The sequence below is a fragment of the Streptomyces sp. NPDC015032 genome (genome assembly GCF_043080425.1).
Taxonomy (GTDB): Bacteria; Actinomycetota; Actinomycetes; order Streptomycetales; family Streptomycetaceae; genus Streptomyces.
The window spans coordinates 14,111-71,781 of sequence record NZ_JBIBVN010000032.1; the positions used below are offsets into that span (position 1 = coordinate 14,111).

Sequence of the window (57,671 nt, forward strand, 5' to 3'; positions counted from 1 at the left end):
TTTCGAACACCGGGGGGTTGGGGGGGGGGGGGGCCCCGGGCCCCGCTTGTTTTTCGACGCCTCCCCGGCCGGGGGGGGGCGGTCGGAATTACGGCCGGCCCCCCCGCCGCCCTTGTTACTGGGTGTAACGACGGAACCCTGCACGGCAGGGCGGGTGGCGGGACAAAGTAGTCTTGAGCCCATGCCCGAACGCCGTACCGTCGCCCTTGTCACTCTTGGCTGCGCCCGTAACGAGGTGGACTCGGAGGAGCTCGCAGGCCGCTTGGCAGCGGACGGCTGGGATCTCGTCGAGGACGCCTCCGACGCGGATGTCGCCGTAGTCAACACCTGTGGATTCGTCGAGGCCGCCAAGAAGGACTCCGTCGACGCCCTGCTCGAAGCCAATGATCTGAAGGACCACGGCAGAACGCAGGCCGTGGTCGCCGTCGGCTGCATGGCCGAGCGCTACGGCAAGGACCTCGCCGAGGCCCTGCCCGAGGCGGACGGCGTCCTCGGATTCGACGACTACGCCGACATCTCCGACCGCCTCCAGACCATCCTCAACGGCGGCATCCACGCCTCGCACACCCCGCGCGACCGCCGTAAGCTCCTGCCGATCAGCCCGGCACAGCGGCAGGACGCCGCCGTGGCCCTGCCGGGGCACGCACAGGAGGCCGCAGCGGTCCCGGCCCCCGAGGACCTCCCCGAAGGAGTCGCACCGGTCTCCGGGCCGCGTGCGCCGCTGCGCCGGCGGCTCGGCACCAGCCCCGTCGCCTCGGTGAAGCTCGCCTCCGGATGCGACCGCCGCTGCTCCTTCTGCGCCATCCCGTCCTTCCGCGGTTCCTTCATCTCGCGGCGCCCCTCGGACGTGCTGGGGGAGACCCGCTGGCTGGCGGAGCAGGGCGTGAAGGAAGTCATGCTGGTCTCCGAGAACAACACCTCGTACGGCAAGGACCTCGGTGACATCAGGCTGCTGGAGACGCTGCTGCCGGAGCTCGCCGATGTCGAGGGGATCGAGCGGATCCGGGTCAGCTATCTGCAGCCCGCGGAGATGCGGCCGGGCCTCATCGACGTACTGACCTCGACCCCGAAGGTCGCCCCGTACTTCGACCTGTCCTTCCAGCACTCGGCCCCCGGCGTGCTGCGGGCCATGCGCCGCTTCGGTGACACCGACCGATTCCTGGAGCTCCTGGACACCATCCGCGGCAAGGCGCCGCAGGCCGGTGCCCGCTCCAACTTCATTGTGGGCTTCCCCGGCGAGACAGAGGCCGATCTGGCGGAGCTGGAACGCTTCCTCACCGGTGCCCGGCTCGATGCCATCGGCGTCTTCGGCTACTCCGACGAGGAGGGCACCGAGGCGGTCGGCTACGAGAACAAGCTGGACGCCGACGTCATCGCCGAGCGGCTCGCGCACATCTCCCAGCTGGCCGAGGAGCTGACCTCGCAGCGTGCGGAGGAGCGGCTCGGGGAGACCCTTCAGGTACTGGTCGAGTCCGTCGACTCCACCGAGGACGAGCCGCGAGCGGTGGGACGCGCGGCGCACCAGGCCCCCGAGACGGACGGCCAGGTGCTCTTCACCGCACGCGAGGGCCTCGCGCCCGGCCGTATGGTCGAGGCGAAGGTGGTGGGCACCGAGGGAGTGGACCTGGTGGCCGAGTGTTCCGAATTCGTGGAGGCGGCCAGATGACGGGAGTCCCGGCATCCGCGGCAGGCGGATCCGGCGCGACGCCGGTCCGCGGCGGCAAGCTGGGCACTGCGGCCGTCAACCAGGCCAGTCTGTGGAACATCGCCAATCTGCTCACCATGCTGCGACTGGTGCTGGTGCCCGGCTTCGTGCTGTTGCTGCTCTACAACGGCGGGTACGACCCGGTCTGGCGGTCGTTCGCCTGGGCGGCGTTCGCCGTCGCCATGATCACCGACCTGTTCGACGGTCATCTCGCGCGCACGTACAACCTGGTCACCGACTTCGGGAAGATCGCCGACCCGATCGCGGACAAGGCGATCATGGGGGCGGCGCTGATCTGCCTGTCCTATCTGGGTGATCTGCCCTGGTGGGTCACGGGCGTGATCCTCTTCCGCGAGATCGGCATCACCCTGATGCGGTTCTGGGTGATACGGCATGCGGTGATTCCGGCCAGTCGCGGCGGGAAGATGAAGACGCTGGCGCAGGGAACGGCCGTCGGGATGTATGTCCTGGCGCTGACGGGTCCACTCGCCACCCTGCGCTTCTGGGTGATGGCGGTGGCCGTTGTGCTGACGGTCGTCACCGGGCTCGACTACGTGCGCCAGGCCGTCGTGCTGCGGCGCAAAGGACTCGCGGCGGAGAGTGCCGCCACGGCGGTGGCCTCCGGGGTGCCTGAGGGGAATGAGGGGGCTGAGGCGTTGGGGGCTGCCGAGGGCGTAGGGCCCGTTTTGGGGGACTCGGGTGGCCAGGGCTCGACGGAGGCCGAGCGGTGACCGCCGCGGCCCGGGTGCTGGAGCTGCTCGCGGAGCGTGGTGAGACTCTTGCCGTCGCCGAATCGCTGACCGGCGGTCTGGTCGCCGCGGAGCTGACGTCCGTACCAGGTGCCTCGCGTTCCTTCCTCGGGTCCGTGACGGCTTACGCAACGCCCTTGAAGCGGGAACTGCTGGGTGTGGACGGCGCACTGCTGGCGGCCCGCGGTGCGGTCGATCCCGAGGTGGCGCGGCAGATGGCGGCAGGTGCGCGTCGCGCTCTCGGGGCGGACTGGGGTATGGCCACCACGGGAGTCGCCGGCCCGGATCCCCAGGACGGCAAGCCCGTCGGCACGGTCTATGTCGCGGTGGCGGGGCCGGACGGCGCGGAGAATGTGACCGCGTTGCGATTGAACGGCGGGCGTGCGGACATCCGTAGAGAGAGCGTACGGAGCGTGCTCGCCTTGCTCTCCGCCGAACTCGGCAAGAATGCAAGGGCACAGGATACGGAACAGAACGGGGGGAATTGATGTTTGCAGCCCTGAGTGAACACGACATCGCTCCCCGCACGGCCGCGGCGCAAGGCGGTACGGTAGGGCGTGAAGGATGCGGCTACGCGGTCCGAGGAGGGAGCCACCGATGATTCTGCTCCGTCGCCTGCTTGGTGACGTGCTGCGTCGGCAGCGCCAGCGCCAAGGCCGTACTCTGCGCGAAGTCTCCTCGTCCGCCCGAGTCTCGCTCGGCTATCTCTCCGAGGTGGAGCGGGGGCAGAAGGAGGCATCCTCCGAACTGCTCTCCGCCATTTGCGACGCGCTTGACGTACGGATGTCCGAGCTCATGCGTGAAGTGAGCGATGAGCTGTCGTTGGCCGAACTGGCCGAGTCGGCAGCAGCCGGCGAGCCGGTGCCAGTGCCGGTACGCCCCATGCTCAATTCCGTCTCCGTGACGTCGGTGGCAGGTGTGCCGACGGGACGGGTGACCATCAAGGCGCCCGCGGAAGCGGTGGATGTGGTCGCCGCCTGACCCGCGCGGTCCGGTGTGAAGCGGAACCCCGGTTGGCCCCTCAGCGGGTCACCGGGGTTTTCGTATGCCCCCGAGCACTGCTGCGGAGGGGCGCGGTCCGTTCTGGATGCGGCCCGGGAGTGTCTGGGCGAGACTGCGAGTAGGAGGCACCAACCAGGAGGAACACGAGTGGACCGGCACGGTCCGACGTGGCCCGACAACAGCCTGAAGTGTCTCGATGCGGCCTGATGCGGGCCGCACCGGCCTGTACCGGAGCGCCGGGGCGTCTCCGACTCAGATGGAGCCGTGATCCGGAGCAAGCCCGGATCTCCCGGGCGAAGAGCGCACAACGGTCTGCGGCTGCGCACCGCGCGCCGGTGGTGCACCATTGCGCCCTCCCGCCGGGCGAGCGCGCCGGACTAGGTTCGGCCGGAGGAGGCAGCCATGGTACGGCGATGGGTGCCGGCGCTCGTTCTCGGCGGGGTGTGGTGGTGGGCCGTGCTGCGGCTCGTGCTGGAACCGGCCCATGCGGGGCTGGTCGAGGGTGCGGTGGCGGCGGGTGGATGGGGGCTGAGCCTGCTGCCCGTGCATGTGGCCGCGACCGCTGGGTCGACGGGGGCGAGGGGCACGGATATCGACGCGGATGTGGGGGCCGGCGGGGCTGGAAGTGGTCTCTGGGGGTGGGGATCCGGTGTCGGGGCGCGGCTTGCGGCCCGGTGGTCGGAGGGCGTGGTGCGGCGCGTGGGGCAGTGGTGGTCGGATGTGGGGCTGCCGTGTGTCGGCCGGGTCCGGCGAACTACCACGGCATGGCTACGCCGCCATTCGGGCGGAGGATCTGGCCGGTCATGAAGGCCGAGGCATCGGATGCGAGATGGAGCACGGTGTGGGCGACGTCCTCGGGTTCGCCGACCCGGCCGAGCGGGGACATCCGCACCATCGTGGCCTCCGCCCGGTGTTGCTGTTCGGTGTCGTGGCGGGCGGTCATGGGAGTACGGATCCAGCCCGGGGCGATGGCGTTGACGCGAATGGATCGAGGTCCCAGCTCGGCCGCGAGGGTTTTCGTCAGCTGGACGACCGCGGCCTTGGCCGCGCTGTAGCAGAGCAGCCCCGGGTTCGCGGCGTCGACCGCTCCGGAGGCCATGGTGATCAGTGAGCCGGGCGCGCCGCGCGCAATCATGCCGCGGGCCACTTCCTGGCAGGCGTACAGCACGCCCTTGAAATTGACCGAGAGGACGCGGTCGAGATCGTCGTCCGTGGTCTCCAGGACGCTGCTCGTATGCATGATTCCGGCGACGGCGGCCAGGATGTCGAGGTCGCCCGCGGCGGCCACCGCGGTCCTGAGCCGACCGCGGTCGGTGACATCGAGGATGTGGACATGGGAGGTACCGCCCGCTTCGGTGATCAGGTCCCGGGTCTCCCGCAGGCCGTTCTCGTCGAGGTCCGCACAGTGCACGGTGGCGCCCGCCGCCGCGAGGAGGACGGCGCTTGCGCGGCCGATGCCGCCTGCCGCGCCGGTGATGAACGCGGAGCGGCCCGTGAGGTCGTACGCGGTGAGGGGCATGACGGGACGGTACGGCTGGAACTGACGGGTCGTCAACCAGCGTGTGGGCCCGATTGGCAGCGCGGACACCAGTAGGTGGGACGGGCGTCCTGGTCCGCTGTGCGGATGGGCGTGCCGCAGCGCAGGCAGGGGCGGTTGGTCCTGCCGTAGACCCAGAGCCGTTCGTGCGTGCCGTATCCGCGGGCCGCGGTGCCGGTGGTCGTGCGCACCGGGCGGTCGCGGTTGGCTTCGAGAAGCTGCTTGGCCGTGGTGACAAGACGCGCCGCGGTGGAGGGAGCCAGGTCGCCGACGGGAAGCCAGGGGGTGGCACGGGCGAGGAAGCAGAGCTCGGCCTTGTAGATGTTGCCGATTCCGGCCAGGTTGCGCTGGTCCAGGAGGGCTTCGCCGAGGGGGCGGGCTGGGTCGCTGAGCAGATTGCGCAGAGCGGTGTCGGGGTTCCAGCCGGGGCCCAGCAGGTCGGGGCCGAGATGGCCGACCGCCTGCTCCTCGTCCCGGGTGCGAAGGAGTTCGAGGACGGGGAGCCGGTAGCCGACGGCCGTGTGCTCCGGGTTGGCGAGGACCGCACGGATCTGGTGGGCGGGGCCGCCGCGCCAGCGCTCGCCCGGGGCGTAGACGCGCCAGGCGCCGTCCATCCCCAGATGGCTGTGCAGTGTCAGGTCCCCCTCGATACGGGTGAGGAGATGCTTGCCGCGCGAGACGACGTCCAGGACCGCCCGGCCGGTGAGGTCGGCGGTGGCGAACCGGGGGACGCGCAGGTCGGAGCGGGTGAGGACCCGGCCGGCGAGCGCGCTGTGCAGACGTCCGGCGGTCTGCAGGACGGTGTCTCCTTCGGGCATGCCTCCATGATGCGGGGTCGAGCGGGGAGTGAGGCTGACGTGCTGGGCAGGGACGGCGTGCGGTGAGCCTTGTGTGTCGCGCGAGCGCTGTGATCGGTACAGGCGCTCCGTGCGGGCGCTGTGACCGGTACAGGCGCTCCGTGCGGGCGGGATGCCGGGCGCGAGCGCTGTGGTGTGCGACGGGCAGGACGGGACGGTGGTTCAGGCGCGTAGGCGGAGTCCCCGCGGGGTGGCCAGGAATCCGGCCGCCTCCAGCGTGCGGCCGAGTGGGGAGGTCAGGGACGAGGCGCCGTTGGTGCGCTCCACCGTGACCGTGCCCAGTGCTCCCGCGCGGGCGGCTGCCGCCAGTGCCCCGGCTGCCGCGAGGAGTGCCGGGTCCTCCGGGTCGGGGGGCCAGGCCAGCAGTGTTCTGCCGCCGCGCTCCATGTACATCGCCAGCTCGCCGTCGACCAGCACCACCAGGGCGCCGGCCTTGCGGCCCGGCTTGTGAGCGGCGCCGTCCGGCGGCTCGGGCCAGGGCAGTGCCGCGCCGTAGGCGTTGGCCGGGTCCGCCGCGGCGAGGACCAGAGCATGGGGCACGGCGCCCGGTTCCGCACGGTCACGGGCGGTGGCCGTGGCACGCAGCCGGTCGACGGCGCCGTCCATCGCGAACTGCGCCGCTCCCAGGCCCTCCACGACATAGCCGCGCCGCGCCTGTCCGTTGTCCTCGAAGGCGGAGAGGACGCGGTACGCGGCGGAGAAGCCGCCCTCGACGCCCTCCGCCTGGACCGCACCGCGGGTCACCACGCCGTGGCGATCGAGAAGGATACGCGCCAGGGCGTGCGCGCGGTGCGTGGGCTCGGGTTCGGCGGTTGGAAGCAGGGACCAGCGGCCCGAGACGGTGGGCGGGCCGGTGCGGGACGCGGGTCCGGCGGCGGTGAGCGAGCCGTAACGCCCGCGCGGGATGCTCCGCCTGGCGCGGTGGGCGGTCGACCCTGCCGTGCGCCCGGAGCCGAGAAGAGAACGCAGCGGGGCGAGTGTGTCGTTGGTGAGCCGGCCCGACCAGGCCAGGTCCCAGACGGCATCGGCCAGTTGCGGATCGGTGCAGTCCGGATGCGTGGTGGCGCGGACCTGGTCGGCGATCTGCCGGAAGAACAGTCCGTATCCGCCGCTCAGGGTCGTCAGGACGGATTGGTGCAACGCGCTGAGTTCGAGCGGGTGCGGGGGCGGGAGGAGCAGGGGTGCGCTGTCGGCGAGGTAGAGGGACAGCCAGCCGTCCTTGCCGGGCAGGGCACCGGCACCGGCCCAGACGACCTCTCCGGTGGTCGTCAGCTCGTCCAGCAGCGCCGGGGTGTAGCCCGTGACCCGGCCCGGCAGGATCAGCTTCTCCAGGGCCGACGCCGGGACGGGAGCGCCCTGCAACTGCTCGATGGCGCGGGCCAGTCCGTCGATTCCGCGCAGGCTGTTGTGGCCCATGTGCTGCCACTGGGGAAGGAATCCGGCGAGGGCGGCGGGCGGCACCGGTTCCAGCTCGTGGCGGAGCGCGGCGAGGGAGCGGCGGCGCAGCCGGCGCAGCACGGTGGCGTCGCACCACTCCTGGCCGATGCCGGCGGGGTGGAACTCGCCCTGGACGAGCCGGCCGGCGGCGGAGAGCCGTTGCAGCGCGCCGTCCGTGACGGCGGTGCCCAGGCCGAGCCGGCCGGCGGCCTCGGCGGAGGTGAACGGGCCGTGCGTACGGGCGTATCGGGCGAGGAGGTCGCCGAGGGGGTCCTTCACCGGTTCGGTGAACGCCTCGGGGACACCGACCGGAAGGGCGGTGCCCAGGGCGTCGCGCAGCCGTCCCGCGTCCTCGATCGCAGCCCAGTGGTCGGCTCCGCCGATCCGTACCCGGATGGCGCGGCGGGCGGCGGAAAGCTCGGGAGCCCATGGCGGCTGGGCGCCGCGTGCGGCCAACTCCCGGTCGGTGAGCGGGCCGAGGACCCGAAGAAGATCGGCGACCCCTTCGATGTCCTTGATCCGGCGGTCCTCGGTCAGCCACTGGAGCTCCTGCTCCAGCTCGGTCAGGACGTCGGCGTCGAGCAGCTCGCGCAGTTCTGCCTGGCCGAGGAGCTCGGCCAGCAGGTGGGAGTCGAGGGAGAGGGCGGCGGCCCGCCGCTCGGCGAGGGGGGAATCGCCCTCGTAGAGGAACTGGGCGACGTAGCCGAACAGGAGGGAGCGGGCGAAGGGTGAGGGCTCGGGGGTGGTCACCTCGACCAGCCGGACGCGGCGTGCTTCGAGGTCGCCCATGAGTTCCGTGAGTCCGGGTACGTCGAAGACGTCCTGAAGGCACTCGCGGACGGCTTCCAGGACGATCGGGAAGGAACCGAACTCGGAAGCGACCTGGAGCAGTTGTGCGGCGCGCTGACGCTGCTGCCAGAGCGGGGTGCGCTTGCCGGGGCTGCGCCGCGGCAGCAGCAGGGCACGCGCCGCACACTCGCGGAACCGGGAGGCGAACAGGGCCGAACCGCCCACCTGTTCGGTGACGATCCGACTGATCTCGCCCTGGTCGAACGTCACATCCGCGGCGCCGACGGGTGGTTGCTCGCCGTCGTGCACGGGGCCCGGCAGCGGAGTCGGATCCTGGGCGGGGTCCTGTGCCGGATCGAAGTCCAGAAGGTCCGGGCCCAGCAGGTCGGCGTCGGGCAGCCGCAGCACTATGCCGTCGTCGGCATGCATCACCTGGGCGTCCATGCCGTACCGCTCGGCAAGGCGGGCGTTCAGCGCCAGCGCCCACGGGGCGTGTACCTGCGCGCCGAACGGGGAGTGGATGACGACGCGCCAGTCACCCAGTTCGTCACGGAATCGTTCGACGAGGATGGTCCGGTCGTCCGGCACATGACCGCAGGCGCGGCGCTGTTCGTCGATGTACGACAGGGTGTTGTCGGCGGCCCAGGCGTCGAGTCCGGCGGCGAGCAGACGCCCCCGGGCGTCCTCCGGCGGCAGCCCGCCGATCTCGCGGAGGAACGCACCCAGCGCACGCCCCAGCTCCAGTGGGCGGCCCAGCTGGTCGCCCTTCCAGAACGGCAGCCGGCCCGGAACCCCGGGGGCGGGCGACACCAGGACCCGGTCGCGGGTGATGTCCTCGATCCGCCAGGACGTGGTGCCCAGCGTGAAGACGTCGCCGACCCTGGACTCGTACACCATCTCCTCGTCCAGCTCACCGACCCGGCCGCCGCCCTTCCTGGGGTCGGCGCCGGCGAGGAAGACCCCGAAGAGTCCGCGGTCGGGGATTGTCCCGCCGGAGGTGACGGCGAGCCGCTGGGCACCGGGGCGGCCCGTGACCGTACCGGCCACCCGGTCCCAGACCACACGCGGGCGCAGTTCGGCGAAGGCGTCGGACGGATAGCGGCCGGCGAGCATGTCCAGCACGGCGGTGAACGCCGATTCGGGCAGGGAGGCGAAGGGGGCGGCGCGGCGCGTCACGGCCAGCAGGTCATCCACCTGCCAGCTGTCCAGGGCGACCATGGCGACGAGCTGCTGGGCCAGCACGTCCAGGGGGTTCGACGGGATCCGGAGCGCCTCGATGGAGCCCTCGCGCATACGCTCGGTGACCACGGCAGCCTGCACCAGATCGCCCCGGTACTTCGGGAAGACCACGCCGGTGGAGACCGCGCCGACCTGGTGTCCGGCCCGGCCGACCCGTTGCAGCCCGGAAGCGACCGACGGCGGCGACTCCACCTGGACCACCAGGTCGACCGCCCCCATGTCGATGCCCAGCTCCAGACTGGAGGTGGCGACCACGGCCGGCAGCCGCCCGGCCTTGAGGTCCTCCTCGACCTGGGCGCGCTGCTCCTTGGAGACCGAGCCGTGGTGGGCGCGGGCGAGCAGTGCGGGAGCGCCCTTCGCGGCGCCCGACTGGGCCATGATCTCGGCCGGGGAGTGCGCCTCCGGCAGCGCCGGGGCGGTGGCGTGCTCGTCGAACACGGTGCCGGTGGCCCGCTCGTACGCGATCTCGTTGAGGCGGTTGCACAGCCGCTCCGCGAGGCGGCGGGAGTTGGCGAAGACGATCGTGGAGCGATGCTCCTGGATGAGATCGGCGATGCGCTCCTCGACGTGGGGCCAGATCGACGGCTTGTCCGCCTGGCCCGCCTGGTCGGGGTCGGTGGCGGGGGAGCCGCCCAGCTCGCCCAGATCCTCGACCGGCACGACCACCGACAGGTCGAACCGCTTGGTGGACGGCGGCTGGACGATCTCCACCTTCCGCCGTGGTGAGAGGAAGCGCGCCACCTCGTCGACCGGCCGGACCGTCGCCGACAGGCCGATCCGTCGTGCGGGCCGGGGCAGCAGTTCGTCGAGACGCTCCAGCGATACGGCGAGGTGGGCGCCCCGCTTCGTACCCGCCACGGCATGCACTTCGTCGAGAATCACCGTCTCGATGCCGGACAGCGCCTCCCGGGCCGACGAGGTCAGCATCAGGAACAGCGATTCGGGTGTGGTGATCAGGATGTCCGGTGGCCGGGTCGCCATCGAGCGGCGCTCGGCGGGCGGGGTGTCGCCGGAGCGGATGCCCACCCGGACCTCGGGCTCGGGGAGTCCCAGACGCACCGACTCCTGGCGGATGCCGGTCAGGGGCGAGCGGAGGTTGCGTTCGACGTCGACCGCGAGGGCCTTGAGGGGCGAGACGTAGAGCACCCGGCAGCGCTTCTTCGGCTCGGCGGGCGGCGGGACGGACGCGAGTCCGTCCAGTGCGGCGAGGAACGCGGCCAGGGTCTTGCCGGAGCCGGTCGGCGCGACGACCAGTACGTCCGAGCCCTCGCCGATCGCGCGCCAGGCGCCTTCCTGCGCGGCGGTGGGCGCGCGGAAGGCCCCCGCGAACCAGCCGCGGGTCGCGGGGGAGAACGAGTCGAGCGCAGAGCCGGCCATGTCCCCCATCGTGCACCCCGCCACTGACAACGGCTGTGACGGCCGTCGGCGACCGCGTCCGGGAGCTGCGAGAATTCGTCCATGGTGGCCGTACCGGAGGCGGGATCGGGGGAGTGGGCGAGGCGCTGGCAGTACGCGGAGCTGCCCGACCTCGATCTGCTGCGTGCCCGGTACGTGCGTCACACCTTTCCGCGCCACAGCCACGAGGGGTATGTCTTCGGCACCATCACCCACGGGGTGGAGGACGTCGGACTGCCGGGCGGCACCGTCCACGCGGGCCCCGGCGATGTCGTCATGATCGATCCCGAGGTGCCGCACACCGCCCGCGCAGGGGTTCCCGAGGGCTGGGTGTACGCCACGCCGTACCCGTCCGCGCAGGTGGTCAACGACATCGCGGCGGAGACGACGAGTCTGCGCGGCACGGTCGGTTTCACCGAGACCGGCGTCGTGGACCCGTACGCGGCCCGGCTCATCGGCGACGTCCACCGAGCCGCGGAGGAGGGCAGCGCACTCGCCGCCGACACCGTGCTGCGGGTCCTGGTCGCGCGGCTGCTCAGCAGGTACGGAAGCGTGCTGCCCTTCCGCGAGCCCCGCTCGGCGGGTGCGCGGGACGCGGTACGGGCCCGTGCGGTACTGGAGGGCCGGATGGCACGGCCGCCCACTCTGGACGCGCTCGCCGCCGAGCTCGGAACCAGCCCGTTCGCGCTGCTGAGGGCCTTCAAGAAGCAGTACGGGATGCCGCCGCACACCTGGCTCACCGATGCCCGCGTGCGGGCCGCGCGCCGGATGCTCGACGCGGGGACGGCGCCCGCTGTGGCGGCCGTCGACGTCGGATTCACCGATCAGCCGCATTTCAACCGTCACTTCACCCGGATCGTGGGAGTGCCACCCGGCGCGTATCAGCGCGAACGTGCAAGAACGTACAAGACCGGTCGGGATCTGCCCACGTAGCGTTCCGGTCGTGGCAACACAGACAACACAGACAACACAGACAACACAGGCAACCCTTCCAGAAGGCGCCGGTGAGGCACCCGGCGCACCCCACGGCAGCGCGATCGTCCCCGGGGCGCGGCAGAGACGAAGCCGGAGATCGCCGGGGCGGCACCCGGCGCGGTCCTCGATCTGCTGGCGCCGGGTCGACTGCCAGCAGATCAGCCGCTGGTCGATACCTGCGATCTCCATGACGGGCCGGCGGCCGGGCGTCACCTCGCGCGGCTTCCACGCCCACCTGAAGAGCAACGGATCGCCCCTGGGGGGACATCCGGGGGACGCGGGTGCATCGCTCCGGGGGCTTCTGAGGTCAGGTGCGTATCGCCAAGGGGTCTTGCGTGGTGTCGGGTGGGATCCGGGAGGGAGTCGGCAATCCGCCGGGCGGGCCTTCTCGGGCGCCGTGCCAGGCACGTCAGATCAGGAGCCCCCCGTTGGGGCTGATGATCTGGCCTACGAGGTAGTGGTCGTCGCCGGCGAGGTAGAGGGCGAGGGAGGCGTACTCTTCGGGCCGGCCCAGGCGGCCCAACGGGATCATCTGGTGGAGGCTGGCTCGCTGTTCGTCGCTGGAGCGGGCCAGGTATTCCTCGAAGGGCGGGGTCAGGACACCGCCGCAGGCGATGGCGTTGACGTGGATGTTGGCGCCGGCGACGTCGAGGGCGACTGTTTTCGTGAGGCTGACCACGGCGGCTTTGCTGGCTGAGTAACCGGGGCTGTGGGTGCTTGCCGCCGAAGTCCCAGCAACCGACGTGATGTTGATGATCCTGCCGTAGCACTGCGGTTCCATGAACTTCAGGGCTTCGCGGGTGCAGTAGAACGTCCCGTGGACGTTGACGTCCCACCATTTCAGCCAGTCCGTGTCGCTGAGCTCGCTGGTGATGCCGAGCGAGCGGCGGGGCACCGCGGTGGACACGTGGGCATAGTGCCTGTTCCTCCGGTTCTCCTCTGCCGGGGAGTCGGGAACCCTGGCTGCGTTGTTCACGAGGATGTGCACAGTGCCGAAGGTCTCGCCCGCCTGCGTGAACATCTGCGCCACTTGTCGGCTGGAGGAGATGTCACAGTGCAGGGGCAGGCAGTTCCTGTCCAGGTTCCCGATCTCCTCGGCCAGGGATGCCAGCTTCGCGTCCTGGATATCGCAGACGACGAGATCGGCGCCCTCGCGGGCCAGGGTGAGGGCGATGGTGCGGCCGAGGCCCTGCGCCGCCCCCGTGACCACCGCGACTTTGCCCTCCAGCCTCATGCGCTTGTGCCCTTCGTCGACGGCCGGCGATCGGCATGGGCCTGACGCAGCTCGCGTTTGAGGATCTTGCCGGTGGCGTTCATGGGCAGGGCGTCCCGGAACTCCACGAGGCGCGGGTACTTGTAGCCGGCCATGGCCGATCGGGACCAGTCGACGAGGTCCTGCTCGGTGACGTCGGCGCCAGGGACGGGGACGACGAACGCCTTGATCTCCTCTCCGTGGCGGTCATGGGGTATTCCGACGACGGCGACGGTGCTGACGGCCGGGTGGGAGTGCAGGATCTCTTCGACCTCGCGGGGGTAGACGTTGTAACCACCCCGGATGATGAGGTCCTTGGCGCGGTCGACGATGTAGAGCCACCCGTCCTCGTCGGAGGAGGCGAGGTCGCCGGTGCGGAACCAGCCGTCGCGGGTCACTTCCTCGGTGGCTTCCGGGCGGTGGTGGTAGCCCTTCATGACGTTGTGTCCGCGCACGGCGATCTCGCCGACCTCGCCGGGGCCGACAGGTGTCCAGTCGGGCGCGAGCAGGGCGACCTCCACACCCCACACCGGTGTGCCGATCGAGCCGGGTCTGGCTTCGGCCCCGAGCGGGGTGCAGGTGGCGACAGGGCTTGTCTCGGAGAGTCCGTACGCCTCGCGGATCGTCACCTCGAAGGTGCGGCGGAACCGCCGGTGGATCTCCACCGGAAGCGCCGCGCCGCCCGAGACGGCGATCCGCAGACTCTTCGCGGCGGCGGGCAGGTCGAGGTCCGCGGTGTCCGGGCCGAGCAGTGCCCAGTACATCGTGGGAACGCCGGCGAAGAACGTGACCGCGTGCCGCTGCATCAGGTCGAGCGCGACGCGGGCGTCGAAGCGCGGCATCAGGACGAGGGTCGCGCGGGCGGCCAGGCCGGCGTTCATCTGGACGGTCTGGCCGAAGGAGTGGAAGAGCGGCAGGGTGACCAGGTGCACGTCGTGCGGGGCCTCGCCGAAGATCTTGTGGCAGGTCAGGGCGTTGAGCGCCATGTTGGCGTGGGTCAGTTCCGCGCCCTTGGGCCGGCCGGTCGTCCCGGAGGTGTACAGGACGACGGCGGTGTCACCGGGTTCGGTGACACGGGTGGCGAACCGTGTGCTGTGGCCGGCGGCCGCGCCGGAGAGGCGTTCGGCCCCGGGGACAGGAGTGGGCGCCGGGGACGGCCCGGTCGGGTCGTCGGCGATGAGGAAGAAGTGTTCGCACGTCTCGCTCTCCTCGAACCCTGCCCAGCCCTCGCGGCCAACCGGCAGCTGAGTGGAGCCTTCGTGGCAGAGGTAGGCCCGGGCACCGGAGTCGCCGAGGTGGTAGGCGATCTCGCGGCTCTTGAGCAGCACGTTGAGCGGCACGACGACGGCGCCGGCCTTGAGGATGCCGTAGTACGCGATCGGGAACTGGGCCGTGTTCGGACAGGAGAGCGCGACTTTGTCGCCCGGCGAGATGCCACGGGCGACCAGCAGGTTGGCGATCTGACTGGCCGCGGCGTCCAGTTGGGCGTAGCTGAGTTTCTGTTCGCCCGTGATGACGGCAACGCGGTCGGGCACGGCCGAGGCGCTGTCCTCGAGCATGACGGCGAGATTGAGCATCAAGGTCTCCGGGTCTACTGATGCGTCCGGGCCGTCGGCGGGCGCCGCTCGGCGATCGGGGGAGAGGGCCGCCGTGCCAGGCCGACGGCAGCAGCCGGCCAGGCACAGCGGCGCAGTTCACACGAGGGCGGGGACGCCCTGGGGAGCCGGGTGGCGCATCGGGACACCGCGCTCGCCGGGGCGCCGGTTCGGCGGAAGCCCCAGGTACTCCAGGGTCTCGTCGGCCGTGGACCAGTGCTCGCCGATCCGGTAGAGCCGCTTCGCCTCCTCTGGGGTGGCCACGTCCCGGCCGAGCTCATCGGCGATGCGCACGAGCTGCTCCACCTGCTGGACGGAGGTGATGCGTTCCTTGCGGGGCGACCACAGGTTGTCCTCGATGCCGACCCGCACGTGCAGCCCGAGAGCGATCGCGATGGTGTTCATGGGCAGCGTCGACCGCATGATGCTCTCGACGGTGAGCACGGCGCCGTCGGGTGTGCGGCGGGCGAACTCGAGCAGGTCGGCGGGGTGGGTACCGGAGGCGCCACCTCCTATGCCGACGTAGTTGAGGACCAGGGGGCCTGTGTAGTGGCCCCGGCGGATCAGCCGTTCCACGGTCTCCAGCTGCGCGATGGTGGCGAGCATGAAGTGCGGCTGGATGCCGTTGGCCGTGAGCCGCTTGAGGTGTTCGAGGTAGAAATCGGGGCCGGCCGGGATGACCATGTCGCGGTAGGCCCGGTAGATCTGCGGGTTCTCGAACGAGGTGCCCGCGTAGTCGTCCTCGGACATCATCTCGACGATGTTCATCTGGTTGGTGTTGATGGCGATCGTGACCTGGTCGGGCCGGGGCTGCAGCTCGGCCAGCAGGTGACGGGTGTCGTTGTCGAGCCACTTGGCTTCCTCGCCGGTGTTCTCGGGGGCGAAGGAGATGGATCCGCCGACCTGGAGGGTCATCTGCGGCACGGCCTCGCGCAGCCGGCCCATCATCTCGTTGAACATCGACATCCGCTTGGAGCCGTGGCCGTCCAGCTCGCGCACGTGGATGTGCAGGACCTGGGCACCGGCGTTGTAGCAGTCCACGGCCTTCTGGACCTGCTCGTCCATGGTGACCGGGATGTCGTCCGAGTCGCCGGGCAGCCACTCCGGGCCGTAGGGGGCGACCTGGATCACCAGCTTCTGCTGGTTCTCCGGCAGCAGCGAGTCGTCGAGGAAGTGCATGTCGAACTCCAGGGTGTAGTGAGTGCGAAAGCGGGGCGGCGCCTGCGCCGAGGCTGCCGGGGTGATTCAGGTGTGGTCGGGGTGCTGCCCGCGGCGTTCGAGCTCGTCGAGCAGGATCGGGACGCCGACGTTGCACGCGTGGATGCCCAGTACGGCGGAGAGTTTGAGGACCTCGAGGACCTCTTCGCGGGTGGCACCGAGCTCGAGCGCCATCCGGATGTGGCGACGGACGCCGGGGGCGTACATGTGCGTGGCGGCCGCGTCCACGGCGATGCACAGCAGCTCGACGACCTTGGGTTCGAGGATCCCGCTCTGGTAGGGCTGCATGGCCATGGTCATGAACTGCTCGGTCCAGGCCGGGTCCAGTTCCTGCAGGCCGTCCCAGAGCGGGTTCCAGGAGCCGCGCTCCTTCATCCCGTCGACGACCGGGGTGGCGACACTCTTGATCTCGGTGCTCATCGGTTCAACTCCATCTCTGGGAGGTCCGGAATCCCCGCCGATGTACAGGCGGCCGCCGGGCGAGGCCCGGATCGCGCTGACCGCATCCGGGATGTGACAAGCAGACCGCCGGTGCGGCGACGGGAACGGGAAGGGCGGCCGGTCCGCCGGACACCCGTCGGGCGTCGCCTCGCCACAGGGACCCACCCGGGCCGTCAGGTCACCAGGTGGCCTGACGGGACGGCGTCTGCGCGTCCCTTCGTCATCCCGTCCGCCGTCCGCGCCGGACCGGATACGTGGAGCCTAGACACGTCCCGCCCGTGATGCTTGGCTCTGTGTGGCCGAAAATTTTGCATTCTGTGGCCCGGAGGTTCGCGTGAAGCTGCTTGTCCGTAACGCCGCGCTGAACGGCTATATGGAGATCACCCGTTACCTGGGCGCCGATCCTTCGCCGCTGCTGCGGTCGGTGGGTCTCGACACCGCAGACCTCGCCGTACCCGGCAAGTGGGTCCCCGCGGATGCCGTCGCGCACCTGCTGGAGAACACCGCCGACGCGACCGGCAAGGAGGACTTCGGCCTGAGAATCGCCGAGGGCCGGCGCTTCTCCAACCTGGGCCCCGTCAGCCTGGCCGCACGCGACGAACCCGACGTGCGCGGCGCACTGACACTGATCATGCGCTACATGCACCTGCACAACGAGGCGCTGCGCCTGAAGCTGTCCGAGGACGACGGTCTCGCCACCGTCGAACTGCACATCCTCCCCGGGGTCACCGGCGAACGCCGTCAGGCCACCGAACTGAACATCGGCGCCCTGCACTGCATCATCGCGAGCCTCGTCGGCCCCGGTTGGAAACCGGTCACCGTCTGCTTCACCCACCGAGCCCCGGCCGACCCGGCCACCCATCACCGGGTACTGGGACCATCGGTCCACTTCGGCGAACAGTTCAACGGCATCATCTTCTACTCGGACAACCTCGCCCGCCCCAACACCCTCTCCGACCCGCTCCTGAGGCCCTACACAAGGCAGTACCTGGAAGGGATCGCCTCCCCGCGCCCGGACGCCGACGTCGACCGCATCCGTGACCTCATCGAGGCGCTGCTACCGACCGGGCGCTGTTCCCTTCAGCAGATCGCGCACAGCCTCGGCGTCGACCGTAAGACCGTGCACCGCTACCTCGCCCGGTCCAATCAGACGTTCTCCTCCGTCCTCAACTCCGCCCGCGTACAACTGGCCCAGCAGTACGTCGGACACCAGAGCCGCCCCCTGACTCAGGTTGCCGAACTGCTCGGCTTCGCCGCGCTCAGCACCTTCTCCCGCTGGTTCCGCAAAGAGTTCGGCACCAGTCCCAGGGCCTGGAGGGCCGCACGCCGGCAGCACGAGGCCAAGAGCCCGACGCCGTAGCCGCGCCGGACCTCCGGTGGCCCTGCCCCGCGGCACTGCCCCGAGGACGGAGAGATCACGCCACGAAAAGCCAAGTCATAGGCCACATCTGGTCAAGTATTCGGCAGGGCTGTTCCCTACCATTGCGCTACCGCACGGCCAAGAGGCCACCACACACGCTGGGCCGGACGGACGGCACGGCGCCAACTCGCCTAGCGCCGGAGGCGGCATCACCTCTGGTTCCCGGCCCCTTCCGACACCTGCTGCAGCAACCCCCTCTCCCGCTCGACCCGGCGCGTCCCGACATACGCGCAGGGCCCGCCGGCCGGGCCGGATCCGGCCACCTGCCCCGCACGGGTGCCACCGCACCGCGGCCGCAGGTGCGCGCGGTGCGGCACGTCCCTGAACCGACCTGGACCACTCGATCTTCGCGTGGAGGCCACTATGGCAATGAACAAGATCGACAGGCTCCGCGAACCGTATCTGTCGCCCGCGGCCTGGAAAGGCTCGGACCTCGCAGGGTCCCAGGCATGGATCCACCGGCTGTCCGCCGCGCACGTGGAAGAACTCGAACGCGCCCTGGCACGGGTGCAAGGGAACGTCCCCCTGCTGAAGGTCGGCCGGGAGGACTTCCCGCTGCCCACCCTGGCAACCGAGCTGGCACGCATGGCCGACGAACTGGAGAACGGCCGGGGATTCGCCGTCCTGCGTGGGCTGCCGGTCGAGAAGTACAGCAACGCGCAGGCGAGCCTCATCTACTGGGGCATCGGCCAGCACCTGGGCATCCCCGTGTCACAGAACGCGGACGGCCACCTGCTCGGCCACGTCCGCGACACCGGGCGCACCACGGCCGATCCCGCCACCCGCGGCTACCAGACCGCCATGCGACTGCCCTACCACACAGACGGATCCGACCTCGTGGGCCTGCTCTGCCTCAGGCCGGCCCGCTCGGGTGGACTCAGCAGCATCATCAGCTCGGCCGCGCTCCACAACGCACTGCTCGCACGGTGCCCGGACCTGGTCGAGTGCATGTACCGCCCCTACCACTTCGACCGGCGCGAGGAGCAGAGCCCGGGAGAAGCTCCCTACTACACGGTGCCGTTGGCGTGCTGGTGGGAGAACAAGCTCAGCGTGCGCTACGTACGCGGCCACATCGAGTCGGCCCAACGGTTCCCCGACGTTCCCCGACGTTCCCCGCCTCGACCCCGACGACCGCGAGCTGTTCGACGAGATCGATGCGCTGACGCAGTCTCAGAAACTGTGTCACGACGTCGACTTCAACTTGGGCGACATGCAGTTCCTCAACAACTACGCCATCCTGCACTCACGCACCGCGTACGAGGACTTCGCCCCCCCGCGCACAAGCGCCATCTCCTTCGCCTGTGGCTGACCGCGCACAACGGCAGGGACCTGCCCCCGTGGTTCCTGCGCGACGGGACACGGTCCGGCGCCGGCCGCGGTGGCATCCCGCCCCGGGATCACGTCACCCGCTGAACGCCGGCGTACCCCACGCCGATGCCCCACACCGCTCACACCCCATGCCGGCCGAGCCGCTCCGGAGAAGGACTCACCCCATGACACCGGCCATACCCAGCCCCGAGCACGGTTCCGTGGCGAACCGCCTCGAGCGCCTGCCCTTCTGCGGCTGGCACCGAACCCTGTGCGCCCTGCTCGTCGGCGCGTTCATGTTCGAGTTCATCGACCTCTACACCTTTGCCTTCAGCGCCCCCGCCCTCGTCGTGCACCTGGGATTCACGGTGCCTGACATCGGCACCATCACGGCCGCCGCGGGCATCGGGGCCTTCGTCGGAGCCTTCGTCGGCGGCTGGGCGGCCGGCCGGATCGGCCGCAAGCCGACCCTCGTCGCCTGCTTGGTGATGTTCTCCGTGCCGTCCCTGCTCAACGCACTCGTCTCGACGCCCGAGTGGTTCATCGTCCTACGGTTCTTCACCGGAATCGGCTACCAGGGAACCACCGTCGTCGGAGGGATCCTGCTCTCCGAACTCGTGCCGGGCCACGTGCGTGGCCGTGCCTTCGCCTGGGTGAATGCCATAGGGGGACTGGGGCCGGCGCTCCTCGCCTGGCTCGCATTCGCCGTGGTCCCCCAGTTCACCTGGGGCTGGCGCGTCCTGTACCTCGTCGGCGGCCTGGGACTGCTCCTGGTCGTCCCCTTCCTGCGACGACTGCCCGAATCACCACGGTGGCTCGAATCCCGGGGCGCCACGGACCGGGCCCGGGCCACGACCGCACAGATCGAAGCAGCGGTGCGTACCGAAGGGCACATCATCCCGGAGGGGATCGTCACCGCTCACACCGAGCCGTACGAGGGCACGACGACGGGGCAACCGAACGGACTCGGTGCCCTCTTCCGGCAGGGTTTCGGACGGCAGTTCGCCGTCACCTGCGCCCTGTGGACCCTCGGTGTGGTCGGATACTTCGGGTTCACGGCCTGGCTGTCCACCCTGCTGAAGCTCAAGGGCTACACCATCAGTGAGGGAGCCTTTATCACCGCCGTCATCACCACGGTCGGCATGATCGGACTCCTTGCCAGCACCGTCGTGACCGACCGATGGCAGCGCAGGTACAGCCTCGCCGTCATCTCGACGGTGCTGGGCGTCACCGCGCTCCTGTTCACCACCAGCGATTCCACCGTGATCGTCCTGGGACTCGGCTGTGTCCTGCAGGTTCTCTATCAGATGACCGTGCCGCTGACCCAGGCGTACTCGGCCGAGGTGTTCCCCACCCGGTTCCGGGCGATCGGCTCGGGATGGGCCAGCTCGTCGGGTCGGCTCGGCAGCATCCTCGGCACCTTCGCCATCACCGCGATCCTCGGCGCACTCGGCATCTCCGCGGTGTTCTACTTCATCGCTGTCGTCATGCTCGTCCTTGCGCTGACGATGGCAGTCTTCGGCCAGTCGACCACCGGCTCCCTCGAGGAGAACACCGAACAGAGTCCGGCGAACAGTCCGGACAGCACGTCCTCACTCACCGACGTGGCCTAAACGGCGCCACGACCATGTGGCTGGCGGGACTCAATCTCCCGGACACGCTCTGTCCTGCCGGTCACCGCAGCGTGTGCGCCTCCTGTCGCTCATCCCACAGCGCATCAGCCAGTTTTGCGGCGGCGTCATGACAGCCCGCGGCGATCTGATCCCCGAGCCAAGCCCACGTGTTCGTGTCCGGTGCGAGTTGACCATGCCCTTGCGCTGTTGGAGGACCACTTCCTCCGGCACCGTGCGGTTGGCCGGCCGCGGGACTTGCCGCGCCACGCACGTCATGCCGGGCGCCTGGTCACCCGGCGGCAGCTACGCGAGCGCGGACTGAGCCCCGGTGGGCACGGCCCGGTCGCGGTCCTGCGCTGCAAGGGCTGCTCTTACCGCCCCGGCAAGGCGCGCATCCATCTCACCCGGGCCTGGCTCTACAGCCTGGATTTCGCCCGCCCGAAGCGGGTGCCGACGTTGGCGCAAGAAGCGGCGCTGGATCGGGCAATGGCCGCGAGGTCCACGTGCCCGCAGTGCCGCCGGAGGTACTACTTCCGCCTCCCATTGCGCACCCAGGGCGTCTGCGACCCCTGCGACCCCTGCGACGAGGGCTACGAGCCCAGCCCAGACACCTACATGGCGTCCACGGCCTGAGGCTGTTCACCCGCCGCCCCGCCGTGCAGGTCCCGACCCCGGCGACACCGGCCGGGGTCGGGACCGCCGGGTGGCCGCGCATCGGTAAAGGGCCGGCCACCCCGCTCCCTCACCCGTGGCGCTCCTGGCCGTCCTCACCGCACAGCAGACGTTCGGCGACGGGCATCACCTGATGCTGGACGCCAGGGACGCGGGGCTTGCCGCGGCGGCCCTGGCACTGGTCCTGCGCGCGCCCTTCCTCGTGGTCGTAGGGGCCGCCGTGGCCGTCACCGCGGGCGTACGTGCCCTCGGCTGGGCGCTCTGACGAGACATTTCGGCAAGTCATCCCGGTGAGAGGCCCGGTCCAGAGCGCCCGGTTCATGAGTTCCCCGCCGACGGCCGGCACACCGTGGCCGAGGAGCAGCGGTTCGGCGTCGGCCCGGTCTCAGCCGAGGCTGCGTCCGTGGGCCCGTAACGTCAGGAGCGCCTTGAGCGTCACGATGGGCCGCCCCTCCAGAGCCGTCCCCGGCGCCCACTGCCGCCAGTTCACCGGCCAGCCGCCGTCCGCCTGCTGCTCCGCCGCGAGGTGGTCGAGCGAACGGGCCAGTTCTTCGTCGGTGAACCAGCCGCGGGCGAGCGACTCGGGGGTACGGGCGTAGTCGTACGGGAAATGCTGCTCGCCCGGTGCGTATCCGGCCGCCACCGGGTAGTCCGCGCGCCGCTCCGGATCCAGTACGGCGAGCCGCTGTTCCCGCACCAGCCGCCCGAGCCGGTCGGCCGACGCCTCGGCGCGGGCCCGGTCGGGGACGCCGTCCAGAAAGGCGAGCGCCGCCTCGATCTCGTACGGATGCGACCGGTCCAGGGCTTCGACCGCCGCCCAGCAGAAGTCGGTCGCCCGGAACAGCCAGGCATGCCACACCGCATTGCGGTGCAGGAGCCCGACGACCGGGCCGGTGGCCAGCAGTTCCGCGGGCGGGTCGTCGACGATCGGGATGAACGGCGCGGCCGGATAGCCGCGCTGCGACGGCAGGAGAGCGGGCAGCGCCCCCTCCTTGGTGGACACCTCGGTCAGGAAGCGGCAGATCCGCTCCACCCGTGGCCCGTCGCAGCGGCCGATGGAATCGAGGACATTGAGCGCGTGGGCGGTGTGCAGTGGCTGACTGACGGGGCCACGCAGATCGGGTTCGAGCGCGTGCCCGTATCCGCCGTCCTCGTTCAGATAGGCGGCGAGTGCGGTCTCCACGGCGTCCGTACTTCCTTTCAGGAAGTGATGGGCGAACCGCCGCTGTTCCAGTACACGGGCCGTGAGCCAGAGGAACTGCTCAGCACGGTCGAGGGGATTTGTTCCGGTTTCAGCCATGGACCGACCGTAGGGCGGTAAGCGCTCTCGGCAGGGCGTAGTGGCCCGGCTGCACCCTCAGGAGCGGGATACTGAGGTCATGCGGTTGACGATATTCTGGGAACGGATGGCTGACCACTTCGGCGCGGGGTACGCCGATTCCTTTGCGCGTGACCATGTGATGGCCGAGCTCGGCGGGCGGACGGTGCACCAGGCGCTGGCTGCCGGCTGGGACGCCAAGGACGTCTGGCGAGGTGTCTGCGCGGCGGTCGACGTCCCCGCCGACAAGCGCTGATTCCCGGCTCGTCGGCGACCGGACCTGTGATGTTGTCCGGGGTGGGCAGCTGTTTGGCATAGCTGTAGGCGAGACTGGGTCCGTGCCACCGACAGACGAGACAGCCCAGCCCCAGACACCGTTCTCCCCGCCCGCCTCTCCGGCCCCGTCGGCCGCGCCGTCGAGCAGCGGGCCGGTCCGCATGCCGGCGTGGCTGCCGCGTGCCATGGTGCTCGCTCTGGCGCTCTACGCCTGTTACCGGCTCGGCAGCTGGGCCTTCGACCAGCTCATCGGGCTGCTGATCAATGTGCTGATCGCGTTCTTCCTGGCGCTCGCCATCGAACCCGCGGTGAGCCGGATGTCGGCGCGCGGCATGCGCCGCGGACTCGCCACCTTCCTGGTCTTCCTCGTGGTGCTGATAGCCGCGGCCGGTTTCGTCGTGCTGCTCGGCTCGATGCTCGCGGGCCAGATCGTCGACATGGTCGAGGGGTTCCCGAAGTATCTGGACTCGGTGATCAACTGGGTCAACCAGAGCTTCCACACCGAGCTCTCCCGGGTCGAGGTCCAGGACAGCGTGCTGCACTCCGACTGGCTGCAGAAGTATGTCCAGAACAGCGCGACCGGAGTGCTCGACATCTCCACCACCGTGATCGGCGGGCTGTTCCGTCTTCTGACGATCTTCCTGTTCTCGTTCTACTTCGCCGCCGACGGCCCCCGGCTGCGGCGCGCCCTGTGCTCCGTACTGCCGCCCACCAGGCAGGCGGAGGTGCTGCGGGCCTGGGAGATCGCGGTCGACAAGACCGGTGGTTACCTCTACTCACGCAGCCTGATGGCGCTCATCTCCGGGATCGCGCACTACATCCTGCTGATGATCCTCGGTGTGCCGTACGCGCCCGCGCTCGCGATCTGGGTCGGCTTGGTCTCTCAGTTCATCCCCACGATCGGTACGTATCTGGCGGGCGCTCTGCCGATGCTGATCGCGTTCACCATCGACCCCTGGTACGCGCTGTGGGTGCTCGGCTTCGTCGTGGTCTACCAGCAGTTCGAGAACTACGGGCTGCAGCCCAAGCTCACCTCCAGGACCGTCGACATCCATCCTGCAGTCGCCTTCGGATCGGTCATCGTGGGCACGGCGCTCATGGGCGCCGTGGGTGCGCTGATCGCGATCCCGGCCGTCGCCACGCTCCAGGCGTTCCTCGGTGCCTATGTGAAGCGGTACGACGTGACGGACGACCCGCGGGTGCACGGCCGCCATCAGCGGCGCGGCGAGCGGGTGCTCACCCGGCTGCGCCGGTCCTGGCGGACCGCCGAGAGCAGCGGCGCCCGCGGCGGACCGGACAGGATCCCGGAGCCGGAGAATCCGGAACGCGCCTGACCGTCTACGTCGTCGACTGGACCCCCGACAAGATGCCCCCGTTCCTGGAGGGAGTCGCCCCGAGGCTCCGCGAAGCCGGGCGTGACCCCGATGGCGCCGGCCCCGCTGATCAGCGTGGCGGCACTGGACGTCCCCGACCATCGGGCTGAGGCCGAAGCCACCGCGATCACCGGCTGAACAGATGCTCTTCGCCCACGGGGCACCGAAGTGGCCGGCTGCGGCGTTCAGCGGCCGGCCGCGGCGCTCAGTGGCGAACCTGCGTGCTCGGTCGCGTCGGCCGATCGGCTCGGCGCGGTGCGCTTGACAGTGAAATCGAACATCCATTCTCATGGGATTCCGGCCGGGTTTTCCCGGGCCCGACCGTGGAGTTGTCCACAGGCCGGGAGGACGTCGAGGCCCATTGTCAGTGGCAGGGGTTAGCGTCTTTGACGTGAAGCGATCGACTCAAGCAAATCGGGTGGAACCCATGGCAGGAACCGACCGCGAGAAGGCGCTGGACGCCGCACTCGCACAGATTGAACGGCAATTCGGCAAGGGCGCGGTGATGCGCCTCGGTGAGCGGCCGAACGAGCCCGTTGAGGTGATCCCCACCGGGTCGACTGCCCTCGACGTGGCCCTCGGCGTCGGCGGCCTGCCGCGCGGCCGTGTGGTGGAGGTCTACGGACCGGAGTCCTCCGGTAAGACGACGCTGACGCTGCACGCCGTGGCGAACGCGCAGAAGCTCGGCGGTTCGGTGGCCTTCATCGATGCGGAGCACGCCCTCGACCCCGAGTATGCGAAGAAGCTCGGCGTCGACATCGACAGCCTCATCCTGTCCCAGCCGGACAACGGCGAGCAGGCCCTCGAAATCGTGGACATGCTGGTCCGCTCCGGCGCCCTCGACCTGATCGTCATCGACTCCGTCGCGGCGCTCGTGCCGCGAGCGGAGATCGAGGGCGAGATGGGCGATTCGCACGTGGGTCTGCAGGCCCGCCTGATGAGCCAGGCGCTCCGCAAGATCACCAGCGCGCTCAACCAGTCCAAGACCACCGCGATCTTCATCAACCAGCTCCGCGAGAAGATCGGTGTGATGTTCGGCTCGCCGGAGACCACGACCGGTGGCCGGGCACTCAAGTTCTACGCCTCGGTGCGCCTCGACATCCGCCGGATCGAGACGCTGAAGGACGGTACCGACGCCGTCGGAAACCGCACCCGCGTCAAGGTCGTGAAGAACAAGGTCGCGCCGCCGTTCAAGCAGGCCGAGTTCGACATCCTCTACGGCCAGGGCATCAGCCGCGAGGGCGGTCTGATCGACATGGGCGTGGAGCACGGCTTCGTCCGCAAGGCGGGCGCCTGGTACACCTACGAGGGCGACCAGCTCGGCCAGGGCAAGGAGAACGCCCGCAACTTCCTCAAGGACAACCCCGATCTCGCCAACGAGATCGAGAAGAAGATCCTTCAGAAGCTGGGTGTCGGCGTCAGGCCGGATGCCGATGCCGCCGAACCCGGTGCGGATGCGACGGGCGGCACCGCGGCTGCGGCCGACAGCGCGAAGTCGGTGCCCGCTCCGGCCGGCAAGAGCAAGCCGGCCAAGGCTGCGGCCAAGAGCTAGACCGTGACGCGTCGTACGGAATGGCCGGTCAGCGTCAGCGACCATGGCGCCGGTCCCGGTCCCGAATTCGCCGCCGGATACACGGCCGGGTCCGAGGGCGCGTACGGGCCGGAGGCCGGTCAGGGCAGCGGTTCGCGCACCGGATTCGGTGAGGGGGAGGGGCGCCGTGCTCGCTCCCGCTCCAGGAACAGCGGCTCCCCTTCCTCGTCGAGGGCCGAGAAGGGGGAGCCGCGAGATCCGGTCGAGCAGGCGCGCAACATCTGTCTGCGGCTGCTCACGGGGACGCCGCGCACCCGAAAGCAGCTCGCGGACGCCCTGCGCAAGCGGGAGATCCCGGACGAGGCGGCCGAAGAAGTGCTGTCGCGCTTCGAGGACGTCGGGCTGATCGACGACGCCGCGTTCGCGGATGCCTGGGTGGAGTCCCGGCATCACGGCCGAGGGCTCGCCCGCCGCGCGCTCGTCCGTGAGCTGCGCACCAAGGGGGTGGACTCCGCCGTCATCGACGAGGCTGTCGGGCAGCTCGACTCCGAGCAGGAGGAGGCGACGGCCCGTGAGATGGTCGCGCGCAAGCTGCGCTCCACCCGCGGCCTGGACCGCGACAAGCGGCTGCGCCGCCTCGCGGGCATGCTCGCCCGCAAGGGGTACGGGGAAGGCATGGCCCTGCGCGTGGTGAGACAGGCGCTGGAGGAGGAGGGCGAGGACACGGAAGGCCTGGACGAGCCTTTCTGATCGCCGGGTTCGAGGGACGTTCGCACGGGGCGGTGTACGTATGGGGAACGCAGGGGCCGGGGGCGGGCTGCCCGGGCAGGACTTGCGCAGGCGGATGGGCGGGGCGGGCGTCGGAGCCGCCGCCGTTGGCGAAGGGGCTGCCCCAACCGAAGAAGCTGCTGTCACCAGCGAAACGGACGAACCGAATCCGTAGTTGGGGTGTTGCCCACACGCCTTCGAGCGGTCTGCGCTTAGCGGGAGCAGCAGGAGCAGCGGGAGTAGTGGGAGCAGCAGGCGCCCGACGCCGGGAGAACCGGTTTTCGCGGACGGCGCGCCGTGGCCGTGTCGCCGGCCGGTCGAGCGGTTGAACGTTCGGACACCCCACGGTTCGGCAAGGGGGATGCCGTAGGTTTCCCGTCCCCGGACTCCGGCCGACCCGGTGGCGAAGACATCGTGATCCGCGCGGACACGTGAGGTGTGGGCCGTTCCCGTGAGCGGGTACGCGCAGGTGGGATGGGCTTGGTGCGCCTTCGGGGGAGGGGAGCCATCGCCATGGAGATGAGCGCCTTCACCACGTAGATCTGCTGGGCGCGGAGGGCCGGATCCCACGCGCCGCCGACAGCGGGACGACGTCGGCGGCGCCGGTGTGCCGGTGGGAGAGGTCGCGGCGGACCGAGACCTGGAACGGATCAGACTTCGGCCGCCGCCTGCTCGGGCGCGGCGGCCCTGCTCTTCGTACCGGCGTCCGAGGCGGCGCGGACGGCCGGGATGACGCTCGCGATGGCCGCGGCGACCAGTGCGATACCGCAGCCGATCATCAGGCCCGTGCGGAAGCCGTTCTCGGAGGTGAAGCTGTGCCCGCCCATGGTGACTGTCATCTGGGAGAGGACCACGCCCATCACGGCGGCACCGACCGAGGTGCCCAGCGAACGCATGAGAGCGTTGAACCCGTTGGCGGCGGCGGTCTCGGAGAGCGGTACCGAGCTCATGATCAGCGCGGGCATCGAACCGTAGGCGAGGCCCACGCCGCTGTTGATGACCATGAGGGCCAGCATGAGCCCCCACGCGGACCCCATGAGCACGAGCGACAGGCCGTACCCGGCGGCCAGCACCAGGACGCCGCAGATCAGGGTGAACTTCGGACCGCGGGCGTCGGTGAGCTTTCCGCCGAACGGCGAGACGATCATCATCATGATGCCGCCGGGCGCCATCCACAGGCCGGCGGCCAGCATCGACTGGCCCAGACCGTAGCCGGTGGCCTCCGGGAACTGGAGCAGCTGCGGCACGACCAGCATGCTCGCGTACATACCGAAGCCGACGAAGACCGAGGCGACGTTGGTGAGCAGCACCCGGGGGCGGGCCGTGGTGCGCAGGTCGATCAGCGGTTCCCGGGTGCGCAGTTCCCAGGCGCCCCAGGCCAGCAGGATCACGACGGCGGCGGCGAACAGTCCGAGGGTGGTCGCCGAGCCCCAGCCCCAGTCGGCGCCCTTCGACACCGCGAGCAGCAGGCAGACCAGTCCCACGCCGAGGCCGACAGCGCCGAGGGTGTCGAAGCGCTGGCCCTTGGCGCCGGGCGGGACGTCGGGGATGAGGAACCAGATCGCCGCGGCGATCAGCGCGGCCAGGACGGCGGAGCCCCAGAACAGCACGCGCCAGTCGGCGTACTGGGCGACCGCCGCGGCGATCGGCAGGCCGAGTCCGCCGCCGATGCCCATGGAGGCGCTCACCAGCGCGATGGAGGAGCTGAGCTTCTCCGGCGGGACCACGTCGCGTAGCAGGGCGATGCCCAGAGGCACCATGCCCATGCCCATGCCCTGCAGCCCACGCCCGATGATCATGGGGACGACGGAGGAGGCGAGGGCACAGACCAGGGAGCCGGCCACGAGCGGCACGGAGCACGCGAGGAGCATGCGGCGCTTGCCGATCAGGTCGCCGAGGCGTCCGGAGATCGGTACGCAGATCGCCCCCGCCAGCAGGGTGACGGTGATCACCCATGCCGCGTTCGACGGCGAGGTGTGCAGGATCTGGGGCAGCTCCGCGATGAGCGGAGTGACCAGTGTCTGCATGATCGCGGCAGTGATGCCGGCGAGGGCCAGCGTGGCGACCACACCGCCGGTGCGGGCCGTGGGCTGGGGGGCGTCCATTCGGGACTCCAGGAGGTGAGGGGGCTGCCGGGCATCATTCGCTCGTCCGGAGCCAAAAGTAAACATCTGCTTACATGGACGCTAGGGCAGGTGCGGGAGTGAGGTCAACATCTGTTTACATCTCGGCGCGGGCGGTACCGTTCGAGCAGAGAGAGGACAGCCATGAAAGCCAGCAGTTCCCCGGCAGGTCCCGCGCCCCTGGCGCCGACGGACGGCAGCCCGCCGCCATCCCGGCGCGGTGCCGGCGCCAGGACCCGCCGGCTCCTGCTCGAATCGGCCCGCCGACGGTTCGCGTACGACGGATACGCGGCCACGACCGTGCGCGACATCGCCGATGACGCCGGGGTCAATGTCGCGCTCATCAACCGTTACTTCCAGTCCAAGGAAGGTCTCTTCGAAGCCTGTCTGACGGCGGTCATCGACGAACTCGTCCGTGCGGCGGGCACAGTGGCCGACCTGGAGCAGATTCCGGGGGTCATCGCCGGCCACACCGCGGGCGTGCTCGCCACGGACGGTCCCAGGGACGCTCTCCTCCTGCTGCTGCGCTCCTCCGGTGACGAGCGCACCGAACAGATGCGCACCGGCCTGCTGCGCACGTTCAGCGAGCGGCTCGCCTCGGCGGCCGGATGGCGGCCCGAAGACCCCGACGGCGACGGGCTCCTTCTGCGTGCCCAACTTGTTCTGTCCGTGGCCTTCGGCATCACGGTGCTGCGCGCCTCTCCCGGTCTGGAGCCGCTCGCGTCGGCCACCGCGCAGGACCTCGCGGGGCCGCTGCGCGAACTGGTCGACGCGCTGCTCACCCGCCACTGAGGCGCGGTGCCGCGCCCCGGCCATGCGCCGGGGCGCCGCCCCTCGCGCCCTCACCGAACGCCGTGCCCGGGGCGTCCGTGCCGACGCGGATCACTGCCCGGCGCGGGCGGCGCGGGCGATGGTGGCGTCGATCAGGGCGAGTGCGTCCTCGGCGGTTCGGCCGGGGCAGCGGTTCCACGGTCCGATCAGACCGGTCCAGCCCCGGGAGCGGAGCTCGGCGACGAGCCAGGCGCCCGCCCGGTCCACGGTGTCGAGGGAGCCGTAGCCCAGGCGGTGGGCGGTGAGCAGGGCACCGCAGACGCACCGGGCGCCGCGCGCGTTGCGCAGCCGGTACGGGGTGTTCTGCCAGCCCCACTCGGTCAGGATCTGCCGGGCGCAGGCGAGATGGGCGGAAGGCCGCACATCGGGCTGCCCGATGCGCCGCCAGGAGTGGAGCCGGTCGGGGAGGATCGCGCCGAGCCGCCCGGGGAGCGGCCGCTCGCGCGGTGCGATGGGCGGCAGGGCACGCGCGGACTCCGCGATGAGCTGATCGACCGGTACGGACAGCAGGTCGCGCCAGTCGGCCTGCTGACGGCCCGTCGGCCGATCGGCGGCGCCGGGGGAGGCGGGGCGTGCGGGGGGTGCGGGCTCGGCAGCGGTGAGATCCCAGCCGATGACGATCCGCTGCCAGACCTCTGTGTCGTGGAGGCGGGCGGCCCGGGCATCGAGCTGATCAGGGGTCAAGGTGGGGGTCGGCATGGGTGCGGAGTCTCCGTCACGTCGGTCCTTGGCGTTGAGCCGAATGTCCGTCGCGTACGGAGATTGCTCCACCCGAGCGTGGCGTTCGGGTGTGTCGGGACCGATTCGGGGTACCGGCGATCGGGATGCGGGGCCGGTCCCCGCGCCCCGGAGCCAGGGGGTGCCGCGCCCTTGGAGCGCGGGACCCGCTCCTCGACGGGATGCCCGCCCGCAACCCGAGCGGATGGCCCCCATGCGACCACGCCTGCCCGAAATCCGGGTGGACGCCCGCACCGGTTGCGTGACCCTCGCCGCGCACGCCCGCATCCGGAGCAGACCGACCTCGGCCGGCGGCCCCACCGCCCGCCCATCCGTCACGCCTCGGCCGGCGGCCCCGCCGCGCGCCCGTCCGTCACGCCTCGGCCGGCAGTCCCGCCGCCCGCCCTGTCCGTCACGCCTCGGCCGGCAGTCCCGCCGCCCGCCCGTCCGTCACGCCTCGGCCGGCGGCCCCGCCGCGCGCCCGTCCGTCAGACCTCGGCCGGCGGCCCCGCCGCCCACCCCGTCCGTCAGGCCTCGACCGGCAGCCCCGCCGCGCGCCACGCCTGGAATCCGCCGATCAGATCGGTTGCCCGGCGCAGCCCCAGCAACCGCAGGGACGCGACGGCGAGGCTCGACGCGTAGCCTTCGTTGCAGACCACCACGACCTGGAGATCGTGGCTCACCGCCTCCGGGGCCCGATGGCTTCCCCACGGGTCGAGCCGCCACTCCAGCTCATTGCGCTCGACCACCAGCGCACCCGGAATCAGTCCGTCCCGCTCGCGCAGCTCCGCGTAGCGGATGTCCACGAGAAGCGCCCCGTCCGCAGCGGCGGCGAGCGCCTCTCCCGGGCCGACCCGGACGAAGCCGGCCCGGACCCGTTCCAGCAGTTCGTCGACCCCGACCGGTGCCGCGGCACCCCGAGGGCTGTCGCTCACTGCCAGTCCTCCGGCCGTTCGACCTGTTCGAGACGGAGTACCGCGCCGGTGCGGCTGTAGCGCCGGATCCACGGCAGCGGGGGGTAATACGCATGGACGGAGACGGCGTGTTCCGTGCGGGATTCGTTCAGCACCTCGTGGACGTGGTGCCGGCCGAACGCCCTGCCCTGGCCGACGGCCAGCTGCCGGGAACGGTCGATGCCCTCGGTGAGTTCGAGGGTCTTCCAGCCATCGGTGGGCAGCCGGGCGGCGAGCGACAACTCGTTGAGGGTTCCGGCCGCGGTGGTGAAGGCGCCGATCGAGTCGGCGTGGTCGTGCCAGCCGGTGCCGGTACCCGGTGGCCAGCCGATCAGCCATGCTTCACTGCCGCCGGGCCCTTCGAGCTGGATCCAGGTGCGGCCCTCGGGATCGAGGGGCAGTGAGGCGACGATCCCGGCGTCGGCGGCGACGCGGCGGACGAAATCGAGCAGTTCCGCGGAGGTCGGACCGGAACCACTGCCGGACACGGGCGCGGATGGGCGTACAGAGGGTGACGAAGGAGCAGACACGGAGACCGTCCTGAGGGTTCGCACGGAGGCACGGCCGTACGGCAGAGCGCACGTCGTGGCAGGAAGAGGCGATTCAGCAGGACGGACGACACACGCAGCCCGCGTAGCGGACGAGGTCCATATGGACCCTCCGCCACAGGCGCACATCGGTGTCGGTCACGTTCCGGAGTACACCATGCGCGTCCGCAGCGGTCAATTGATGCCCGCAGTCTGGTCGGAGCGTACGGAGGCGCGTGCGGCCCCGCCCCGCACCGCGTCCGCCGCGGCGAGGAGTTCCCGGGGCCGTACCCCGCCGAACGACGCCACGAGATGACCGTCCGGCCTGATCAGCAGCACGGTGTGGGCCGACGCCCCCGGGTAGCTCTCGGTCACCAGCAGCTCGGCCTTCACCGGCAGCGCGTCGACGGCCGCGGCCAGCCGCGGCATGACGCCGGCGGTCATCCAGTGACGCCGGTCCCACACCCCCGTGCCGGGCGCCACCAGGACCACCAGGAAGTGCCCCTGCCCCAGCCGTTCGCGCAGCCGCACGGCCGTGCCGTCGGGCGCCGTGACCCGCACATCGGTGACCGGCGCACCCGGGGGCGTACCCACGGATGTGTGCGCCTCGGTGCGTGGGGGCGCAAGGGGCGAGTGCGAGTACGAGGGGGGCGCACCGAGGGGGCCACAGCCCAGATGCCCGTCGGTGAGCAGCGCGTCGTGCCCCCGTGCGCTCCCCGGCACCAGGGTTCGCAGACCTCCGCCGCCGCGCAGTATCGGCATCGACTGGTCCGCGGCGCGCAGCCGTGCGGCGACCGCGGCCCGCCGCTCGGCCTGGTAGCTGTCGAGCAGTACGTCGGAGGCGCCGTGGTGCCAGGCCTGGGCAAGCTTCCAGGCCAGGTTCTCGGCGTCCCGCAGCCCCTCGTCGAGGCCCTGGGTGCCCAGCGCGCCCAGCAGATGGGCGGCGTCCCCGGCCAGGAAGGCCCGGTCGACCCGCCAGCGCAGGGCGAGCCGGTGGTGCAGCGTGTACACGCCCGTGTCCAGCAGTTCGTACGGCGGTGTCTCGCCGCACCAGCCCTCCAGGGTGTCCCGGATCCGGGCGATCAGGGCGTCCGGGGTGACGAGCTCACCACGCGGCGGCAACAGCCAGTCCAGCCGCCAGGCGCCGTCCGTCAGCGGCCGTGCGGTCACCTCGGCGCCGCCGGTGCGCCACGGCGGCAGCCGGTGCAGCACGGCCTGCCCGGGCCAGGGAAGCTCGGTACGCAGCGCCGCGACGGCGTGCCGCTCCACCGCCGTACGCCCGGGGAAGCGGATGTCGAGGAGCTTGCGCACCGTGGACCTGGCGCCGTCGCAGCCCACCAGGTAACTCCCGCGCCACCAGGTCGAATTCGGTTTCCGGGTGTGCACGGTGACCCCGGCCGGCCCCTGCTCCAGCGTGTCGATCCGGCTGTACGGGGCGACCTGCACCAGCCGCTGCGCGGCCACCGCGTCCCGCAGCCCGCGCGTCAGGACGTGCTGCGGCAGATGGACGGGGGCCGGCAACGGGTCGCCCTCGGGGGAGTCCTCGCCGAGCGGCAGCTCGCGCACCAGCTGCCTGCGCCGCATCGACCGCCAGCCGGACCACCGGATGCCCTCGTGCCGCAGCGCTTTGCAGCCGAGCCGCTCCACCAGGGCGGCGGTGTCCTCGCGCAGCACCACCGTGCGGGCCGGACGTGTCTCGTCCTTGGCCGGGTCCTCGTCGAGCAGGACGGTGGGGACGCCCTGCCCCGCGAGGGCGAGCGACAGCGTCAGGCCGACGGGCCCGGCGCCGACGACGATCACCGGGTCCACGACGAGGCTCCTCGAATTCGTGCGGACGACGCAGAAGAAGCGGACGACGCAGGTGAAAGGAGTGAATGGTGCCGGTGGGGAGTAGGGGACGGAGACGCTGTGGCGGCGGGGGCTCGGTGCGCGATCACAGAACGTATGCAACCTACTGCCGGTGCCCGCGTCAAGCGACATCGAACGGCGGCGAGGGGCGGTGGCTGACCAGCCACCGCCCCTCGCCGCCGTTCGATGCGACGAACCGTCAGGCGCGACCGTCGTCGACGACGAGCGCCGGCGTACCGATGGTCTCCGGTGCGCCCCCGGGCGTGGTGCCGGCCGGGGAACCCTTGCTCTTCCTGTTGCGCCGGAGCCACCGCTCCAGCCGGCTCGCGAACGAGGTGAGTGCGAAGTTCAGCGCGAGGAAGATCACGGCCACGACGGTGAAGCACGCGATGGTGTTCGCGCCGTAGTTCGCGCTCATCGGGCGGACCGACGCCAGCAGTTCGGGGAAGGTCATCATGGCGCCGCCGAGCGCGGTGTCCTTCACGATGACGACGAGCTGGCTGACGATCGCGGGCAGCATGGCCGTCACCGCCTGCGGCAGCAGCACGGACAGCATGATCTGGCTCTTGCGCATGCCGAGCGCCTTGGCCGCCTCCGCCTGGCCCTTCGGCAGGGTCTCGATCCCGGCCCGCACGATCTCGGCGAGGACCGAGAAGTTGTACAGCACCAGTCCGGTCACCACGGCGTACAGCGGGCGCACATCGGTGTCGATGGTGGTGTACTCCGCGTACACCGCGTTCGCCGTGATCATCAGGATCAGTACCGGGACGGCGCGGAAGAGCTCCACGACGAAGCCGGCCGGCATCCGCACCCAGCGGTGGTCCGAGAGCCTGCCGATACCGAACAGGGCGCCCAGCGGCAGCGCGATGAGCAGGGCGAAGAACGCCGCCTTGAGCGTGTTCTGGAGGCCCGGCCAGATGTACGTCTCCCACGGCTGGGGGCTAGTGAAGAAGGGCTTCCACTTGATCCAGTCGAGCTGGTGCTTCTCGGCCAGCCCGTCGTACACCCACCACACCACGGCCGCGGCGCACAGGACGAACAGCACCGTGTAGAGGATGTTGCGCCGCCTGGCGCGGGGTCCCTGGGCGTCGTAGAGGACGGAACTCATCGCTTCACCGCCACCTTCTTGCTCACCCAGCCGAGGATCAGGCCGGTCGGGAGGGTCAGAACGATGAAGCCGAACGCGAAGACCAGCGAGATCAGAATCAGCTGGGCCTTGGCCTCGATCATGTCCTTCATCAGGTAGGAGGCCTCGACGACGCCGATCGCGGAAGCGACCGTGGTGTTCTTCGTCAGTGCGATCAGCACGTTGGACAACGGGTTGACCACGGCGCGGAACGCCTGGGGAAGGATGATCAGCCGCAGCACCTGCGTGAAGCTCAGCCCGAGTGCGCGCGCCGCCTCGGCCTGGCCGACCGGCACCGTGTTGATGCCGGAGCGCAGCGCCTCGCAGACGAAGGCGGCCGTGTAGGCGACCAGGGCGAGCACGGCCAGCCGGAAGTTGATGTCTTCGATGACATCGGCACCGAGCTCGATGTTCAGCGTCTGGTTCAGACCCAGCGACGAGAACACGATGATCACGGTCAGCGGAATGTTCCGGACCACGTTCACGTACGCGGTGGCGAAGCCGCGCATCAGGGGGACCGGGCTGACCTTCATGCCGGCCAGCAGCGTTCCCCATATGAGGGAGCCGAGGGCGGAGTAGACGGTGAGCTGCACCGTCACCCAGAAGGCCCCCAGCAGGTCGTAACCTTCAAGAAAGTCGAACACGATCTCCCGCGCTTCCGCGTGTAGGAGGGCACGGCGCGCCGCCGTTCACGGACGGCGCGCCCGGTCAGCCCTGCTTCACTTGACGATGTTGCCGATCTTCGGGGCGACCTCGTTCTTGTAGTTCGCCGGGCCGAAGTTGTCCTTCACGGCCTTGTCCCAGGCGCCGTCCGAGACCATCTTGGTGAGCGCGTCGTTGACCTTCTTCTTGAGGTCGGCGTCGCCCTTCTTCAGGCCGATGCCGTAGTTCTCGTTGGTCATCTTGAAGCCGGCCAGCTTGAACTTGCCCTGGAAGTTCTGCTGCGAGGCGTAGCCCGCCAGGATGCTGTCATCGGTGGTCAGCGCGTCGACGGCCTTGTTCTCCAGGCCGGTCAGGCACTCCGAGTAGCCGCCGTACGTCTGGAGCTGCGCCTTCGGCGCCAGCTTGTCGTGGACGTTCTTCGCCGAGGTCGAGCCGGCCACCGAACACAGCTTCTTGTTGTTCAGGTCGGCCGGCGACTTGATCGAGTCGTCGTCGGCACGGATGAGGATGTCCTGGTGCGCCAGCAGGTACGGGCCCGCGAAGTCGACCTTCTGCAGGCGCTCGTCGTTGATCGAGTAGGAGGCGGCGATGAACTTCACGTCACCGCGCTCGATCGCCGTCTCACGGTCCTGGCTCTTGGTCTCCTTGAAGACGATGTCCTTGGCGTCGTAGCCGAGCTCCTTGGCCACGTACGTGGCGACGTCGACGTCGAAGCCGGTGTACTTGCCGTCGGGGGTCTTCAGGCCGATGCCCGGCTGGTCGATCTTGATGCCGATCGTGATCTTCTTGCCGCCGCCCGAGCCGCCGTCCTCCTTGCCGGAGCCACAGGCGGTGGCGGTGAGGGCGAGGGCGAGCACGGCGGCCGAGGCGGCGGTGACCTTACGAAGCTGCATGGTGGTTTTCCCTAGAGTTGACGCGATGGGAGTGATCAGCCGGCCCGGGGCCCGGCGGTGCAGGATCAGTCAGTGGTGAAGGATCTTCGACAGGAAGTCCTTGGCCCGGTCGCTGCGCGGGTTGCTGAAGAACTGGTCGGGCGTGGCCTCTTCGACGATCTTTCCGTCGGCCATGAAGACGACCCGGTTCGCGGCCGAGCGCGCGAAGCCCATCTCATGGGTGACGACGACCATCGTCATGCCGTCCCGGGCGAGCTGCTGCATGACTTCCAGCACCTCGTTGATCATCTCCGGGTCGAGCGCGGAGGTCGGCTCGTCGAAGAGGATCACCTTCGGGTCCATCGCCAACGCGCGGGCGATGGCCACGCGTTGCTGCTGACCGCCGGAGAGCTGGGCGGGGTACTTGTCGGCCTGCGTCGCCACGCCCACCCGGTCGAGCAGCGAACGGGCCTTGTCCTCGGCAGCCTTCTTGTCCGTCCTGCGGACCTTGATCTGGCCCAGCATCACGTTCTCGAGCACCGTCTTGTGCGCAAAGAGATTGAACGACTGGAAGACCATGCCGACGTCGGCGCGCAGCCGGGCCAGCTCCCGGCCCTCCTGCGGCAGCGGCTTGCCGTCGATCGATATGTCACCCGAGTCGATCGTCTCCAAGCGGTTGATCGTGCGGCACAGCGTGGACTTCCCGGACCCGGAGGGCCCGATGACGACCACGACCTCGCCACGGGCGATCGTCAGGTCGATGTCCTGGAGCACATGCAGCGCGCCGAAGTGCTTGTTGACGTTGCTCAGTACGACAAGGTCGTTCGCCGCAGGCGCGGCGTCCTCGGCGCCCTTGGTCACTGAAACTCCGCTCATCGGCTTCTTGCTCCGTCCTCCTCGGTTGGGAAGGACCCTAGTGACGCAGTGCGACCAGCGTCATTACATCTGAGCGGAAATTGAGCATAACGATCCGGCGGCAACCGGACACTCCGCGTGAAGGGGACGGCCGGCGAGGTGCCCGGGGCGTACCGGGTGGATAACGGATGGCTCGATGCAATGGGCGGGCCCTTGACTGACGTACCCGTCATCGGAGTGGATGCCCTGGTACGCCATGACGTGAAACACCTCGGTACGGGGAAGTGACGAGGGGCGTACAAGAAATCGCACCGACACCGCATCTGCGGATCCGGCACCGCACCTACGGAAGGGGGGCCATGAAACTGCTGCTCGTCGAGGACGACAACCATGTCGCGGCAGCCCTCTCCGCGATCCTTGCCCGGCACGGCTTCCGCGTGGTGCACGCGCGCAGCGGCGAGGAAGCGCTGCGGGCGCTGCTGCCGACGGGCGCGGAGCCCTTCGGCGTCGTGCTCCTCGACCTCGGCCTGCCCGACCAGGACGGCTACGAGGTGTGCGGGAAGATCCGCAAGCGCACCTCCATACCGGTGATCATGGTGACCGCGCGCGCCGATGTCCGGTCACGGATCCACGGTCTCAACCTCGGGGCCGACGACTACGTGGTCAAGCCGTACGACACCGGCGAGCTCCTCGCCCGTATCCACGCCGTCAGCCGCCGTAAACCGGCCGGTGAGGACACCGTGCCCACGCCCGTCGCCGCTCTGCGCCTCGGGCACGTCCAGATCGAGCTGCCCACCCGCCGGGTCAGCGTCGACGGCTGCGAAGTCCAGCTCACCCGCAAGGAGTTCGACCTCCTCGCGCTGCTCGCCCAGTGCCCCGGAGTGGTCTTCCGCCGGGAGCAGATCATCAGCGAGGTGTGGCGCACGAGCTGGGAGGGAACGGGGCGCACCCTCGAAGTGCACGTCGCGTCCCTGCGTTCCAAACTGCGGCTGCCCGCACTGATCGAGACGGTGCGCGGGGTCGGCTACCGCCTCGTCGCCCCGTCCGCGTAGAGGCGTACGTCCCAGGTGCGCACCCGGCTGCTTCCCCTGCTCATCATTCTCATGGCGAGCGTGCTGCTCGCCCTCGGCTTCCCGCTGGCCGTCAGCGTCGCCGCCGCCCAGCAGCAGCGTGTCGTCATCGACCGCATCGACGACACGGCCCGGTTCGCCGCACTCGCCCAGTTCGTCGCCGAGCGGACCCCCGGCTACGAGGAACGGCGCCGCATCCTGCGGAGCGAACTCGACGCGTACGCATCGGTGTACGGCATTCGCGCCGGTGTCTTCTACCGCGACGACAGCGCCATGGCGAAAGCGCCGGCCACCTGGCAGCTGCCGATCGAGGGGGAGGGGAGAGAGGCATTCAAGGAGGCGCTCCTGGGGCGTCGCAGCCACGATCCGCCGCAGGTCTGGCCCTGGCAGCGGGGCAGGGTCGTCGTCGCCTCGCCCGTCGTACGGGACGGCGACGTCGTCGCCGTCGTGGTCATCGACTCGCCCACCGCCGACATGCGCGCACGCACACTGCGCGGTTGGCTGCTCGTCGCGGCCGGCGAAGCGGTCGCGATGCTGGTGGCGGTCGGCGCCGCGATCCGGCTCACCGGCTGGGTGCTGCTGCCCGTACGGACTCTCGACGCGGCCACCCATGACATCGCCAGTGGCCGGATGCGATCCCGGGTCGCGGCCTCCGGGGGGCCGCCGGAACTGAGGCGGCTGGCCCGTTCGTTCAACGAGATGGCCGACAACGTCGAGGACGTGCTGGAGCAGCAGCGTGCCTTCGTCGCCGACGCCTCGCACCAGCTGCGCAATCCCCTTGCCGCACTGCTGCTGCGGATCGAGCTCCTCGCGCTCGAACTCCCCGAGGGCAATGAGGAGATCGCCTCCGTACGCACGGAGGGCAAGCGCCTCGGGCAGGTCCTGGACGACCTGCTCGACCTGGCGCTGGCCGAACACGCCGCGGCCGATCTGCGGCTCACGGACATGGGCGCGCTCACCGCGGAACGCGTCGCGTCCTGGCGGCCGGTCGCCGAGGAGAAGGGCGTACGGCTCAGGGCGGACGGCGCGTCCGCCGTAACGGCCTGGGCGGATCCCATCGCACTGTCGAGCGCCCTCGACGCCGTCATCGACAACGCCCTGAAATTCACCCCTGCCGGCGAAGAGGTCCTTGTCACGGTCGCCGCCGGCCGTGACGACGTCACGGTCGTCGTCGCCGACCGCGGACCGGGCCTCACCGCACAGGAGAGGGAGCGCGTCGGCGACCGCTTCTGGCGCAGCGCCCAGCATCAGAACGTGCAGGGCTCCGGCCTCGGACTCTCCATCTCCCAGGCTCTCCTGGCCGCGGGCGGCGGCTCCATCGGGTATGCCGCCCATGAGCCGCACGGACTGCGGGTGACGGTGTCCGTGCCGCGCCAGGGCCCGCAGGGCTGAGAGGCGGGTACGCCCGCCGCCGGGATCAGGGCTTGACCGAGCGGTAGTACCGCCTGGCCCCCTCGTGCAGCGGCAGCGGATCGGTGTAGATCGCCGTGCGCAGGTCCACCAACTGGGCCGCGTGCACCTCGCGCCCGATCCGGTCCCGGCTGTCGATCACCGTCCGGGTGAACGCCTCGGTCAGCGCCGGATCCGTACGGTCCGTGGTCACCAGCACATTGGCGACCGCCACCGTCGGCACCGCCTGACCCTGCTGCACGTTGCGATAGGCATCGGCGGGCATCATGGCCGACCGGTAGTAGCGGGCCGACCCGCCCGCGGCCTGAAGCTCCTTGATCAGCGGGGCCTCCAGCGGCACCAGCCGGATCGCGAACCGGTCCGACAGCTCCTGCACGGCGGACGTGGGCAGCCCGCCGGACCAGAAGAAGGCGTCGAGCCGGCCGTTCTCCAGCTCCGTCGGCATGGTGTCGATCCCGCTGGGAACGGGCGTCACATCGTTCGCGGGATCGAGACCGGCGGCGGTCATCAGCCGGTCGGCGACCAGCCGTACGCCCGAACCCGGCTGCCCCACCCCGACGCGCTTGCCGGTCAGGTCGGAGACCTTGCGTACCCCGGAGTCCCGGGGAACGACCAGCTGGACGTAGTCGTCGTAGAGCCGCACGCAGCCCCGCAGCCGGTCGGCGCCGGGCCCGCCGTCGTTCAGGTAGGTGGCCAGGGCGTCGGTGGTGGCGATGGTGAAGTCGGCCTTCCCGCTCGCCACCCGCGCGATGTTCTGCTGCGAGCCCTCGCTGGTCCGCAGCCGTATCGATACCTTGGGCAGATCCTTGGCCAGGTCCCCCTTGAGTCGTTCGCCGTAGCGCTGGTAGACCCCGCTGCGCACACCGGTGCTGACGGTCAGCGTGCCGCTGGGCGCCGGCTCCCCGAGCGGGAGCAGCCACCACAGCAGCAGCCCGAGCAGGACGACGAGAGCGGCGCACGCCTGAAGCGTGCGCAGCCGGCCGATACGGGACAGTGCCTGGAGCATGGCGGCGATCCTGCCAGCCCGTCCCGGCGATGACCAGGGCCGAAGCCGCGGCGGTCCCGGGCCCGGAGCCCGTACCCGGCCGGGGGACCGCGACGGCGGCCGCCGGGGTATTCATCATCGGGGCCCGGCCGGAGCCCTTACCCTGGACGGGTGAGCGGCAACGACGTGGCTGGTGGAGTAGTGGACGGTTTGAAAACGTACGAGGTGCGCACCTACGGGTGCCAGATGAACGTCCACGACTCCGAGCGGCTGTCGGGGCTGCTGGAGGACGCGGGCTACGTACGCGCCGCGGACGGCTCCGACGGTGACGCCGATGTCGTCGTCTTCAACACCTGCGCGGTCCGGGAGAACGCCGACAACAAGCTCTACGGCAACCTCGGCCGGCTCGCCCCCATGAAGACCAGGCGGCCCGGCATGCAGATCGCCGTCGGCGGCTGCCTGGCGCAGAAGGACCGCGACACCATCGTCCGGCGGGCCCCCTGGGTGGATGTCGTCTTCGGTACGCACAACATCGGCAAGCTGCCGGTGCTGCTGGAGCGCGCCCGCATCCAGGAAGAGGCGCAGATCGAGATCGCTGAGTCCCTGGAGGCGTTCCCCTCCACGCTCCCCACCCGCCGCGAGTCCGCCTACGCGGCGTGGGTCTCCATCTCCGTCGGCTGCAACAACACCTGCACCTTCTGCATCGTCCCGGCGCTCCGCGGCAAGGAGAAGGACCGCCGCACCGGCGACATCCTCGCCGAGATCGAGGCACTGGTCGCCGAGGGCGTCTGTGAGATCACCCTGCTCGGCCAGAACGTGAACGCCTACGGTTCCGACATCGGCGACCGCGAGGCATTCTCCAAGCTGCTGCGCGCCTGCGGGAAGATCGAGGGCCTGGAGCGGGTCCGCTTCACCTCGCCGCACCCCCGCGACTTCACGGACGATGTGATCTCGGCCATGGCCGAGACGCCCAATGTGATGCCTCAGCTCCACATGCCGATGCAGTCTGGCTCGGACACCGTCCTCAGGGCGATGCGGCGCTCGTACCGACAGGAGCGCTTCCTGGGCATCATCGAGAAGGTGCGCGTGGCGATGCCGGACGCCGCCATCTCCACCGACATCATCGTGGGCTTCCCCGGCGAGACCGAGGAGGACTTCGAGCAGACCCTGCACGCGGTCCGCGAGGCGCGCTTCGCCAACGCCTTCACCTTCCAGTACTCCAAGCGTCCCGGAACCCCGGCCGCCGAGATGGAGGGGCAGATCCCCAAGGAGGTCGTCCAGGAGCGGTACATGCGCCTGTCCGCCCTCCAGGAGGAGATCTCCTGGGAGGAGAACAAGAAGCAGGTCGGCCGGACGCTGGAGATCATGGTCGCGGAGGGCGAGGGCCGCAAGGACGGTGCCACCCACCGTCTCTCCGGCCGCGCCCCCGACAACCGCCTGGTCCACTTCACCAAGCCGGACGAGGACGTGCGTCCCGGCGATGTGGTGACCGTCGAGATCACCTACGCCGCCCCGCACCACCTGCTCGCCGAGGGCGCTCCGGTGGGCGTGCGGCGGACCCGGGCCGGGGACGCCTGGGAGAAGCGCGCCGCCACCGAGGCCGCCAAGCCGGCCGGAGTGATGCTGGGCCTGCCCGGTATCGGTGTCCCGGCGCCGCTGCCGGCCGCGGCGGTTCCCGGCTGCGGCTGCGACTGACACCGGCGGGAGACGGACGGCAACGGCGGCCGACCAGTACGCTGCCCACCATGCTTGTCGCTGCCGCTGTCTGCCCCTGCCCGCCCCTGCTGGTACCCGAGGTCGCCGCCGGTGCCGCGTCCGAACTCGACGCTCTGCGGGACGCCTGCTCCGAGGCCCTCGGCGCGCTGGCCGCGGCCCGGCCCGATCTGCTGATCGTGATCGGACCCGCGGACCACGCGGGCCGCGGACCGCACCCCGAGGGGGCCACCGGCACTTTCCAGGGCTTCGGCGTCGATCTGGACGTGAGGCTCGGCCGCGACCGCGAGCAGGCGACCGACCGCCCCCTTCCGTCCTCCCTGGCCGTCGGCGCCTGGCTGCTCGCCCGTGCGCAGTGGGCCGCGGCGCCGGTCGAAGGGCTCGGCGTGGGCGAGCCGCTCGAAACGGGCCGCTGCACGAGCACCGGGCGGGACCTGGCCGCCAGGGCGGAACGGGTGGCACTGCTGGTGCTGGGCGACGGCAGCGCCTGCCGCTCGCTCAAGGCCCCGGGCTATCTTGACGACCGCGCCGAGGCGTTCGACGCGGCGGCCGCGCGGGCGCTGGGCGCCGCCGACCCCGGCGCGCTGATCGCGCTGGACGAGTCGCTGGCGTACGCGCTGAAAGCGTCGGGCCGGGCACCCTGGCAAGTGCTCGCGGGCGCGGCCGAAGGCGCGGGCCTGAGCGGACAGCTCCTGTACGAGGACGCTCCGTACGGCGTCGGCTACCTGGTCGCCGCCTGGTCCTGAGCGCGCTCGTACCCCGGCGCACCCGGGCGGCGGCCGCGCGGCATCGTCGCCCCACGGCCGTCCGTCCTGCTCGATCGGCTGATCGTCCGGGATTCAGGAAGCGGGCGGCGTGCCCGGCGGCGTACCGCTCTCGTCACCCTTGGCGCCCGCCTCGTCACCAGTGGCGCCCGCCTCATCCTTGGCGCCCGCCTCGTCGTGCTTGTGGGACAGGCGCTCGACCGCCTCCTTGGCCTTCCTCGTGCCGGATTCGATCTTGTCGCTGTACTTGCCCTTGGTCTTTTGGTCGACCGTCCGTGCGGCCTTGTCGAGCCCTTGGTCGATCTTGCCCCCGTGCTGATGAGCGAGATCGCCGACCTTTTCCTTGGCGGGGCTCAGCTTGGCCTTCAAAGTGTCCAGGAAGCCCATCGGGCACCTTCCCTGCTGGGGGACTATGGCCGGGCGTGCCCTCCGGCCTCGCCGCCCGGCAGCCTCGGGAGGGGGCGAACGGCAAACCGTGAAAAAACGCCCGTATTCACTTAGGAATTCTACTGGTACGGCCGAAGATCCGCGCCGCCCGGAGCAGGGGCGGCAGCCGGTCGCATCGCTCGTTCGGGAAGAGGTCCGCAGGTTTGCGAGACTGGGGCGGTGAGAAGTTCAGCTCCCGCACCGCGGGTCATCACCATCGTCGGTCCCACTGCGGCCGGAAAGTCCGATCTGGGGGTATTCCTTGCTCAGCAGCTCGACGGCGAAGTGGTCAACGCAGACTCCATGCAGCTCTACCGGGGGATGGACATCGGCACCGCGAAGCTGACGCCCGCCGAACGCGGAAACATTCCGCACCATCTGCTGGACATCTGGGACGTCACCGAGGCCGCCAGCGTCGCCGAGTACCAGCGGCTGGCCCGTGCGCAGATCGACCGGCTGCTCGCCGCGGGCCGTACCCCCGTCCTGGTCGGCGGCTCCGGGCTCTATGTGAAGGGCGCCATCGACGCCCTGGAGTTTCCCGGTACGGACCCCGGCATCCGGGCCGGGCTGGAGAAGGAACTGGCCGAGCGCGGCTCCGGGGCGCTGCACGCCCGGCTCGCCGCCGCCGACCCCGAAGCGGGCCGGGCCATCCTGCCGAGCAACGGCCGCCGGATCGTCAGGGCTCTCGAAGTCATCGAGATCACCGGCAAACCCTTCACCGCCAACCTCCCGGGTAACGATGCGGTGTACGACACCGTCCAGATCGGCGTCGACGTGGCCCGACCCGAACTCGACGAACGCATCGCCCTGAGGGTCGACCGGATGTGGGCGGCCGGACTCGTGGACGAGGTACGGAACCTGGAGTCGCACGGCCTGCGCGATGGACGGACCGCGTCCAGGGCGCTCGGCTACCAGCAGGTGCTTGCCGCGCTGGCCCGGGAGTGCACCGAGGACGAGGCGCGCGCCGAAACCGTTCGCGCCACCAAGCGATTCGCGCGCCGCCAGGACTCGTGGTTTCGCCGCGACCCGCGGGTGCACTGGCTCAATGGTTCCGCCGAGCACCGCGGGGAACTCCCGCACCAGGCGCTGGCGTTGGTCGAACGAGCGGTTACAGCCTGATCACGTGATGGCATCGGGACGCCCTGCCCGTCATTTCGGTGACCGGGAGCGTGCCATCATCGAGCATCGATCGACCAGTGGAGTCCGAGTTGGGAGGGCGCGTGGCGATGGAGGCCGGCCCTCGCGACACGGAACACGACGCACCGGACGCGCTGCACGACGCAGGAAGCTTGAGCCCCGACGGGCCCGAAGAGCTCGACGTGACCCCCGAGGTGGAGGTCGAGCTGCGGCCCGCGCGGCGTCTGCGCATCTGGCAGCTCGCGCCGATCGTCATGCTCGCCACGGTGGGATCGCTGATGTTCGCGTTCCCGCTGGCGTTCGAATTCGGCGACGGCGGCGCGGTCGTCGCCATGCTGGGCCTGCTGATCAGCTGCTGCGCCGCGGGCTGGGGCATGATGGCCGCCCGCCGCGTGGGATACACCTGGCCCGGACTTCCGCAGCGGGGCTCGGGCGGGAGAGCCGACTGGCGCGTGATCGCCCTGTACGTCGCCGTGTGCGCCGCACTGGTCGCACTGTCCGTCTGGCGCGTGGCCCGGCTCCGCTGACGGACGCGGCGGGTCCGTCGGCGGGCCGCCCGGATCCCTCTCCTCCCCGTGCGCCGTCGCACGGCCCGGTTTCGCCGGTTGCCGGTGCCGCCTCGTACAGTTGCTCCGTGAGCACCTCGCAGATCGCCTTCCTCAAGGGCCACGGCACCGAGAACGACTTCGTCATCGTTCCCGACCCGGACAACGCCTTCGACCTGCCCGCGTCCGTCGTCGCCCGACTGTGCGACCGCCGGGCCGGCATCGGTGGTGACGGGCTGCTGCATGTCGTACGCTCCGCCGCGCATCCGGAGGCGCGGGCCATGGCGGACGAGGCCGAGTGGTTCATGGACTACCGCAACGCCGACGGCTCGATCGCCGAGATGTGCGGCAACGGCGTACGGGTCTTCGCCCACTATCTGCAACGTGCCGGGCATGTCGAGGAGGGCGACCTCGCCGTCGCGACCCGGGGCGGAGTGAAGAAGGTGCACATCGCCAAGGGCGGTGACATCACGGTCTCCATGGGGCGCGCGGTGCTCCCCGAGGACGGCGTCACGGTCAGCGTGGACGGCCGCAACTGGGCCGCCCGCAACGTGAACATGGGCAACCCGCACGCGGTCGCCTTCATCGACGACCTGGCGCAGGCCGGCGATCTGCTCTCCGTACCGCCGTACAGCCCCGCCGCCGTGTACCCCGAGGGCGTCAACATCGAGTTCGCCGTGGACCGCGGACCACGCCACCTCGCCATGCGGGTCCATGAGCGCGGCGCGGGCGAGACCCGCTCCTGCGGCACGGGCGCCTGCGCCGTCGCCGTCGCCGCGGCACGGAGGGACGGCGTCGATCCTGCGGAGACCGGCGCCCCGGTCACGTACACGGTCGATCTGCCCGGTGGCACCCTCGTGATCACCGAGCGGCCCGACGGCGGGATCGAGATGACGGGGGCCGCAGTGATCGTCGCCCAAGGCACGATCGACCCGGCCTGGCTCGAAACGGTGACTGGCTAGAGCTTCCCTCGAATGGGTGATCCGTTTCACGCTGAGCGAGAGCTGGACTCCGCCACGTGGTGGGCTCGGTAGCATCAAGCACCGGCCCGGAGGCGCGCCCGCGCCTTCCCACCGCCGGTCGACGTCGCCGGAGGTGCCCCATGAGTGCAGAGGCCGCCAACCCAGGTGCTCCCGTCCGCAGACGGGGCCGGCCCCGGATCGATCTCCGCAGGCTCGGCCGCGTCGCGCTGCTGGGCCCCGTATCCCGGGACCGGCTGCCCGACGCGATCGGCCATGTCGCCGAGGCGCATCGGGCCCACCACCCGGATGCCGACCTCTCCGTCCTGCACCGGGCGTACGTACTCGCGGAGTCCTCGCACCGCGGGCAGATGCGCAAGAGCGGCGAGCCGTACATCACGCACCCGCTCGCCGTCACGCTGATCCTCGCCGAACTCGGCGCCGAGACCACGACACTCACCGCCTCGCTGCTCCACGACACCGTCGAGGACACGGAGGTGACCCTCGATCAGGTACGGGACCAGTTCGGCAAAGAGGTCTGCTACCTCGTCGACGGCGTCACCAAACTCGAAAAGGTCGGCTACGGGGCAGCGGCCGAACCGGAGACCTTCCGCAAGATGCTGGTCGCCACCGGGGACGACGTCCGGGTGATGTCGATCAAGCTCGCCGACCGGCTGCACAATATGCGCACCCTCGGCGTGATGCGCCCCGAGAAACAGGTCAGGATCGCCAAGGTCACCCGTGACGTCCTGATCCCGCTCGCCGAACGGCTCGGCGTCCAGGCACTCAAGACCGAGCTGGAGGACCTCGTCTTCGCGATCCTCCACCCCGAGGAGTACGAACACACCCGCGCACTGATTGCCGCCGCGCCGACGCGGCCGGACGCCCCCGGCGGCGCCGCCCGGGACCCGCTCGCGGCCATCGCCGAGAACGTCGGGGCGGTGCTGCGGGAGGCCGGAATCCCGGCGGAGGTCGTCATCAGGCCGCGCCACTACGTCTCGGTGCACCGGGCCCGGATCAAACGCGGCGAACTGCGCGGCACCGACTTCGGCCGCCTGCTGGTCCTCGTCGGTGAGGACGCCGACTGCTACGCCGTGCTCGGTGAACTGCACACCTGCTTCACCCCGGTGATCTCCGAGTTCAAGGACTTCATCGCCGCCCCCAAGTTCAACCTGTACCAGTCACTGCACACCGCGGTCGTGGGCTCCGACGGGGCGGTCGCCGAAGTCCTCATCCGTACACACCGGATGCACAAGGTCGCCGAGGCAGGGGTCATCGCCCTCGGCAATCCGTACGCCGCGGACAGCGGCTCCGGGACCCAGACCGCCGAACCCTCGGACGGAGAGCGTGCCGACCCGACCCGGCCCGGCTGGCTTTCCAGGCTCCTCGCATGGCAGCAGTCCGCCCCGGACTCCGACACCTTCTGGACCACGCTCCGCGCCGATCTCGCCCAGGACCGGGAGATCACGGTCTTCCACACCGGCGGCGGCACGCTCGGGCTCCCCGCCGGGGCCAGCTGTGTCGACGCCGCCTACGCGCAGTACGGGGACGCGGCGCACAGCTGCATCGGCGCCCGGGTCAACGGTCGGCTGGCCACCCTCGGCACCGTACTGAGCGACGGTGACACCGTGCAGCTGCTGCTCGCCGAGGACGCCGGATCCGGTCCCTCGCCCGACTGGCTCGACCACGCCCGCACCCCCGCCGCCCGCATCGCCATCACGGGCTGGCTCGACGCCCATCCCGAGGACGCCCAAAGTCCGCACAGCGGCAGGCCCGCGGAGCCAAGGCCGCCCGGACCGCAGCCCCAGGGGTCCACTCCGGGCGGCGGCAGGACCGGGGACGGCACCGCGGGCGCCGTGGTGGACCGGCCGGATGCGACCGTACGTCTCGCGGGCTGCTGCACCCCCGTACCCCCCGACGCCGTCACCGGGTTCGTCGTGCGCGGCGGAGCCGTCACCGTGCACCGGCTGAAGTGTTCCGCGGCGTCCCGGATGCAGTCCGTCGGCCGGGTGCCGGTCCCGGTGACCTGGGGCGATGTGGCCGGGTGCCGGGTCACCCTGGTCGCGGAGTCCTTCGGACGGCCCCGGCTGCTCGCCGATCTGACCGAGGCGATTGCCACGGCGGACGCGGCGGTCATCTCCGCCACCGTCGAACCCCCCAGCGAACAACGCGTCCGGCATACCTACACCTTGCAGCTCCCCGACGCCGCCGGGCTCCCGGCGCTGATGCGCGCGATGCGTGACGTTCCCGGGGTGTACGACGTGAGCCGCGTCCGGCATCCGGCAGCCGCCGTCTGATGCCTCGTCGGATTGCGCCGCACAGCGCCATCCGCCGCGGCGGTCTCGTTCGAGTGGCGCGGCGCGCGCCGCACCTGTCACGGCGGGAGTCGCTGGTAGCGGTAGTTCATGCCGTTCATCTCCCGCCGCCTGCGGGCCGCCCTGCTGGCCACCGCATCGGCCGCCCTCATTGCCGCCGCCCTCCCCGCTCCCGTGCCGCTCGGCATCGGCGATCCCCTCTTCCCGCACCTCGGCAATCCCGGGTACGACGTCCTCTCGTACGACATCGGACTGACCTACCGGGGCAGCAACAGCGAGCCGTTGGAGGCCGTGACCACGATCGACATGCGGACCACCGAGCCGCTGGACCGGATCAATCTCGACTTCACCCGGGGTACCGTCCGTACGGTCGAAATCAACGGTCTGCGCGCCGACTTCGCCGTGGCGGACGAGGACCTGGTCATCCAGCCGCCCGGCCGGCTCCCGGCCGGAGTGCCACTGCGCATCACCGTCCGGCACACCAGCGACCCGCGCGGCGACCGGGAGAGCGGCGGCTGGGTGCGTACCGCCGACGGACTGGCCATGGCCAATCAGGCCGACGCCGCGCACCGGGTCTTCCCGAGCAACGACCACCCCGCCGACAAGGCGTACTTCACCTTTCGGATCACCGCCCCCGAGGACCTGACGGTGGTCGCCAACGGCCTGCCCGCCGGCAGGACCCGGCACGGTGCCGAAACCACCTGGACCTACCGGACCGAACACCCCATGGCCACCGAACTGGCCCAGGTCACCATCGGCCGTTCCACCGTCCTGCGACGCACCGGGCCGCACGGACTGCCGGTGCGCGACGTGGTGCCGAGCGCCGACCGCGAGCGGCTGGAGCCCTGGCTCGGCAAGACCCCCGCCCAGCTGGAGTGGATGGAACAGCAGGTCGGCCGCTATCCCTTCGAGACGTACGGGCTGGTGATCGCCGCCACCGAGACCGGCTTCGAGCTGGAGACCCAGACGCTCTCACTCTTCGAACGGTCCCTCTTCACCAAAACCGCCTACCCCGAGTGGTATGTCGACTCGATCATGGTGCACGAGCTCGCCCACCAATGGTTCGGCGACAGCGTTTCCCCGGACACCTGGTCCGATCTGTGGCTCAACGAGGGACATGCCACCTGGTACGAGGCACGCTACGCCGAGGAGCACGCAGGCAGAACGCTGGAACGCCGCATGCGTGAGGCGTACGTCAAGTCCGACGGCTGGCGCGCGGCGGGTGGCCCGCCGGCCCGCCCCGACATCCCGGCGCCCGGACAGAAGCTCAGCCTGTTCCGGCCGGTGGTGTACGACGGCAGCGCACTGATCCTCTACGCGCTGCGCCAGGAGATCGGCGAGAACGCCTTCGACCGGCTGGAGCGGAGCTGGGTGCAGCAGCACCGCGACGCCAACGCCGCCACCGCCGACTTCGTACGGCTGGCGTCGCGGACCGCGGGCCGCGACCTGACCTCATTCTTCGACGGCTGGCTGTACGGCGCGAAGACCCCGCCGATGCCGGGGCACCCGGACTGGCACAGCACCAAGCCCGCCGGAAAGCGATAAACCCGGGTGACGGGCTGGGCGGACCATGCCACTATCGACGGGTCGCCGCAGCGTCCCGACCGCGGATTCCCGGCAGCGGGAATCATCCGGAGAGGTCACGCGTTGTGACTGATGTAACGGACTTCCATCGACGTAAGGATCCAATGACCTCCTCTTCTTCCCTTCCCCAGGACGCGCAGGAAGCGCAGAGCGCCACGGAGAATGTCACCGAGAGCCTCACCGAGAGCCTTCGGGCCGACGCCCTGATGGAAGAGGACGTCGCCTGGAGCCACGAGATCGACGGAGAACGGGACGGCGAGCAGTTCGACCGCTCCGAGCGCGCCGCGCTGCGGCGTGTGGCGGGACTCTCCACCGAGCTCGAGGACGTCACCGAGGTCGAGTACCGGCAGCTGCGCCTGGAGCGTGTGGTGCTGGTCGGTGTCTGGACGTCGGGGACCGTACGTGACGCGGAGAATTCCCTCGCCGAGCTGGCCGCACTCGCCGAGACGGCGGGTGCTCAGGTACTCGACGCCGTCTTCCAGCGCCGCGACAAGCCCGACCCCGCCACCTACATCGGCTCGGGCAAGGCGCTGGAGCTGCGCGACATCGTCCTCGAATCAGGGGCCGACACCGTTGTCTGCGACGGTGAGCTCAGCCCTGGTCAGCTGATCCATCTGGAAGACGTCGTCAAGGTCAAGGTGGTCGACCGGACCGCCCTGATTCTCGACATCTTCGCCCAGCACGCCAAGTCCCGGGAGGGCAAGGCGCAGGTTTCGCTGGCACAGATGCAGTACATGCTGCCGCGGCTGCGCGGCTGGGGTCAGTCGCTCTCCCGTCAGATGGGCGGCGGCGGTTCCAGCAGCGGTGGCGGCATGGCCACCCGCGGTCCCGGTGAGACCAAGATCGAGACAGACCGGCGTCGGATCCGCGAGAAGATGGCGAAGATGCGCCGGGAGATCGCGGAGATGAAGACCGGCCGCGAGATCAAGCGCCAGGAGCGCAAGCGCAACAGAGTGCCGTCGGTCGCCATCGCCGGCTACACCAACGCGGGCAAGTCCTCACTGCTCAACCGGCTGACCGGTGCGGGTGTCCTCGTGGAGAACGCGCTGTTCGCCACCCTGGACCCCACCGTGCGACGGGCCGAGACGCCGAGCGGCCGGATCTACACCCTGGCCGACACGGTCGGGTTCGTTCGGCATCTGCCGCACCACCTCGTCGAGGCATTCCGCTCCACGATGGAGGAGGTCGGTGAATCCGACCTGATCCTGCACGTGGTGGACGGCTCGCACCCGGTGCCGGAGGAGCAGCTCGCCGCGGTGCGCGAGGTGATCCGCGAGGTGGGCGCGGTGGACGTGCCCGAGGTCGTGGTGATCAACAAGGCGGACGCGGCCGATCCGCTGGTGCTGCAACGGCTGCTGCGCATCGAGAAGCACGCGATCGCCGTATCGGCGCGTACCGGTGCCGGTATCGATGAGCTGCTCGCGCTCATCGACACCGAACTGCCCCGGCCCTCGGTCGAGATCGAGGCACTCGTTCCGTACACCCAGGGAGGGCTCGTCTCCCGGGCGCACGCCGAGGGAGAGGTGATCTCCGAGGAACACACGTCGGAGGGCACCCTGCTCAAGGCGCGGGTCCATGAGGAACTGGCGGCCGACCTCTCCTCGTTCGTCCCCGTGGCGCACTGACCGCAGCAGCTGGTACGGCTCTGTACGGACCGATGGCCCGCTCCCCTCGTCGGGAGCGGGCCATCGGGCGTTCGGGCTCCGGGCGTGCCGGTGGCTGCTACCGGCCGGCGGACTTCTCGCTCATCGTGGTGAAGACATCCTGTGCACCCTTGCCCCGGCGGGGTCCGGCGAGCCGGCCCGAAGTCCCCCGGGCCGACCAGCGCGAGCTTCATGCCGGTGCGGACCGTGCTCCGCGCCACGCGGAAACGGCCCGCCCGGAGCACCGGAAGGGCCCCCGGCGGGCAACTGCCGCACGGGGGCCCCGATGGACCGTCGCCGTCACCCGGATCGTGCCGGGTGACGGTCCGTTGTCACTGTCCCGCGTACTTCTTGCTGACCGACTCGTATACGTCCTTGGCCTCCTTGCCGAACCGCGGTCCGGCCAGCCAGCCGGCCGTCACCGGGCCGATGGAGGTGTTCGAGACCAGCGCGGGCTTGCCGTCCTGGCCTGCCGCGACCCAGCCGCCACCGGAGGCACCGCCGGTCATGGTGCAGCCGATGCGGTACATCGTGGGGTCCTGTGCGGTCAGCGAGAGCCGGCCCGGCTTGTCCGCGCACTGGAACTCCTTCTGGCCGTCGTACGGCGGTGCGGCCGGGAAGCCGGTGGCCGTCATGCTGTCGATCTTCGGCACGGCCGGGGCGTTGAAGTCCACGGGCAGCGCGGAGCCGACCGTCTCCTCCAGGGACTTGCCCGTCGAGCCCTTCTCCGGCGTGACATGCAGCACCGCGAAGTCGTACGGAGCGCCCTGCCCGCCGACCGAGGACCCCTGCGAGATCCACTGGTCGGACGTCTCCGCCCACTTGCCCCACCACACGCCGTAGGGCGCGATCTCCTGCTTGGTCGCCTTCTCCAGCCCGGCCGTCGGCAGGCCACCGTTGTTGTACGACGGTACGAAGGCGATGTTGCGGTACCAGCCGCCCTTCTTGCCGGCGTGCACGCAGTGTCCGGCGGTCCACACCAGATTGGACTTCCCGGGGTGCGCCGGGTCCTTCACCACGGTCGCGGAGCAGACCATGGAGCCCTCGGGACTGTCGAAGAGCAGCTTCCCGGACTCCGCGGCGTTGGCGTGGTACGGCGTCCGGACATCAGTGGCCTGGACCGGGGTGGGCGTCGGGTCCGTCACGCCCACGTCGCCCGAGATGTCATTGTCGACCGGCTTCTCCGGCGCCTTGTCGGCATCCCGCATCCGGTCCGGGTCCCAGAGGCCCTCGATGATCGGGTTGACGAAGTCCTTGGCCTCGCGCAGCCACTTGTCCTTGTCCCAGTTCTTCCACTCGCCGTTCTTCCACTGGTCGAGGTCGACCCCGTGTTCCTTGAGCCGGTCCTTCAGATCGTCCGGAATGGTGATCTTGCCGTCCGAGGCCTGGCCGGCCTGGTTGCTCGACTTGTCACTCGCGTTCTCCTCGTCCGGTCCGCAGGCCGTGGCGGTGAGCGCGAGGACCGCGGCGACCGCGGCCACGGCGAGCGTCGAGGAACGCGTGCGGCGCGTGTGCCCCCGACGGGTGGCGGGAACTGGTCGAATGAGTCGCATGTGGTGATCCCCCTGGGACTTCGTAACTCAACGCTTCTGTACTGCACTTCGGCACTGCTCCGGACCGTCCGTTTCGACGTCCGGCCGGCAATCGAAAAGATGCCCGAGCCCTCCGTGCGGCCCCCACTATGCCGGTGCCGATGGGGACGGTATGCGGCAGGGCCACGGTTCCGCCACCGCAAGGATCTTCGGATGTGCCCGTGATCCGCTGCACCCGGCGTCGTTGGTACGTACGAGGGACTTGAGGACAGCGTTCATCCCTGCAGTCCGTCCCTGTGCCGACGTACCGACGTGCAACGCAACTGTTACAGCGAAAGGACCAGCAGCCGTGGCCGTGACCGAACCAGCTCCGGTGGTGCACGAGGGGATCCTGCGCCGCCAGTCGCTGCGTGAATCCGCTGCCCGTACCTACGCGCGTTCACTGCCGATCGTGCCGGTACGGGCCCGTGGGATGACCATCGAGGGCGCGGACGGGCGGCGATATCTCGACTGTCTCTCCGGGGCCGGAACCCTGGCCCTCGGGCACAACCACCCGGTGGTCCTGGAGGCGATCAGGAAAGTGATCGACTCGGGCGCGCCGCTGCATGTGCTGGACCTCGCGACCCCGGTCAAGGACGCCTTCACCACTGAGCTGTTCGCCACCCTGCCGAGGCGGTTCGCCGACAACGCCCGGATCCAGTTCTGCGGACCGGCCGGCACGGATGCCGTGGAGGCGGCGTTCAAGCTGGTCCGCGCCGCGACCGGCCGCAGCGGACTCCTCGCCTTCACCGGCGCCTACCACGGCATGACGGCGGGAGCCCTGGCCGCCTCGGGCGGCGCCGAGGACGTCCGGGTGACGCGGCTCCCCTTCCCGCAGAACTACCGCTGCCCCTTCGGCGTCGGCGGCGCCCGCGGTGCGGAGATCGCCGCCCGGTGGACCGAGAACCTCCTGGACGACCCCAAGGGCGGCTCACCCGCGCCGGCCGCGATGATCCTCGAACCGGTGCAGGGAGAGGGCGGTGTGAACCCCGCCCCCGACGACTGGATGCGCCGGATGCGTGAGATCACCGGGACCCGGTCCGTCCCCCTGATCGCCGACGAGGTCCAGACGGGCGTGGGCCGCACCGGTGCTTTCTGGGCGGTCGAGCACAGTGGGATCGTGCCCGATGTGATGGTGCTCTCCAAGGCCATCGGCGGTTCCCTCCCGCTCGCGGTGATCGTCTACCGCTCCGAGCTCGACACCTGGCAGCCGGGCGCCCACGCCGGTACCTTCCGGGGCAACCAGCTCGCCATGGCGGCCGGTACGGCCACCCTCTCCTTCGTGCGGGAGAACCACCTCGCCGAGCGCGCCGCGATGCTCGGCGCCCGGATGCTCGCGCGCCTCCAGGCACTGGCCACCGACCACCCGTCCATCGGAGACGTCCGCGGACGGGGCCTGATGATCGGGGTGGAGCTCATCGACCCCGAGGCCGCACCGGAGGGCGGCAGCCCGGAGCCGCCGCCCGCCCCGGCCCTCGCCGCCGCCGTCCAGCAGGAATGCCTGCGCCGTGGGCTCATCGTCGAACTCGGCGGACGCCACTCCACCGTCGTACGTCTCCTCCCGCCCCTCACCCTCACCGACGAACAGGCGACAGCGGTTGTGGACCGTCTCGCCGACGCCCTGGCAGCCGCCGAGCGCCTGCCGCACCGCAGGACCACGACCGGGTCGATCCGCTGACCCCGGACACCCTCACAAGGAAGACCGCCGTGAACCCCACCCCCGCGCCCCAGGCCGACGGCCCTCCCCCCACCGAGCAGCGAGGACAGGCCGGACACACCGGCAATCTCGTCGTCGAGCAGACCACCGTGCCGCGCCAGAAAGCGGCGCCGCACGACGAGTGGTACCCCCCGAAATGCCCGGACACCGGTGAGACAACCGCCGACCTCCTCGACCATCCCGACCCGCTCCGGGCCGCCGACACGGCGGGCGTGGAGAACCTGCTCCGCTGCTGGGTCCGGGAGAGCGACCTCCCCCGGCCGGTCGGGGACATGCTCCGGATCCCCCTCCCCGCAAGCGGAACCGCTCTGCTCGTCCCCGTCGTCTACTGGTCCGTCACGGGCTGGCACCGCTTCGGTACGCCTGCTCTGGAGACGGCGGCCGAAGGAGCACCCGCCGTCGACGCCGTCACGGTCGCCGCCCTCCTGGGCCGCGAGGCCGACCACCACGAAGGCGCCGACATGGTGGCCCGGGTCGCCGACTCGGTACGGCGAACGGCCGGCTTCATCGCAGAACGACGCCGTACCCCCGGCGCCCCGGCCGAAGCGGACCTCTTCCTCACCGCCGAGCAGTCACTCGTTCTCGGTCACCCGCTCCACCCCACACCCAAGAGCCGCGAGGGCCTCTCCGACTCCGAATCCCGCCGCTACTCACCCGAGTTGCACGGCTCCTTCCCCCTGCACTGGATGGCCGTCGACCGGTCCGTACTGGCAGCCGACTCCGCCTGGACCGACGGAGGCCGTCCCGTGCCGGCCACGGAACTGGTCACCTCCCACACCCAGGGGCTGCGGCTCCCCGACAACACCGCACCGATTCCGCTCCACCCCTGGCAGGCCCGTGAACTCGGACACCGGCCCGAAGTGATCGCCCTGCTCGATGCCGGACTCCTCCACGACCTGGGACCTCACGGGAAGCACTGGCACCCCACCTCCTCCGTCCGTACCGTGCACCAGCCCGGCGCCGAGGTCATGCTCAAGCTCTCCCTCGGCGTTCGCATCACCAACTCCCGGCGGGAGAACCTCCGCAAGGAACTCCACCGCGGAGTCGAGGTCCACCGGCTCCTCCGCAGCGGACTCGCCACGCAGTGGCACGCCGTCCACCCGGGCTTCGACATCGTCCGTGACCCCGCCTGGCTCGCCGTCGACGGCCCGGACGGCGAACCCGTCGCAGGCCTCGACGTGATGCTGCGCCACAACCCGTTCGGTCTGTACGACGACGCCGTCTGTATCGCCGCGCTCACCGCCCCTCGCCCCCTGCCCGGCTGGACCGGCATGCGCTCGCGCATCGCCGAGATCGTGCTCTCCCTGGCCACCGCCACGGGAAGAACCGTGGGGGCCGTCGCCACCGAGTGGTTCCTGCGTTACCTCGACCGCGTCGTACGCCCCGTACTGTGGCTCGACGCCCAGGCCGGCGTAGCCCTCGAAGCCCACCAGCAGAACACCCTGGTGCTGCTCGACCACCACGGCTGGCCCGTCGGTGGCCGATACCGCGACAACCAGGGCTACTACTTCCGGGAGTCCCACCGCGCCGCGCTGGAACAGCGGCTCCCCGGCATCGGATCGGTCAGCGACACCTTCGTCCCGGACACGGTCACCGACGAACGCTTCGCCTACTACCTCGGCATCAACAACGTGCTCGGGTTGATCGGAGCCTTCGGTGCCCAGGACCTCGCCGACGAGCACGTGCTCATCGCCGCGTTCCGCCGGTTCCTCGGATCGGCCACCGCACTGGGCTCCCCGCTGCCCGCACATCTGCTGGACAACCCCCACCTGCGGTGCAAGGCCAACCTGCTGACCCGGTTGCACGGCCTCGACGAACTCGTCGGCCCTGTCGACACCCAGTCCGTCTACGTCACCATTGCCAACCCGCTGTACGCCTGAAGGGCATGACCACCGCCTGAACCGCCGAGAGGAGAGCGACACCGTGGCTCCCGCCGATGCCCACACCGACGCCGGTCCCGGACCTGCCCCACAGACCGACACGGGCGCCGAGGACACCCTGGACCTGCCGCTCTCCGAGGAACTCCTCGCCGTGTTCGAGGCGGACACACCGGCCACCGGGGCACGACCACCAACGCCCGACGCGTCCGCGTCATCCGCACCTGATGGCGCGGGCCCGACCGGGCGCCCGCAGGTGTCCCCGAACGGGCCGGACTCCTCCGATCTGCTCGACCACCCGGCCGACTGGGGACCGGTGGCCACCCCGGCCGGAGTGTTCCAACTCGTCCCCGTGCGGCTGGAACGCGACCTCCCCGTTGTCACCCGCTGGATGAACGATCCGGCGGTCGCCGCATTCTGGGAACTCGCCGGCCCCGAAGCGGCCACGGCCGCTCACCTGCGTCCTCAACTCGAAGGCGACGGACGCAGCGTCCCGTGCCTGGGCGTGCTGGCAGGCATCCCCATGAGCTACTGGGAGATCTACCGGGCGGATCTCGATCCGCTGGCGCGCCACTACCCCGCTCGCCCGCACGACACCGGAATCCACCTTCTCATCGGCGGGGTGAACAACCGTGGACGCGGCGTCGGCACGACTCTGCTCAGGGCCGTCTCCGACCTCGTACTCGACAACCGCCCCCTGTGCGCGCGGGTTGTCGCAGAGCCCGACCTGCGCAACACCCCTTCCGTCTCCGCCTTCCTGAGCGCCGGCTTCCGCTTCTCCGCCGAAGTCGAACTCCCGGACAAACGAGCTGCCCTGATGGTCCGCGACCGAAGCCACCGTGCCCTGCTGTGAACGAACTGAACGAACTGAACGAACCGTTGCATTGCGTAAACCGCTCGAACCCGATCGGTTCCACCCCGAGGAGTCCCCGTGCCGAAATATCCTGCGAGCGATGATTCAGCGGTGTCC

At 70.5% G+C, this 57,671-nt stretch carries 49 protein-coding genes and 3 pseudogenes (1 of these 52 cut by a window edge); 31 read left to right on the forward strand and 21 right to left on the reverse strand.

The annotated features are described in order from the left end of the window. The first annotated feature begins 181 nt into the window (after positions 1–181). The 4 genes from rimO (at position 182) to ACF08M_RS31695 (ending at position 3,435) form a co-directional block, all read left to right on the forward strand. Positions 182–1,666 carry a 30S ribosomal protein S12 methylthiotransferase RimO gene (rimO, locus tag ACF08M_RS31680; RefSeq protein ID WP_392188702.1) on the forward strand — a complete coding sequence of 495 codons (1,485 nt, stop codon included), beginning with the start codon at positions 182–184 and terminating at the stop codon, positions 1,664–1,666. After that, the gene (gene pgsA, locus ACF08M_RS31685; protein ID WP_392188703.1) at positions 1,663–2,436 is read left to right on the forward strand and encodes a CDP-diacylglycerol--glycerol-3-phosphate 3-phosphatidyltransferase; all 774 of its coding nucleotides are present in this window, start codon (positions 1,663–1,665) and stop codon (positions 2,434–2,436) included. Before rimO ends, pgsA begins: the two co-directional genes overlap by 4 nt. Then, on the forward strand, positions 2,433–2,942 hold the full coding sequence (locus tag ACF08M_RS31690) for a CinA family protein (protein WP_392188704.1): 510 nt from the start codon (positions 2,433–2,435) through the stop codon (positions 2,940–2,942). Before pgsA ends, ACF08M_RS31690 begins: the two co-directional genes overlap by 4 nt. Before the next feature lie 109 nt (positions 2,943–3,051). Next, positions 3,052–3,435: a helix-turn-helix domain-containing protein gene (locus ACF08M_RS31695; protein WP_392188705.1), complete on the forward strand. Its 384-nt coding sequence runs from the start codon at positions 3,052–3,054 to the stop codon at positions 3,433–3,435. A 775-nt stretch (positions 3,436–4,210) separates the two neighbouring features. Here ACF08M_RS31695 and ACF08M_RS31700 read toward each other — a convergent pair. From ACF08M_RS31700 to ACF08M_RS31710, 3 genes are all read right to left on the reverse strand, one after another. Further along, positions 4,211–4,975: an SDR family NAD(P)-dependent oxidoreductase gene (locus ACF08M_RS31700; RefSeq protein WP_392188706.1), complete on the reverse strand. Its 765-nt coding sequence runs from the start codon at positions 4,973–4,975 to the stop codon at positions 4,211–4,213. A 32-nt stretch (positions 4,976–5,007) separates the two neighbouring features. Continuing rightward, positions 5,008–5,811 carry a DNA-formamidopyrimidine glycosylase family protein gene (locus ACF08M_RS31705; protein WP_392188707.1) on the reverse strand — a complete coding sequence of 268 codons (804 nt, stop codon included), beginning with the start codon at positions 5,809–5,811 and terminating at the stop codon, positions 5,008–5,010. A 201-nt stretch (positions 5,812–6,012) separates the two neighbouring features. Further along, complete coding sequence (locus ACF08M_RS31710; protein ID WP_392188708.1) at positions 6,013–10,692, reverse strand: DEAD/DEAH box helicase; 4,680 nt, start codon at positions 10,690–10,692, stop codon at positions 6,013–6,015. Positions 10,693–10,773: 81 nt separating this feature from the next. Here ACF08M_RS31710 and ACF08M_RS31715 point away from each other — a divergent pair, with 81 nt between their 5' ends. After that, the gene (locus tag ACF08M_RS31715) at positions 10,774–11,643 is read left to right on the forward strand and encodes an AraC family ligand binding domain-containing protein (RefSeq protein ID WP_392188709.1); all 870 of its coding nucleotides are present in this window, start codon (positions 10,774–10,776) and stop codon (positions 11,641–11,643) included. A 451-nt stretch (positions 11,644–12,094) separates the two neighbouring features. Here ACF08M_RS31715 and ACF08M_RS31720 read toward each other — a convergent pair whose 3' ends face one another. The 4 genes from ACF08M_RS31720 to ACF08M_RS31735 all read right to left on the reverse strand — a co-directional run bounded on the left by ACF08M_RS31720 (position 12,095) and on the right by ACF08M_RS31735 (position 16,170). Further along, complete coding sequence (locus ACF08M_RS31720) at positions 12,095–12,919, reverse strand: SDR family NAD(P)-dependent oxidoreductase (protein WP_392188710.1); 825 nt, start codon at positions 12,917–12,919, stop codon at positions 12,095–12,097. Beyond that, positions 12,916–14,514, reverse strand: coding sequence for a long-chain fatty acid--CoA ligase (locus ACF08M_RS31725; RefSeq protein ID WP_392188711.1), 1,599 nt, complete (start codon positions 14,512–14,514; stop codon positions 12,916–12,918). Before ACF08M_RS31725 ends, ACF08M_RS31720 begins: the two co-directional genes overlap by 4 nt. Positions 14,515–14,631: 117 nt before the next feature. Next, positions 14,632–15,711: a 3-keto-5-aminohexanoate cleavage protein gene (locus ACF08M_RS31730; protein ID WP_392188712.1), complete on the reverse strand. Its 1,080-nt coding sequence runs from the start codon at positions 15,709–15,711 to the stop codon at positions 14,632–14,634. Positions 15,712–15,777: 66 nt separating this feature from the next. Then, positions 15,778–16,170 carry a carboxymuconolactone decarboxylase family protein gene (locus ACF08M_RS31735; protein WP_392188713.1) on the reverse strand — a complete coding sequence of 131 codons (393 nt, stop codon included), beginning with the start codon at positions 16,168–16,170 and terminating at the stop codon, positions 15,778–15,780. A 355-nt stretch (positions 16,171–16,525) separates the two neighbouring features. Between ACF08M_RS31735 and ACF08M_RS31740 the strand changes: the two genes are divergently transcribed. The 6 genes and pseudogenes from ACF08M_RS31740 to ACF08M_RS31765 all read left to right on the forward strand — a co-directional run. Then, entirely contained in the window at positions 16,526–17,551 is a 1,026-nt protein-coding gene (locus ACF08M_RS31740; protein ID WP_392188714.1) for an AraC family transcriptional regulator, read from the forward strand. Between the two features lie 429 nt (positions 17,552–17,980). Beyond that, positions 17,981–18,688: pseudogene (locus ACF08M_RS31745) on the forward strand (TauD/TfdA family dioxygenase); the annotation flags it as partial. 82 nt (positions 18,689–18,770) lie between these two features. Continuing rightward, entirely contained in the window at positions 18,771–18,920 is a 150-nt protein-coding gene (locus tag ACF08M_RS31750) for a hypothetical protein (protein ID WP_392188751.1), read from the forward strand. A 184-nt stretch (positions 18,921–19,104) separates the two neighbouring features. Beyond that, a complete protein-coding gene (locus ACF08M_RS31755; protein ID WP_392188715.1) occupies positions 19,105–20,532 on the forward strand; it encodes an MFS transporter in 1,428 nt (475 codons plus the stop codon). 255 nt (positions 20,533–20,787) lie between these two features. Further along, the gene (locus ACF08M_RS31760; RefSeq protein WP_392188716.1) at positions 20,788–21,165 is read left to right on the forward strand and encodes an RRQRL motif-containing zinc-binding protein; all 378 of its coding nucleotides are present in this window, start codon (positions 20,788–20,790) and stop codon (positions 21,163–21,165) included. A 112-nt stretch (positions 21,166–21,277) separates the two neighbouring features. Continuing rightward, positions 21,278–21,469, forward strand: a pseudogene (locus tag ACF08M_RS31765) (AzlD domain-containing protein); the annotation flags it as partial. A 120-nt stretch (positions 21,470–21,589) separates the two neighbouring features. Here ACF08M_RS31765 and ACF08M_RS31770 read toward each other — a convergent pair. Further along, positions 21,590–22,504 (reverse strand): hypothetical protein, encoded by a 915-nt coding sequence (locus ACF08M_RS31770; protein WP_392188717.1) that lies wholly within the window; start codon positions 22,502–22,504, stop codon positions 21,590–21,592. 79 nt (positions 22,505–22,583) lie between these two features. On the opposite strand from ACF08M_RS31770, the gene ACF08M_RS31775 reads away from it, so the two are divergent. From ACF08M_RS31775 to recX, 5 genes and pseudogenes are all read left to right on the forward strand, one after another. After that, entirely contained in the window at positions 22,584–22,778 is a 195-nt protein-coding gene (locus tag ACF08M_RS31775; RefSeq protein WP_392188718.1) for a DUF3046 domain-containing protein, read from the forward strand. 181 nt (positions 22,779–22,959) lie between these two features. Next, the gene (locus ACF08M_RS31780) at positions 22,960–24,132 is read left to right on the forward strand and encodes an AI-2E family transporter (RefSeq protein WP_392188752.1); all 1,173 of its coding nucleotides are present in this window, start codon (positions 22,960–22,962) and stop codon (positions 24,130–24,132) included. Beyond that, positions 24,126–24,309, forward strand: a pseudogene (locus tag ACF08M_RS31785) (RidA family protein); the annotation flags it as partial. The gene ACF08M_RS31780 and the pseudogene ACF08M_RS31785, both read left to right, overlap by 7 nt. A gap of 289 nt (positions 24,310–24,598) precedes the next feature. Next, positions 24,599–25,723 carry a recombinase RecA gene (gene recA / locus ACF08M_RS31790; RefSeq protein ID WP_392188719.1) on the forward strand — a complete coding sequence of 375 codons (1,125 nt, stop codon included), beginning with the start codon at positions 24,599–24,601 and terminating at the stop codon, positions 25,721–25,723. Positions 25,724–25,726: 3 nt separating this feature from the next. Continuing rightward, entirely contained in the window at positions 25,727–26,452 is a 726-nt protein-coding gene (gene recX, locus ACF08M_RS31795) for a recombination regulator RecX (protein ID WP_392188720.1), read from the forward strand. A gap of 668 nt (positions 26,453–27,120) precedes the next feature. Here the strand turns inward: recX and ACF08M_RS31800 are convergent. Then, positions 27,121–28,575 carry an MFS transporter gene (locus ACF08M_RS31800; RefSeq protein WP_392188721.1) on the reverse strand — a complete coding sequence of 485 codons (1,455 nt, stop codon included), beginning with the start codon at positions 28,573–28,575 and terminating at the stop codon, positions 27,121–27,123. 162 nt (positions 28,576–28,737) lie between these two features. Between ACF08M_RS31800 and ACF08M_RS31805 the strand changes: the two genes are divergently transcribed. Further along, on the forward strand, positions 28,738–29,385 hold the full coding sequence (locus ACF08M_RS31805) for a TetR family transcriptional regulator (protein ID WP_392188722.1): 648 nt from the start codon (positions 28,738–28,740) through the stop codon (positions 29,383–29,385). A gap of 90 nt (positions 29,386–29,475) precedes the next feature. On the opposite strand, the gene ACF08M_RS31810 is transcribed toward ACF08M_RS31805, so the two are convergent. From ACF08M_RS31810 to ACF08M_RS31850, 9 genes are all read right to left on the reverse strand, one after another. Then, on the reverse strand, positions 29,476–30,123 hold the full coding sequence (locus ACF08M_RS31810; RefSeq protein ID WP_392188723.1) for a hypothetical protein: 648 nt from the start codon (positions 30,121–30,123) through the stop codon (positions 29,476–29,478). A 545-nt stretch (positions 30,124–30,668) separates the two neighbouring features. Further along, positions 30,669–31,076, reverse strand: a complete 408-nt coding sequence (locus tag ACF08M_RS31815; protein WP_392188724.1) for a rhodanese-like domain-containing protein — start codon at positions 31,074–31,076, stop codon at positions 30,669–30,671. Continuing rightward, entirely contained in the window at positions 31,073–31,624 is a 552-nt protein-coding gene (locus tag ACF08M_RS31820) for a cysteine dioxygenase (RefSeq protein WP_392188725.1), read from the reverse strand. The genes ACF08M_RS31815 and ACF08M_RS31820 overlap by 4 nt, the downstream gene beginning before the upstream one ends. 73 nt (positions 31,625–31,697) lie before the next feature. Next, positions 31,698–31,784: a putative leader peptide gene (locus tag ACF08M_RS31825; RefSeq protein WP_311605579.1), complete on the reverse strand. Its 87-nt coding sequence runs from the start codon at positions 31,782–31,784 to the stop codon at positions 31,698–31,700. Positions 31,785–31,816: 32 nt separating this feature from the next. Beyond that, a complete protein-coding gene (locus tag ACF08M_RS31830) occupies positions 31,817–33,430 on the reverse strand; it encodes an FAD-dependent monooxygenase (protein ID WP_392188726.1) in 1,614 nt (537 codons plus the stop codon). A gap of 238 nt (positions 33,431–33,668) precedes the next feature. After that, positions 33,669–34,577 carry an amino acid ABC transporter permease gene (locus tag ACF08M_RS31835; protein ID WP_392188727.1) on the reverse strand — a complete coding sequence of 303 codons (909 nt, stop codon included), beginning with the start codon at positions 34,575–34,577 and terminating at the stop codon, positions 33,669–33,671. Beyond that, positions 34,574–35,239 carry an amino acid ABC transporter permease gene (locus ACF08M_RS31840; protein WP_392188728.1) on the reverse strand — a complete coding sequence of 222 codons (666 nt, stop codon included), beginning with the start codon at positions 35,237–35,239 and terminating at the stop codon, positions 34,574–34,576. The genes ACF08M_RS31835 and ACF08M_RS31840 overlap by 4 nt, the downstream gene beginning before the upstream one ends. Before the next feature lie 75 nt (positions 35,240–35,314). Then, positions 35,315–36,151, reverse strand: a complete 837-nt coding sequence (locus ACF08M_RS31845) for a glutamate ABC transporter substrate-binding protein (RefSeq protein WP_392188729.1) — start codon at positions 36,149–36,151, stop codon at positions 35,315–35,317. Between the two features lie 69 nt (positions 36,152–36,220). Then, positions 36,221–37,006, reverse strand: coding sequence for an amino acid ABC transporter ATP-binding protein (locus tag ACF08M_RS31850; RefSeq protein ID WP_392188730.1), 786 nt, complete (start codon positions 37,004–37,006; stop codon positions 36,221–36,223). A gap of 338 nt (positions 37,007–37,344) precedes the next feature. Between ACF08M_RS31850 and ACF08M_RS31855 the strand changes: the two genes are divergently transcribed. Both ACF08M_RS31855 and ACF08M_RS31860 read left to right on the forward strand, forming a co-directional pair. Next, on the forward strand, positions 37,345–38,037 hold the full coding sequence (locus ACF08M_RS31855) for a response regulator transcription factor (protein ID WP_392188731.1): 693 nt from the start codon (positions 37,345–37,347) through the stop codon (positions 38,035–38,037). A gap of 15 nt (positions 38,038–38,052) precedes the next feature. Then, positions 38,053–39,447 (forward strand): ATP-binding protein, encoded by a 1,395-nt coding sequence (locus ACF08M_RS31860; protein WP_392188732.1) that lies wholly within the window; start codon positions 38,053–38,055, stop codon positions 39,445–39,447. 25 nt (positions 39,448–39,472) lie between these two features. On the opposite strand, the gene ACF08M_RS31865 is transcribed toward ACF08M_RS31860, so the two are convergent. Then, a complete protein-coding gene (locus tag ACF08M_RS31865; RefSeq protein WP_392188733.1) occupies positions 39,473–40,471 on the reverse strand; it encodes a TAXI family TRAP transporter solute-binding subunit in 999 nt (332 codons plus the stop codon). A gap of 180 nt (positions 40,472–40,651) precedes the next feature. Between ACF08M_RS31865 and miaB the strand changes: the two genes are divergently transcribed. Then, the gene (gene miaB / locus ACF08M_RS31870) at positions 40,652–42,145 is read left to right on the forward strand and encodes a tRNA (N6-isopentenyl adenosine(37)-C2)-methylthiotransferase MiaB (protein WP_392188753.1); all 1,494 of its coding nucleotides are present in this window, start codon (positions 40,652–40,654) and stop codon (positions 42,143–42,145) included. A 50-nt stretch (positions 42,146–42,195) separates the two neighbouring features. Beyond that, positions 42,196–42,909 (forward strand): class III extradiol dioxygenase subunit B-like domain-containing protein, encoded by a 714-nt coding sequence (locus ACF08M_RS31875; protein ID WP_392188734.1) that lies wholly within the window; start codon positions 42,196–42,198, stop codon positions 42,907–42,909. 93 nt (positions 42,910–43,002) lie between these two features. Here the strand turns inward: ACF08M_RS31875 and ACF08M_RS31880 are convergent, their stop codons facing one another. Then, complete coding sequence (locus ACF08M_RS31880) at positions 43,003–43,314, reverse strand: antitoxin (protein WP_392188735.1); 312 nt, start codon at positions 43,312–43,314, stop codon at positions 43,003–43,005. A 219-nt stretch (positions 43,315–43,533) separates the two neighbouring features. Between ACF08M_RS31880 and miaA the strand changes: the two genes are divergently transcribed. The 6 genes from miaA to hflX all read left to right on the forward strand — a co-directional run bounded on the left by miaA (position 43,534) and on the right by hflX (position 51,518). Continuing rightward, entirely contained in the window at positions 43,534–44,472 is a 939-nt protein-coding gene (miaA, locus tag ACF08M_RS31885) for a tRNA (adenosine(37)-N6)-dimethylallyltransferase MiaA (protein ID WP_392188736.1), read from the forward strand. 107 nt (positions 44,473–44,579) lie between these two features. After that, positions 44,580–45,017: a hypothetical protein gene (locus ACF08M_RS31890; protein ID WP_392188754.1), complete on the forward strand. Its 438-nt coding sequence runs from the start codon at positions 44,580–44,582 to the stop codon at positions 45,015–45,017. 107 nt (positions 45,018–45,124) lie between these two features. Continuing rightward, entirely contained in the window at positions 45,125–45,997 is an 873-nt protein-coding gene (gene dapF, locus ACF08M_RS31895; protein WP_392188737.1) for a diaminopimelate epimerase, read from the forward strand. A 140-nt stretch (positions 45,998–46,137) separates the two neighbouring features. Next, complete coding sequence (locus tag ACF08M_RS31900) at positions 46,138–48,291, forward strand: RelA/SpoT family protein (protein ID WP_392188738.1); 2,154 nt, start codon at positions 46,138–46,140, stop codon at positions 48,289–48,291. Positions 48,292–48,399: 108 nt separating this feature from the next. Next, the gene (locus tag ACF08M_RS31905) at positions 48,400–49,854 is read left to right on the forward strand and encodes a M1 family metallopeptidase (RefSeq protein ID WP_392188739.1); all 1,455 of its coding nucleotides are present in this window, start codon (positions 48,400–48,402) and stop codon (positions 49,852–49,854) included. A gap of 143 nt (positions 49,855–49,997) precedes the next feature. Continuing rightward, positions 49,998–51,518, forward strand: a complete 1,521-nt coding sequence (gene hflX / locus ACF08M_RS31910) for a GTPase HflX (RefSeq protein WP_392188740.1) — start codon at positions 49,998–50,000, stop codon at positions 51,516–51,518. 350 nt (positions 51,519–51,868) lie between these two features. Here the strand turns inward: hflX and ACF08M_RS31915 are convergent, their stop codons facing one another. Continuing rightward, entirely contained in the window at positions 51,869–53,089 is a 1,221-nt protein-coding gene (locus tag ACF08M_RS31915) for a trypsin-like serine peptidase (protein WP_392188741.1), read from the reverse strand. A 328-nt stretch (positions 53,090–53,417) separates the two neighbouring features. Between ACF08M_RS31915 and ACF08M_RS31920 the strand changes: the two genes are divergently transcribed. The 4 genes from ACF08M_RS31920 to ACF08M_RS31935 all read left to right on the forward strand — a co-directional run. Continuing rightward, positions 53,418–54,785, forward strand: coding sequence for a diaminobutyrate--2-oxoglutarate transaminase family protein (locus tag ACF08M_RS31920; protein ID WP_392188742.1), 1,368 nt, complete (start codon positions 53,418–53,420; stop codon positions 54,783–54,785). Positions 54,786–54,814: 29 nt separating this feature from the next. Next, positions 54,815–56,704 (forward strand): IucA/IucC family protein, encoded by a 1,890-nt coding sequence (locus ACF08M_RS31925; protein WP_392188743.1) that lies wholly within the window; start codon positions 54,815–54,817, stop codon positions 56,702–56,704. Positions 56,705–56,747: 43 nt separating this feature from the next. Then, the gene (locus tag ACF08M_RS31930; RefSeq protein ID WP_392188744.1) at positions 56,748–57,554 is read left to right on the forward strand and encodes a GNAT family N-acetyltransferase; all 807 of its coding nucleotides are present in this window, start codon (positions 56,748–56,750) and stop codon (positions 57,552–57,554) included. A gap of 78 nt (positions 57,555–57,632) precedes the next feature. Beyond that, positions 57,633–57,671, forward strand: partial view of an IucA/IucC family protein gene (locus ACF08M_RS31935; RefSeq protein WP_392188745.1) — the 5' portion only. The gene runs 1,983 nt beyond the window's last position; the window shows 39 of its 2,022 coding nt (coding positions 1–39); it begins with the start codon at positions 57,633–57,635; its stop codon lies off the right edge, out of view.

Excerpts from the sequence above, each read along its gene's own strand:
- rimO (WP_392188702.1), top strand. The coding sequence starts at position 182 with ATGCCCGAACGCCGTACCGTCGCCCTTGTCACTCTTGGCTGCGCCCGT.
- pgsA (WP_392188703.1), top strand. The coding sequence starts at position 1,663 with ATGACGGGAGTCCCGGCATCCGCGGCAGGCGGATCCGGCGCGACGCCG.
- ACF08M_RS31695 (WP_392188705.1), top strand. The coding sequence starts at position 3,052 with ATGATTCTGCTCCGTCGCCTGCTTGGTGACGTGCTGCGTCGGCAGCGC.
- ACF08M_RS31700 (WP_392188706.1), bottom strand. The coding sequence starts at position 4,975 with ATGCCCCTCACCGCGTACGACCTCACGGGCCGCTCCGCGTTCATCACC.
- ACF08M_RS31705 (WP_392188707.1), bottom strand. The coding sequence starts at position 5,811 with ATGCCCGAAGGAGACACCGTCCTGCAGACCGCCGGACGTCTGCACAGC.
- ACF08M_RS31710 (WP_392188708.1), bottom strand. The coding sequence starts at position 10,692 with ATGGCCGGCTCTGCGCTCGACTCGTTCTCCCCCGCGACCCGCGGCTGG.
- ACF08M_RS31715 (WP_392188709.1), top strand. The coding sequence starts at position 10,774 with ATGGTGGCCGTACCGGAGGCGGGATCGGGGGAGTGGGCGAGGCGCTGG.
- ACF08M_RS31720 (WP_392188710.1), bottom strand. The coding sequence starts at position 12,919 with ATGAGGCTGGAGGGCAAAGTCGCGGTGGTCACGGGGGCGGCGCAGGGC.
- ACF08M_RS31725 (WP_392188711.1), bottom strand. The coding sequence starts at position 14,514 with ATGCTCAATCTCGCCGTCATGCTCGAGGACAGCGCCTCGGCCGTGCCC.
- ACF08M_RS31730 (WP_392188712.1), bottom strand. The coding sequence starts at position 15,711 with ATGCACTTCCTCGACGACTCGCTGCTGCCGGAGAACCAGCAGAAGCTG.
- ACF08M_RS31735 (WP_392188713.1), bottom strand. The coding sequence starts at position 16,170 with ATGAGCACCGAGATCAAGAGTGTCGCCACCCCGGTCGTCGACGGGATG.
- ACF08M_RS31755 (WP_392188715.1), top strand. The coding sequence starts at position 19,105 with ATGACACCGGCCATACCCAGCCCCGAGCACGGTTCCGTGGCGAACCGC.
- ACF08M_RS31770 (WP_392188717.1), bottom strand. The coding sequence starts at position 22,504 with ATGGCTGAAACCGGAACAAATCCCCTCGACCGTGCTGAGCAGTTCCTC.
- ACF08M_RS31775 (WP_392188718.1), top strand. The coding sequence starts at position 22,584 with ATGCGGTTGACGATATTCTGGGAACGGATGGCTGACCACTTCGGCGCG.
- ACF08M_RS31780 (WP_392188752.1), top strand. The coding sequence starts at position 22,960 with ATGCCGGCGTGGCTGCCGCGTGCCATGGTGCTCGCTCTGGCGCTCTAC.
- recA (WP_392188719.1), top strand. The coding sequence starts at position 24,599 with ATGGCAGGAACCGACCGCGAGAAGGCGCTGGACGCCGCACTCGCACAG.
- ACF08M_RS31800 (WP_392188721.1), bottom strand. The coding sequence starts at position 28,575 with ATGGACGCCCCCCAGCCCACGGCCCGCACCGGCGGTGTGGTCGCCACG.
- ACF08M_RS31805 (WP_392188722.1), top strand. The coding sequence starts at position 28,738 with ATGAAAGCCAGCAGTTCCCCGGCAGGTCCCGCGCCCCTGGCGCCGACG.
- ACF08M_RS31810 (WP_392188723.1), bottom strand. The coding sequence starts at position 30,123 with ATGCCGACCCCCACCTTGACCCCTGATCAGCTCGATGCCCGGGCCGCC.
- ACF08M_RS31835 (WP_392188727.1), bottom strand. The coding sequence starts at position 34,577 with ATGAGTTCCGTCCTCTACGACGCCCAGGGACCCCGCGCCAGGCGGCGC.
- ACF08M_RS31845 (WP_392188729.1), bottom strand. The coding sequence starts at position 36,151 with ATGCAGCTTCGTAAGGTCACCGCCGCCTCGGCCGCCGTGCTCGCCCTC.
- ACF08M_RS31850 (WP_392188730.1), bottom strand. The coding sequence starts at position 37,006 with ATGAGCGGAGTTTCAGTGACCAAGGGCGCCGAGGACGCCGCGCCTGCG.
- ACF08M_RS31855 (WP_392188731.1), top strand. The coding sequence starts at position 37,345 with ATGAAACTGCTGCTCGTCGAGGACGACAACCATGTCGCGGCAGCCCTC.
- ACF08M_RS31865 (WP_392188733.1), bottom strand. The coding sequence starts at position 40,471 with ATGCTCCAGGCACTGTCCCGTATCGGCCGGCTGCGCACGCTTCAGGCG.
- ACF08M_RS31875 (WP_392188734.1), top strand. The coding sequence starts at position 42,196 with ATGCTTGTCGCTGCCGCTGTCTGCCCCTGCCCGCCCCTGCTGGTACCC.
- ACF08M_RS31880 (WP_392188735.1), bottom strand. The coding sequence starts at position 43,314 with ATGGGCTTCCTGGACACTTTGAAGGCCAAGCTGAGCCCCGCCAAGGAA.
- ACF08M_RS31890 (WP_392188754.1), top strand. The coding sequence starts at position 44,580 with ATGGAGGCCGGCCCTCGCGACACGGAACACGACGCACCGGACGCGCTG.
- ACF08M_RS31900 (WP_392188738.1), top strand. The coding sequence starts at position 46,138 with ATGAGTGCAGAGGCCGCCAACCCAGGTGCTCCCGTCCGCAGACGGGGC.
- ACF08M_RS31905 (WP_392188739.1), top strand. The coding sequence starts at position 48,400 with ATGCCGTTCATCTCCCGCCGCCTGCGGGCCGCCCTGCTGGCCACCGCA.
- hflX (WP_392188740.1), top strand. The coding sequence starts at position 49,998 with ATGACCTCCTCTTCTTCCCTTCCCCAGGACGCGCAGGAAGCGCAGAGC.
- ACF08M_RS31915 (WP_392188741.1), bottom strand. The coding sequence starts at position 53,089 with ATGCGACTCATTCGACCAGTTCCCGCCACCCGTCGGGGGCACACGCGC.